The following is a 43247-nucleotide window of genomic DNA, read 5'->3' on the forward strand; positions in this document are numbered from 1 at the left end:
CGAACCCCGCCACGCCGAGCCCCTCGCGGCGCGCAATGAGCCCTGCCGTGCCCGGACCCTGCCGTGCCGGGCGCCGAACCCTCCGGCAGTCGGCGCCGAGGCCCCTCGCGGCGGTCGCCGAGCCGTCCGCCGAGACCCCTCACCCGGGTGCACCCGCCGCTCCACCTGTCCCTGGATCGGTCGAGTCATGGACCTCACCCCAGCCCCGAACCGCCCCAACTCCACCCCCGAAACCCGCCCCGAAACCCACGCTTCCCTGAATCGATCCAGTCACCAAATCCCGCCCCTCATCGAAGACCGGCGAACACCCACCGCACCCCGCACACCCAGCCGGAACCGGTCCCGGCCCCCGAACCGCCCGCCCCCTTTGGTCCGCCGTGGTCCACCCTCCGGAACTCCAGCAAAATCACCAGGCTTCTTAATCGATTCTTGACCCGTTCGCCAAGTGGTGGAAGTCTCGTCAGGGCAGTCAGGGACGCGCATGCCCGCACGCTAGGGTTGCCGCGAGCCCGCAAGTCACGGCCGGACGCCCCGGCCGATCCTCAGAGGAGTGGCAGCAGTGACCGTTCGCGTAGGTGTCAACGGCTTCGGCCGGATCGGCCGCAACTTCTTCCGCGCCGTCAAGGCGAGCGGCCACGACATCGAGGTGGTCGCGTTCAACGACCTCGGCGACGTCGCCACCATGGCCCACCTGTTGAAGTACGACTCCATCCTGGGCCGGTTCCCGGGTGAGGTCAGCGTCAGCGACGAGGGCATCGTCGTGGACGGCAAGACCATCAAGGCCCTCGCCGAGCGCGACCCGGCCAACCTGCCCTGGGGTGACCTGGGCGTGGACGTCGTCGTCGAGTCGACCGGCTTCTTCACCAACGCCGACGCCGCCAAGGCGCACATCGCCGGCGGTGCCAAGAAGGTCATCATCTCCGCGCCCGCCAAGGGCGAGGACCTGACCGTCGTCCTCGGCGTCAACGACGACAAGTACGACGGCTCGCAGGTCATCATCTCCAACGCGTCCTGCACCACCAACTGCCTCGGCCCGCTGGCCAAGGTGCTGAACGACGAGTTCGGCATCGAGCAGGGCCTGATGACCACGATCCACGCGTACACGCAGGACCAGAACCTGCAGGACGGCCCGCACAAGGACCTCCGCCGCGCCCGCGCCGCCGCGCTGAACGTCGTGCCGGCCTCGACCGGTGCCGCCAAGGCGATCGGCCTCGTGCTGCCGGAGCTGCTGGGCAAGCTGGACGGCTACGCGCTGCGCGTCCCGGTCCCGACCGGTTCGGCCACCGACCTCACCGTGACCCTGAAGAAGTCCGCCACGGTCGACGAGATCAACGCCGCCTACAAGGCCGCCGCCGAGGGTCCCCTCGCCGGCATCCTGCGCTACTCGGTCGACCCGATCGTGTCCTCGGACATCGTCACCGACCCGGCGTCCTGCATCTACGACTCGCCGCTGACCAAGGTCATCGGCAACCAGGTCAAGGTCGTCGGCTGGTACGACAACGAGTGGGGCTACTCCAACCGCCTCGCGGACCTGATCAAGCTCGTCGGTTCGAAGCTCTGAGCCGGATGTCCGTCAAGAACCTCGACGACCTGCTGGGCGAGGGCGTTCAGGGCCGGTACGTGCTCGTGCGGTCCGACCTGAACGTCCCGCTCGACGGGGATCGCATCACCGACGACGGCCGGGTCCGCGCCGCGCTGCCGACGATCAAGAAGCTCGCCGACGCGGGCGCCAAGGTCGTCGTCACCGCGCACCTCGGCCGCCCCAAGGGCGAGCCGGACCCGAAGTACACCCTCGCGCCCGTCGCCAAGCGGCTCTCCGAGCTGCTCGGTGCCGAGGTCGCGCTGGCCGGTGACCTGGTCGGCGAGTCCGCGAAGGCGCTGACCGGCGGCCTGGCCGACGGCGGTGTCGTCCTGCTGGAGAACGTGCGCTTCGACGCGCGCGAGACCAGCAAGGACGCCGTGGACCGCTCCGAGCTGGCCGCCGAGCTGGGCGCGCTCGTGCCCGGCGGCGCGTTCGTCTCCGACGGCTTCGGCGTCGTCCACCGCAAGCAGGCCTCGGTCTACGAGGTCGCGTCGGTGCTCCCGGCGTACGCGGGCGGCCTGGTGCTGGCCGAGCTGGACGTGCTGAAGAAGCTGACCGACGACGTCCAGCGGCCGTACGTGGTCGTGCTCGGCGGCGCGAAGGTGTCCGACAAGCTCGGCGTCATCGCGAACCTGCTGACCAAGGTCGACCGGCTGCTCATCGGCGGCGGCATGGCGTACACCTTCCTCAAGGCCCAGGGCCACGAGGTCGGCCAGTCGCTGCTGCAGGCCGACCAGCTCGACCAGGTCAAGGGCTTCCTCGCCGAGGCCGAGAAGCGCGGCGTCGAACTGGTCCTGCCGGTCGACGTGCTCGCCGCGACCGAGTTCGCCGCCGACGCGGAGAACGAGGTCGTCGAAGCCACCGCGATCCCGGCCGACCGCCAGGGGCTGGACATCGGCCCGAAGAGCCGGGAGCTGTTCGCCGGCAAGCTGGCCGACGCCAAGACCGTGTTCTGGAACGGCCCGATGGGCGTGTTCGAGTTCGAGGCCTTCTCCGGTGGCACGCGTGCGGTCGCGGAGGCGCTCGTGAAGAGCGACGCCTTCACCGTGGTCGGCGGCGGCGACTCGGCGGCCGCGGTGCGGCAGCTGGGCCTGCCCGAAGACGGCTTCTCGCACATCTCCACCGGTGGCGGCGCCTCGCTGGAGTACCTCGAGGGCAAGGAACTGCCGGGCGTGACGGCCCTGGAGGAGAAGAACTAGTGGCACGCAAGCCGTTCATCGCCGGCAACTGGAAGATGAACCAGAACCACCTCGAGGCGATCGCGCTCGTCCAGAAGATCGCCTTCGCGCTGCCGGAGAAGTACTACGCGAAGGTCGACGTGGCGGTGCTGCCGCCGTTCACCGACATCCGCAGCGTGCAGACCCTGGTCGACGGCGACAAGCTGTCGCTCACCTACGGCGCCCAGGACATCGCGCCGCAGGACTCGGGTGCCTACACCGGTGACGTGTCGGGCCTGATGCTGGCGAAGCTGGGCTGCAAGTTCGTCGCCGTCGGGCACTCGGAGCGGCGCGAGTACCACGCCGAGACCGACGAGCTGGTCAACAAGAAGGTCAAGGCCGCGCTCAAGCACGGCATCACGCCGATCCTCTGCATCGGGGAGAAGCTCGAGGTCCGCGAGGCCGGCGAGCACATCCACCACACCACGACGCAGCTGATCGAGGGACTGAAGGGCCTCAAGGCCGAGCAGGTCCAGAGCGTGGTCGTCGCGTACGAGCCGGTCTGGGCGATCGGCACCGGCAAGGTGGCCTCCTCGGCCGACGCCGAAGAGGTCTGCAAGGCCATCCGGGCCACCCTCCAGGAGAAGTACGGCGACGAGGTCGCTTCGTCCGTCCGGGTGCTCTACGGGGGGTCGGTGAAGTCGGGCAACATCAGCGAGCTGGTGGCCTGCGAGAACATCGACGGGGCCCTGGTCGGCGGAGCGAGCCTCGACGGCGAGGAGTTCACGAAACTCTGCGCACTCGCCGCGGGCGGGCCGCTGCCCTGATCGAGGCCACGACCGGGTAACCTGTGTATCCGGTCCGTCACACAGCAGTGGACGAGTCCAGGGGTACGGTGGAGGTCGGAAACGACCATGCCGTACCCCTGCATTCTCCTAGAGCCCAGAGGATGACATGAAGCTGTTCCTGCAAATCCTGTTGATCGTCTCCAGCGTCCTGCTGGTGGTCGCCGTGCTGCTGCACCGTGGCCGGGGCGGTGGCCTGTCGTCGCTGTTCGGCGGTGGGATGCAGTCGAGCCTGGCCGGGTCGAGCGTGGCCGAGAAGAACCTCGACCGGATCACCCTGCTGCTGGGCGCGGTCTGGCTGATCAGCATCGTGGGCCTGGGTCTGCTGCTCAAGGTGTGACGCGTCCGGCGTCTCGCCGCCGCGATCGCGACCGGATCCGACGGCGGAACGCGCGATTCGGCGTGCCTATAGGGGGGCGCGCCGCCGATTCCTAGGTGTGAGGATTCATGGTTGGCGGTAACGCGATTCGGGGCACCAGGGTGGGTGCCGGTCCTACGGGCGAATCGGAACGGGGTGAATCGGCGCCGCGGCGCCGCGTAGCTTATTGGTGCGCCAACGGCCACGAGGCCCGGCCGTCGTTCGCGCTCGACGCGGAAATCCCCGACGAGTGGGACTGCCCCCGCTGCGGGCTCCCGGGCGGGCAGGACGAGAAGAACCCGCCGGCCGCGCCGCGGACCGAGCCCTACAAGACGCACCTGGCCTACGTCAAGGAGCGCCGCAGCGACTCCGACGGCGAGGCCATCCTGGCGGAGGCGCTGGAACGCCTGCGCAAGCGCCGGGAAATCCTCTAAGCAGTTCGGGCCCAAAACCACCCCGGGACACCTCGGGGTGGTTTTTCGCGCGCCCGGGACTGAGCAGCCCCCGTTTTCCACGCTACCGGGAGGCACCGACAGTTCCGCGCGCTCGCGGAACGTCGCCGGCCGGGACGACGTGAATGACTCATTCATGTCGTCTGACGACAGGAATGAGTCATTCACTACGTGCGAACCCCGGAACTGTCGGTCCTCAGGGCTAGCCTGGAAAACGGGGGCTGCTCAGCGCGGCGTCAACGGTCCAGCGGGTACCGGGCCCGCACCCGGAAGCCGCCGTCCTTCGACTTCGACGTCTCGAAACTGCCGCCCAGCAGGCGGGCCCGCTCGGCCAGACCGGTCAGCCCGTGACCTCCCGAAGGGAGTGACTCGCCCGGCCGGCTCGCGCGCTCGTTGCGGACCTCGATCTTGAGTGCGCCGTGCTCACCCTGGATGCGGATGGTCGCCGTCGCGCCCGGGGCGTGCTTGTGGACGTTCGTCAGGCACTCCTGGACTGTCCGGTAAGCCGCCGCCGAGACCTGGTTGGGGAGGGCTTCCGGGAGGTGCTCCACGGACAGGTGCACCGGGACCTCCGACGTCCGGATCAGCCGGTCGAGGTCGTTGATGCCGGGACGCGGGCCGTCGTCGTCGGCGCCCGCGCGCAGCACGCTCAGCAGCGAGCGCAGTTCCTCGAGCGTCCGCTTCGACAGCGTCCGGATGACCTGCGCGGTCTCCTGGGCCCGGTCGTCCGACGTCTGGGCCTGCAGCGCGCCGGCCTGCATGGCGATCAGGGTGATCTGGTGGGACACCACGTCGTGCATCTCGCGGGCCAGCCGGGCGCGCTCTTCGGCGCGGACGGCGTCGGCGTGGAAGCGGCGCTCGCGGTCGCGGCTCGTGGCCAGCTCGGCGAGCTTGTTCGCGACCTCGGCCCGCGCCCCGATGAGGAGGCCGATCGCGATCGGCATGCCGGCGACGAGGACGCCGTAGATGCCGTCGAGGATGTGCTCACGCCAGCTGAGCTCGGCGAAGTCCTCCAGGGGCCACTGCACGAACCGGCAGATCCACACCAGCGCCGCGCCGACCCAGGTCTGCCAGTGCAGCTGGCGGCGGGTGGCGAGCATGCCGAGCGTGATCATCGAGGCGAGCTGCGCCCAGCCGGCCAGGAAGCCTGGGACCGCGACGAGCACCGCGAGGAACGGGAACTTCCGCCGGAACACCACCGCGAGGCAGGCGGCGCCGGAGAGCCAGATCGAGTACGGCTGGGCCTTCTCGGGGATCACCAGCCAGACGTCGAGCACTGCCAGGATGACCGCGGCCGCCTCGATGGCGAACGTGACCACGGCGGGCCGGGGTAGTGAGCCGAACACGCTCAGCCCCCGCTTTCGAACCCGCTCGGCGGCCGACGGCCCCGAGCTCGCGATCGAGATGCCTGGAATCGAGAGTCCCTCTGTACTCATCGCTGGCGACCCCATTCGTCTTGTGGACTTGTTGGTGAGAGGTGCTCAGGGCCCGATCGGGACGCGCAGCAACGAACAAATGTGCGGATGCTAACGAGGTCGCGTACGAAGACAGTAAGTTTCACCCGCCGTCGGTGTTCCGGCGTCCGGATTCCGTAACGACTTGGTCCAAAAGGGGGAAGGTCGCGCCAGGGTGCTACTCAGAGTGGAGCAAGTGCTGCTCTGCGTGTACTCGGACGACCACATCGTGGGAATCATGTTACCCACGTGTGGCCGTCCGGCGGAAGTTCTTCAGGCCGCCATCGAGTTGAGGTCGTCGCTGAGCAGGTCGTCGAGGCCGCTCGCGCACGCCTTCGCGGTCTCGATCGACCGCGGCAGCATCCCGGCCTCGTAGGCCATGACCGCCTCGTCGACGCTCGGTGCCGTCGCCAGCGCGGTCGCGAGCTCGGTGCCGTCGAGGAGGGCGAGGTTCGCGCCGACCCCGAGCGGCGGCATCAGGTGGGCCGCGTCGCCGAGCAGGGTGAGGCCCGGCGTGTGCGTCCACGCGTGGGGGACCGGCAGCACGTGCAGCGGCCGGTGGATGAACCCGCCCTCGACGTCGGCCAGGAACCGGAGCACGTCCGGGTGCCAGCCGGCGTAGCGCTCGAGCAGGTCGGCGCGCACGGCGGCGGTGTCGGCGAAGTCGAGGCCGGCATGCCAGTCCTCGGGCGCGTAGAACACGGCGTAGCAGCGGACGTCGCCGTTGCTCGTGCGCTGCGCGAAGAGCGCGTGCCCGCCCACCTTGGTCACCATCGTGCCCCGGCCGGTCAGCGCCGCGAGGTCCGATGAGGCGTCGTGGCCGAACTCGACGAACGTGACCCCGCTGTAGACCGGCCGGACGCCGGTCAGGGCCCGGCGGACGCGGGACCACGCGCCGTCCGCGCCGACCACGAGGTCGAAGTCCCGGGTCTCGCCGCCGTCGAACGTCAGCCGTCCGCCGGCGACGTCGGTGATCGCCTGTCCCCAGCGGATGGTGCCGGGTGCGAGCGAGTCGAGGAGGAGGCCGCGGAGCTGGCCGCGGTCGATTTCGGGGCGGAAGTCGCCGTCGGGGGTTTCGTCGATGACGACCTCCGCGGTGTGCGGGTCGAGGGCGCGCATCTGCTGACCCTCGGGGCGGGCGAGGTCGCGGAACCGGTCGTACAGGCCGGCGGTGCGCAGGGCGACCTGGCCGGTGTCGCCGTGCATGTCGAGCGTGCCGCCCTGGGGACGGGCTTCGGCCGACGCTTCTTGTTCGAAGACGGTGACGTCGACGCCGTGCAGCTGCAGGACGCGGGCACAGGCCAGGCCGCCGAGGCCGGCGCCGGCGATCGCGATGGAGTTCATGGCTTCCCCCGGGAAGTTCGGGGCCACCGGCTGGTCCGGCGGCCTGAACCCAGAAAAGCATAGTGACTCAAAAAGTGCAACGACTAAACTTTTGAAGTGAGTTCACCATCACGTAGGCTGGTGCCATGACCGAAGTGATCGGGCGCCGCGAGCGCAAGAAGGCCCAGACGCGGCAGGCGCTCGCCGACGCCGCGCTGAAGCTGTTCCTCGAACGCGGCTACGACGAGGTCGGGGTGAAGGAGGTCGCGGACGCCGCCGACGTCTCGGTCACGACGCTGTTCAAGTACTTCCCCAGCAAGGAAGCGCTGCTCTTCGACCAGGACGACGACATCGAGGCGGCCCTGGTCGCCGCCGTCCACGGCCGCCCGCCGGGCCACACGATCGTGGACGCGCTGCGCAAGCACATCCTCCGCGACGTTTCCGACGGCGGCCCGGACGAGGAATTCCTGCGCCTGATCGAGAGCACCCCGGCCCTGCGCGAGTACGGCAGGCGCATGTGGATGCGCCACGAGACGGCGCTGGCCGACGCCATCGCGGCGGAGTCGGGCGCGCCGGCGGGCGACGTCCGGTCCGCGGCACTGGCGAGGTTCGCCCTCGCCTCGCGCGACCTGATCACGGCCCACGAAAACCCCCGCTGGGCCGCGGAGGAGATCTTCGGCTGCCTGGAGCGCGGCTGGCGCACGGATTGAGCCGGAAAAAGTGAAGGCCCCCTGCCGGAGCAGAGGGCCTTCACCGGAACGAGCTCACGCCGTGGGCGGCTGGTACACCTTCGTCAGCTTGCCCGCCGCGGACCGGTCCAGCAGCCACAGCGTCCGCCGGTGCCCGCGGGCCCCGGCCACCGGCAGCTGGACTTCCCCGGCGCCCGAAAGCGCCAGCGCCACCGCGTCGGCCTTCGCCGAACCCGCCGTCATCAGCCACACGTCCCGCGCCTGCCGGATCGCCGGCAGCGTCAGCGAAACCCGTGTCGGCGGCGGCTTCGGGCAGTTGCGCACCGCCACCACCGAACGCTCGGACTCGTACACCGCGGGCGACTCCGGGAACACCGACGCCGTGTGGCCCTCGCCGCCGAGGCCCAGCAGCATGATGTCGAACGTCGGGACGTTGCCGTGGTCCTCCGGGCCGGCGTTGTCCGCCAGCACCGAGGCGTACGACGCCGCCGCCGCGTCGACGTCGTCACCGAACTCGCCGTCGGACGCCGCGATCGCGTGGATCCGCTTCGGGTCCAGCGGCACGTGGTCCAGCAGCGCTTCGCGGGCCTGCTTCTCGTTCCGCTCGTCCGAATCCGCCGGGACGAACCGCTCGTCGCCCCAGTAGATGTCCAGGCGGGACCAGTCGATCGCGTCGCGGGCCGCCGAAGCGCGCAGCTCCGACAGCACCGCGATGCCCGTCCCGCCGCCGGTCAGCACCAGGGACGCCGTGCCCTTGGCCGCCTGGACGTCCACCAGCCGCGTGACCAGCCGGGCGGCCGCCGCGGCGGCCAGGAGGTCCTGGTTCGCGTAGACGACTACTTCGGTCTTGCTCATTTCTTGGCTCCGGCCGCCGCGGCGGCGGGGGACGTGACGTCGGCCTTCGGCGGGGCTCCCGTCTTGCCGTTGGTGCCCGTGGCGATCTTGCCCAGGCCGTGCAGGGCCGCCTCGTAGATCTCGTCCGGGTCGAGCCGGCGGAGCTCCTCGATCAGGCAGTCCTGGTTGTTGCGGCGCTGCAGCGCGATCCGGCGGGTCGGCTGGCCCGGCTGGGTCAGCGTGCCGACGCGGCCGTCCGGGCGGTGCAGCTCCACCGGCCCGGAGCGGCGGTCCAGGGTCACCGAGATGATCCCGGCCGCGCCCGCGCTCTTCACGCGCTTCACCGGCGCCTTCAGGTACTCCGCCAGCCAGCCGGCCAGCAGCTCGGTGGACGGCGAGTCGGCCTCGCCGGTCACCGTCGCCCCGGTGATCTTCTCGAACGGCGGCAGGTCCAGCGCCGACACCAGCTGCGCCCGCCAGCGGGTCAGCCGGGTCCACGCCAGGTCGGTGTCGCCCGCGGTGTACGCCTTCGCGCGCGCGGTCAGGGCCCGGACCGGGCTCTTCTCCGCGGCGGAGTCGGTGATCCGGCGCTGCGCCAGCTGGCCCAGCGGGTCGTTCGCCGGGTCCTTCGGGCCGGCACCCGGCCACCAGCAGACGATCGGCGCGTCCGGCAGCAGCAGCGGCACCACCGCGCTCTGGCCCTGCGAGGCCAGCGGGCCGTAGAGCCGCAGCACGATGACCTCGCTCGCGCCGGCGTCGCCGCCGACGCGGATCTGGCCGTCGATGCGCGGGGCCGCGGTGCGGGCGCCCTTGGCCACCACGATCACCCGCGACGGGTGCTCGCGGCTGGCGCCGTTGGCCGCTTCGATCGCCTCTTCGAGGTGGGCGTCGTCGTCGGCCACGATGACCAGCGTCAGCACCCGCCCGAGCGCCACTTGCCCACCCTGTTCGCGGATCTCCACCAGCTTCTTGTTCAACGCCGAAGTCGTGGTGGACGGCAGGTCGATGATCACGGGCGCCTCCATTTCCGGCCGGTGCGCTCCAGCATTTCGTCGGCGGACGGCGGCCCCCAGGTGCCCGGCGGGTACTGCTCGGGCGCGCCTTCCTTGGCCCAGTGCTCCAGGATCGGGTCCAGGATCTTCCAGGACAGCTCGACCTCTTCGTTCACCGGGAACAGCGACGGCTCGCCCAGCAGGACGTCGAGGATCAGGCGCTCGTAGGCCTCGGGGGAGGACTCGGTGAACGCGTGGCCGTAGCCGAAGTCCATCGTGACGTCGCGGACCTCCATCGTGGTCCCCGGCACCTTCGAGCCGAACCGCAGGGTGATGCCCTCGTCCGGCTGCACCCGGATGACCAGGGCGTTCTGCCCCAGCTCCTCGGTCGACGTCGAGTCGAACGGCAGGTGCGGCGCCCGCTTGAACACGACGGCGATCTCGGTGACGCGGCGGCCGAGCCGCTTGCCGGTGCGCAGGTAGAACGGCACCCCGGCCCAGCGGCGGTTCTGCACCTCGAGGGTCACCGCCGCGTAGGTCTCGGTCTTCGAGTCCTTCGCGAAACCCTCTTCCTGCAGCAGGCCCGGCACCTTCGTGCCGCCCTGCCAGCCGCCCGCGTACTGGCCGCGCGCGCTCGTCTTGTTCAGCGGCCCGAGCGGCTTGGTGCCCGAGAGCACCTTGATCTTCTCCGCGCGCAGGGCCCGCGGCTCGAACGACAGCGGCTCCTCCATCGCGGTGAAGGCCAGCAGCTGCAGCAGGTGGTTCTGGATGACGTCCCGGGCGGCGCCGATGCCGTCGTAGTACCCCGCGCGGCCGCCGAGGCCGATGTCCTCGGCCATGGTGATCTGCACGTGGTCGACGAAGTTGGCGTTCCAGATCGGCTCGAACAGCTGGTTCGCGAAGCGCAGCGCCAGGATGTTCTGCACCGTCTCCTTGCCGAGGTAGTGGTCGATGCGGAACACCGACTCCTCGGGGAAGACGTCGTTGACGATCGCGTTCAGCTCTTCGGCGCTCTTCAGGTCGTGCCCGAAGGGCTTCTCGATGACCACGCGCCGCCACGTCTTGTCGTCGGCGTTGGCCAGCCCGGAGCGGGCCAGCTGCTTGGTCACCACCGGGAACGCGCTCGGCGGGATCGACAGGTAGAACGCGGTGTTGCCGCCGGTGCCGCGTTCCTGGTCGAGGTCCTTCACCGTCTGCGCGAGCCGGTCGAAGGCGTCGTCGTCGTCGAAGGTGCCCTGCACGAACCGGATGCCTTCGGCGAGCCGGTTCCACACCGACTCCTTGAACGGCGTCCGCGCGTGCTCCTTGACCGAGTCGTGCACGAGCTCGCCGAAGTCCTGGTGCTCCCAGTCGCGCCGGGCGAACCCGACGAGCGAGAAGCCCGCGGGCAGCAGCCCGCGGTTGGCCAGGTCGTAGATGGCGGGCATCAGCTTCTTGCGGGCCAGGTCGCCGGTGACACCGAAGATCACCAGGCTGGACGGCCCGGCGATCCGGGGGAGCCGCTTGTCCCGCGGATCGCGAAGGGGGTTGCTCCACGTCATGCGCCGACCTCCTGTACCGCGCGGACGACCGCCGCGAGGCCCGCGGCCCGGTCGGTCAGGTGCAGGCGCAGCACCGGGCGGCCGTGCTCGGCGAGCACCTGCCCGTCACCCAGTGCCTGCGCGTGCTGGAGCTGGCCCAGCGTGTAGGGCCGGTCCGGCACGTCGAGGTCCTGCTCGACCGCGCCGGTCAGCTGCAGGAACACGCCGTTCTGGTGGCCGCCCTTGTGGTACTGGCCGGTGGAGTGCAGGAACCGCGGTCCCCAGCCGAACGTCGTCTGCTTCCCGGTGCGCTTGGCGATCTCGCCGCGCAGCACCGCCGTCGAGGCGTCGTCGAGCCGGTCGAGGTAGGCCTGCACGGCGATGTAGCCCGCGTCCGGCGCCGAAGCGAAGAACGCGCGCAGCACGTCGGTCAGGCTGCCGTCCGTGGAAACCCCGTCGCTGCCGAAGATCTCGACGGGACCGTCCACATTGGACGCGGTCTCGCCGCCCTTCAGCTTCTCCGGGTCGTCCAGCAGCGCGCGGGCCGCCTTCTTGGCCGCTTCCACATCGGGCTGGTCGAACGGGTTGATCCCGAGCAGCCGGCCGGCGAGCGCGGTGGCGAACTCCCACAGCAGGAACTGCGCGCCGAGCGAGCCGGTGACGGCGATCTTCGCCGCGCCCTGCGGGCTGCCGACCGCGGTGGCCGTGGCGTCGGACTTCGCGTCGGCGAAGCCGGCCGCCTCCGGGCCCTCGACCGCGACCGGCAGCAGGCCGGTGCCCTGCTTGCCGGTGGACTCGGCGATCAGCTGCTCCGCCCAGTCGGGGAAGCCCTTGATGCCCGAACCGGTGTCGGCCAGCACGACCTTCTCGGCGCCCGCTTCGTGCGCGGCGGCCCACGCGGCGGCCAGCTTGACCGCCGGGTTGGCCGCGTCGTCCGCGGCGAGCTCTTCGGCCACCGAAGCGGCCTGGTCGAGCAGCCGGGCGACGTCCGCGCCGGCGAGGCCGGCCGGGACGAGCCCGAACGCGGTCAGCGCCGAGTAGCGGCCGCCGACGTGCGGGTCGGCGAGGAAGACCTTGCGGTAGCCCTCCTTTTCGGACAGTTCCTGGAACGGCGAGCCCGGGTCGGTGACGACCACGATCCGCCGCGCCGCGTCGATCCCCGCGTCGGCGAACGCTTTCGCGAAGATCCGCCGGTGGCTGTCGGTCTCGACGGTGCCGCCCGACTTCGACGACACCACGATCACCGTGCGCTCGAGGTCGCCGGCGAGCGCGTCGGCGACCTGGCCCGGGTCGGTGGTGTCGAGGACGGTCAGCGGCACGCCGTCGGTCGCGGTGATCACCTCGGGCGCCAGCGACGAACCGCCCATGCCGGCCAGCACGACGCGGTCGACGCCTTCGGACCGCAGCTCGGTCCGCAGCGCCTCGATCTCGCCGATCAGCGGCCGCGACGACTTGTGCAGCGTCGTCCACGACAGCCGGATCGACGCCTCGGGTTCGGCGTCCGGCCCCCAGAGCGTCGCGTCCTGTGCCGCCAGCTTCGAAGCAGCCTGGTCGGCGACCAGCTGTCCGGCCAGCGGCGCGGCGCGCTCCGCCAGTGCGGCGTCCACGATCTCGACGCCGGTCTTCTCACCTGTGGTCATGTCGTGCTTCAGCCCTTCGCCTTCTCGAGCTGCCCGTTCACGGTCTCCAGAAGCTCGGTCCACGACTTCTCGAACTTCTCGACGCCTTCGTTCTCCAGCACCAGGAAGACGTCGGTGATGTCGATGCCGGCGGCCGACAGCTTGTCGAAGACCTCCTGCGCCTCGGCGCCGCGCCCGGTGACCTGGTCGCCCTTGAGGTCAGCATGCTCCGCGACGGCGTCCAGCGTCTTCTCCGGCATGGTGTTGACGGTGTCCTTGACCACCAGGTCGTCGACGTAGAGCGTCGGCGAGTAGTCCGGGTTCTTCACCCCGGTCGAGGCCCACAGCGGGCGCTGCGCGTTGGCGCCGTCGGCAGCGAGGGCCTTCCAGCGGTCCGAAGCGAACAGCTCCTCGAAGGCCGCGTAGGCGAGCCGGGCGTTGGCGACGGCGGCCTTGCCGCGCAGGGCCTTCGCCTCGTCGGTGCCGATGGCGTCCAGGCGCTTGTCGATCTCGGTGTCCACGCGGGAGACGAAGAACGACGCGACCGAGTGGATGCCGCGCAGGTCGTGGCCGTTGGCCTTGGCCTGCTCCAGCCCGGCGAAGAAGGCCTCGATGACGGCCTTGTAGCGCTCGACGGAGAAGATCAGCGTGACGTTGACGCTGATGCCCTCGGCGAGCGTGGCGGTGATCGCCGGCAGGCCCTCTTCGGTGGCCGGGATCTTGATCAGCACGTTCGGCCGGTCGACGGTCTTCCACAGGTCCTTCGCCTCGGCCACCGTCTTGCCGGTGTCCTTGGCCAGGCGCGGGTCGACCTCGATGGAGACGCGGCCGTCGACGCCGTTGGTGGCGTTGTAGACGTCGCGGAACAGGTCCGCGGCGTTGCGCACGTCGGTCGTGGTCAGGTCGCGGATGGTCGCCTCGACGTCGGCGCCCTGGGCGGCGAGTTCACGGGTCCGCTCGTCGTAGGCGTCACCCTTCGACATCGCGTTCGCGAAGATCGTCGGGTTGGTCGTGACGCCGACGACGTGCTTGTCGCGGATCAGGTCGGCGAGGTTGCCGGTGTTCAGGCGTTCACGCGAGAGGTCGTCGAGCCAGATCGACACACCGGCCGCGGACAGCTGCGCGAGCTTGTCGTTGCTCATTTGCTGCGTCATCCCCTTCAGGAATTCTTGGTGTTCTGGATCGAGCGGCGCGCGGCCTCGACGACTGCTTCCGCGGTGAAACCGAACTCACGGAACAGTGTGGCGGCATCGGCGGAGGCGCCGAAGTGCTCGATCGAAACGTTCACCCCGGCGTCACCGGTGAAGCGGTGCCACGACTGGGCGATGCCCGCCTCGACGGACACGCGGGCCTTCACACCGGCCGGGATGACGGATTCGCGGTAGGCCGCGTCCTGCGCGTCGAACCACTCGACGCACGGCATGGACACGACACGCGCCTTGACGCCGTCGGCGTCCAGGGTCTTCTTCGCCTCGACCGCCAGCTGGACCTCGGACCCGGTGGCGATGAGGACCACGTCCGGGGTGCCGTCGGAGTCGGCCAGGACGTACCCGCCCTTGGCGACGCCCTCGGCGCTGGTGCCCTCGAGCACCGGCACGTTCTGGCGGGTCAGCGCCAGGCCGGACGGGTGGTGGACGTCCTCCAGGACCGCCTTCCACGCGTACGCGGTCTCGTTGGCGTCCGCCGGGCGGACGACGTTGAGGCCCGGGATCGCGCGCAGCGCGGAGAGCTGCTCGATCGGCTGGTGCGTCGGGCCGTCCTCGCCGAGGCCGATCGAGTCGTGCGTCCACACGTAGGTGACCGGCGCCTTCATCAGCGCGGCCAGCCGGACCGGCGGGCGCATGTAGTCGGAGAAGATGAGGAACGTCGCGCCGTACGGGCGGGTGCCGCCGTGCAGCGCGATCCCGTTCAGGATCGAGCCCATGGCGTGCTCGCGGACGCCGAAGTGCAGCGTCCGGCCGTACGGGGTGGCCTGCCACATCTCGGTGGCGGCCTTCTCGGGACCGAACGAGTCGGCGCCCTTCATCGTCGTGTTGTTGCTCTCGGCCAGGTCGGCCGAGCCGCCCCACAGCTCCGGCAGCGGCTCGGCGAGGGCGTTGAGCACCTCACCGGAGGCCTTGCGGGTGGCGATGCCCTTGGCGTCCGGCTCCCACTTCGGCAGGTTGTCGGCGAAGCCCTCGGGCAGCGTGCGGGTGGACAGGCGGTCCGCCAGCTTCTTGCGCTCCGGGTTCGCGGCGCCCCACGCCTCGAACTTCTTGGTCCACTCCGCGTGCGCGGCCTTCCCGCGGTCGAGCGCCTGGCGGGTGTGCTTGAGCACCTCGTCCTCGACCTGGAACGACTGCTCCGGGTCGAAGCCCAGGATCTCCTTGACCGCGGCGACCTCTTCGGCGCCCAGCGCGGCGCCGTGCGCCTTGCCGGTGCCCATCTTCTTCGGGGCCGGGTAGCCGATGACGGTCCGCAGCGCGATGAACGACGGGCGGCCGGTCTCGGCCTTGGCGGCCTTGATGGCCTCCTCGATCGCGACGACGTCCTCGCCGCCCTCGACGACCTGGGTGTGCCACCCGTAGGCCTCGTAGCGCGCGACGGTGTCCTCGGACAGCGCGATGTTGGTGTCGTCCTCGATCGAGATCTTGTTGTCGTCCCAGAAGACGATCAGGTTGCCCAGCTCCTGGCGGCCCGCGATGGACGAGGCCTCGGAGGTCACGCCCTCTTCGATGTCGCCGTCGGAAGCGACGACGTAGACGTAGTGGTCGAAGATGCTCTCGCCGGGCGCGGTGTCCGGGTCCAGCAGGCCGCGCTCGCGGCGGGCCGCCATCGCCATGCCCACGGCGTTGGCCAGGCCCTGCCCGAGCGGGCCGGTCGTGGTCTCGACGCCGTCGGTGTGGCGGTACTCCGGGTGGCCCGGGGTCTTGGAGCCCCACTTGCGCAGCTGCTTGAGGTCCTCGAGCTCGAGGCCGTAGCCGGCGAGGAACAGCTGGATGTAGAGGGTGAGGCTCGAGTGGCCCGCCGAGAGCACGAACCGGTCGCGGCCCGGCCAGTTCTGGTCGTTCGGGTCGTGACGCAGCGTGCGCTGGAAGAGCGTGTAGGCCAGCGGCGCCAGGCTCATCGCGGTGCCGGGGTGGCCACTGCCACAGTTTTCGACCGCGTCGGCCGCGAGCACCCGCACGGTGTCCACGGCGCGGGTGTCGGCGTCGGTCCAGTCGGCGGGCACATTGCGCCGGAGGAGCGGGTTGTTCTCGCTGGTAGTGGCGGTTTCGGACACTGAACTCCAACTCCCGGTCATGATGGTTGCGGCTGCTCTTCCTCGTTCCGGTTACCCGTGCGCGCGGCTACCTATCTCAATCGATCCCGAAGGGACGATATTCCTGCTCGCGGCCATGCGCAGGGGCAATCGCGGCCCGTCGCGGCCAGCCTAGTGCTTCGGGGAGTCGAGGACCCGCGATCACCCACGGGATTCACCACGTCTAACATCGTTCGAGGGTTCAGTAGGGCTGGTTCTTCGGCTACCCGGACTGGTCCCGCCCCGAACCTGACGCAGGGAGTGAAATGTCGTTGGTGAACGCTGCGCACGGACGCAGTGACGACACCAGCGCCGTGCACCCGACCGGTGAGCGACCGCACGGTGACCGGCGAAGCCTCCGCCGGGTCGTCGGCGCCTACGCCGCGCTGGCGAAGCCGCGGGTGATCGAGCTCCTCCTGGTCACCACCATCCCGGCGATGTTCCTCGCCGGCCGTCAGATCCCGTCGCCGTGGCTGGTCCTGGCCACGCTGGTCGGCGGGACGATGGCCGCGGGCAGTGCGAACGCGCTCAACTGCGTGATCGACGCGGACATCGACAAGGTGATGAACCGCACGAAGCGCCGCCCGCTGGTCAAGGACTCGGTGCCCCGCCGCGGCGCGCTGATCTTCGGCTTGGTCATGGGTGTCGCGTCGGCGGCCGTGCTGTACCTCACGGTGAACCTGCTGTCGGCGATCCTGGCGGTCGCGACGATCCTCTTCTACATCTTCGTTTACACGCTCGGCCTCAAGCGGCGCACGTCGCAGAACGTCGTCTGGGGCGGCGCGGCGGGCTGCATGCCGGTGGTCATCGGCTGGGCGGCCGTCACCGGCACCGTGCAGTGGCCGGCGTTCGTGATGTTCGGCGTCATCTTCTTCTGGACGCCGCCGCACACCTGGGCGCTGGGCATGAAGTACCGCGACGACTACGAGCGCGCCGGCGTCCCGATGCTGCCGGTGGTCGCCACCGCCCAGCACGTCGCCCGCCAGATCGTCATCTACTCGTGGGTGATGGTGGCGTGGACGCTGCTGCTGCTCCCGGTGACGTCCTGGCTGTACGGCACGTTCGCGATCCTCGCGGGCGGCTGGTTCCTCTTCTACGCGCACAGCCTGCAGGCGGCGGTCCGGCGTGGTGAAGAGACCAAGCCGATGGCGTTGTTCCACCGGTCGAACACGTACCTGATGATCGTGTTCGTGGCGCTGGCCGTCGACTCGGCGATCGGCCTGCCCACCCTCGGCCTGCCGTTCTGAGACGGATCGGGATCGCGGTCGCCGCGGTCGTCGTCCTGGGCCTGCTCGTCCTCCTCGGCCGGGGCCGGGTCGACCTCGACCAGAACCGGCTCCTCGGGACCGGCTGCGCCATCCCGGCCAAGATCACCGCGGTCCCCGGCCCGGCCCCCGACGGCGGCGCCGTCCGCGTCGCCGAACAAGGCCCGGGTGCCGCCGTGCTGGAGAACACCAGCACCCTCGCGGCCTACCGGATCGTCGTCACGGCCGGCGCCCGGACCGTGGAGGTGCCGGTGCTCACGCCGGGACAGCGGATCGGCGTCGTCCTCGACCGGCCCGCCGTCGGCCCGGCCACCTGGCTGCCCTCGGAGTCCCTCGGCGGCTTCACGCCCGTGACCGCCGACGTCGTCCCCGGCGGGGTCCGCTACCGCTCCGGAAACTGCCGCGCGCTGACCAGCCGCGGTGCCGCGGTGCTGTTCCGCGCCCCGGACGGGCGAATCACCAGTGGTGCGCAGCTGCCGCCGGCGGAGGTGTCGTGCGCGCCGGGGGAGAAGGTGCTGCCCGTCGCCGTCCGGGCCGGCGAGATCTCCCCGTACTGCGCCCTCGGGACGGAATGATCGCGCGGCGACCGCCGTTACACTTCGTTGGCTCTTTTCCTTGAGGCGAAAGCAGGATCTTTGTCTTCGGACGACTTCTCCGCCGAGCTCGCCCGCGAGCAGGCGTACGTCACCACGCTCTACGCGAAGCTCGACGCCGAGCGCGTCGACGCCCAGCGCCGCCTCGACGAGACCTTGCGGCAGACCGGCGGCACCCCGCAGGCCCGGACCGAACGCGACGTCGCCACCACCCTCTACACCGACCGGCTCGCCCAGCTCGGCTCCGTCGAGCAGGGCCTTGCCTTCGGACGGCTCGACTTCGTCCCCGAGAGCACTGAGGAAACCACCTACATCGGCCGGCTCGGGCTGTTCGACGAGGACGACGACTACAAGCCGCTGCTCGTCGACTGGCGGGCGCCGGTCGCGCGGCCGTTCTACCTCGCCACCGCGGCGTCGCCCGAAGGGGTGCGCCGGCGGCGGCACCTGCGGTCGCTGACCCGCAAGGTCACCGGCTTCGACGACGAGGTCCTCGACCTCACCGCCGCCGACCAGGGCCAGGACCTCGGACTGGCCGGTGAGGCCGCGCTGCTGGCCGCGCTCGAACAGCGGCGCACCGGTGAGATGAGCGACATCGTCGCGACCATCCAGGCCGAGCAGGACCGCATCATCCGCGCCCCGCTCGGCGGCGTCATGGTCGTGCAGGGCGGGCCGGGCACCGGCAAGACCGCCGTCGCGCTGCACCGCGCGGCCTACCTGCTCTACACGCACCGGCAGCAGCTCACCACGCGCGGCGTGCTGGTCGTCGGGCCTAACAGCACGTTCCTGCGCTACATCGGCCAGGTGCTGCCCTCGCTCGGCGAGACCGGTGTGCTGCTCGCCACCATCGGGCAGCTCTACCCGGGCCTGGACGCCGACGGCGCCGAACCCCGCGAGACCACCGAGGTCAAGGGCCGGCTGGTGATGGCCGACGTGCTCGCCAACGCCGTCCGCGACCGCCAGCGCGTGCCCGAGCCGGTGCTGGAGATCGAGTACGAGCACGACGTGCTGCGGCTGGACCGCAAGACCTGCACCGACGCCCGGACCCGCGCCCGCCGCTCCCGCCGCCCGCACAACCCGGCGCGGCGCCTGTTCGTCTCCGACGTCCTCGACGCGCTGACCCGGCAGGCCGCGCGGAAGCTGGGCGACGACCTGCTCGACGGGCAGGACCTCCAGGACATCCGGGCCGAGCTGGCGGCCGACGAGAACATCGCCGCGGCGCTGAACGAACTGTGGCCCGTGCTGACCCCGGAAGGCGTCCTCGACGACCTGTTCGCCGACCGCGAACGGCTCGCGAGCGCGGCCCGGAAGCTGCTACCCGCCGCGGACCAGGCGCTCCTGGAGAGCGGCCGCGACGCGCGCTGGACGCCCGCCGACGTCCCGCTGCTCGACGAGCTGGCCGAGCTGATCGGCGTCGACGACACCGAAGCCCGCGTCGAGCGCAAACGCCGTGAGCGCGAGGACCGCGCGTACGCCGAGGGCGTGCTCGACATCCTCGAACAGGACGAGGAGATCATCGACGAGGAGCTGCTGCGCGTCTCCGACGTCCTCGACGCCGAGCTGTTCGCCGAGCGCCAGGTCGCGCGCAGCGAGCTGACCGCGGCCCAGCGGGCGGCGCAGGACCGGACCTGGACGTTCGGGCACGTGATCGTCGACGAGGCCCAGGAGCTGTCGGCGATGGACTGGCGGTTGCTCATGCGCCGCTCGCCGAACCGCTCGATGACGCTGGTCGGCGACGTCGCCCAGACCGGCGCGGCGGGCGGGGCGCGGTCGTGGGGCGAGGTGCTCTCGCCGTACGTCGCGGACCGGTGGCGGCTGGAGGAGCTGACCGTGAACTACCGGACGCCCGCCGAGATCATGGCCGTGGCCGCGCGGGTCCTCGCGGAAGTGTCCCCGGAGCTGGAGGCGCCGTCTTCGGTGCGGGAGACCGGGGTGCCGCCGTGGTCGGCGCGGGTGGCCTCGCTGCCGGCGGAGCTGCCCGCGCTGGTGGCGCGCGAACTGTCCGAAGTGGACGGTGGCACGGTGGCGGTGCTGGTGCCCGCCGCCCGGCTCGAGGCGGTTTCCGAGCTGCTCGGGGCGTCGGACGAACGGCTGAGCGTGCTGACGGTCGAGCGGTCGAAGGGCCTGGAGTTCGACGCGGTGGTGCTGGTGGCGCCGGACGAGGTCGTCGCGGGTTCGCCGCGCGGGCTCAACGACCTGTACGTGGCCCTGACGCGCGCGACCCGGCGGCTCGGCGTGGTCCGGACCGGTGACGAGGTACCGGCACTCTCCGTGCTTGGCTAGGGTGCCTCGCATGCAGAAGATCGGGAAGTTCGTGGTCGTCGCCGCGGCGGCGCTGTCGCTGGCCGCGTGCGGCCAGGACGCCAAGACCGAAACGGCGGCCCCGGCGGGCCCGGCCGTCCCCTCGTCCAATGCCGCCCCGGCGACCCAGAGCAAGGGCCGCGAGTGCACCGCGGACGACATCAAGACGACGGGGAAGTTCGGCGAGAAGCCCGAGATCACCGTCCCGGACGACTGCGACCCGCCGAAGAAGCTGATCACGAAGGACCTGTCCGGCGGCACCGGTCCCGCGGCCGCGGCCGGGCAGAAGCTGAAGATGAACTACCTGCTCGTGACGTGGTCGGACAAGAAGGTGCTGGACAACTCCTACGACCGCGGTGAGCCGTTCGACCTGAACCTGGGTGCCGGCGAGGTCATCCCGGGCTGGGACCAGGGCCTCACCGGCATCAAGCAGGGCGGCCGCCGCCTGCTGATCATCCCGCCCGACCTGGCCTACGGCGAGGGCGGCCGGGGGATCAAGCCCAACGAGACCCTGGTCTTCGTCACCGACGCCGTCTCGGTGGCCGACAACCGGGGCTGACCGGTCAGGGGATGAGCAGGAGCTTGCCGGTCGTGCGCCGGGCCTGGAGGTCTTCGTGGGCCCGGCGGGCGTCGGACAGGGGGTACTTGCCGCCGATGCGGACGGTCAGCTCGCCGGCGAGGATCGCGTCGAACAGCTCCTTCGAGCGCCAGTCGATCTCCTCGCGCGTGCGCGTGTAGTGCACGGACGTCGGGCGGGTCAGGTACAGCGAGCCGCCCGCGTTCAGGCGCTGCGGATCCAGGGGCGGGACCGGGCCGCTCGAAGCGCCGAACAACGCCAGCAGGCCGCGGACCTTGAGGCTGGCGAGGCTGCCGTCGACGGTGTCCTTGCCCACGCCGTCGTAGACGACGTCGACGCCTTCGCCGCCGGTCAGCTCGCGGGTGAGCTTGGCGAAGTCGTCGCGGTCGTAGCGGATGACCTCGTCGGCGCCGGCTTCGCGGGCGAGCTTCTCCTTCTCCTCGGTCGACACCGTGCCGATGACCCGGGCGCCGCGCGCCTTCGCCAGCTGGACGAGCAGCAGCCCGACCCCGCCGGCGGCCGCGTGCACCAGCACGTCGTGGCCGGGCTTGACCTCGAAGGTCGACGCGACCAGGTAGTGCGCGGTGATGCCCTGCAGCATCGTCGCGGCGGCGGTCTCGAGGGAGACGCCCTCGGGCACCCGGACGGCCACCGACGCCGGGACGAGCTTGCGGGCCGCGTAGCTGCCGATCGACCCCTGCCACGCGACGCGGTCGCCGGGCGCGAAGCCGGTGCCCTCGCCCGCTTCGACGACCGTGCCGGCGCCTTCGAGGCCGAGCACGACGGGCAGCTCCATCGGGTAGATGCCCTGGCGCTGGTAGGTGTCGATGTAGTTCACGCCGGCCGCGGCGACGTCGACCAGCAGCTCGCCGGCCCCCGGGGCCGCGACGTCCACTTCGGCCGGTTCGAGCACTTCCGGGCCGCCGGTCTTCGTCACCTGCACTGCGGTGGGCATGAGTCCTCCTCGGGTCGGGTTCTCCCGGTGCAACTATGGCCGACGCCACGCTGTTCCGCGTTCCGGCGGGTTGTTAGTTATGGTTCGGAACGTGGCTGAAGAGACTGTTCCGCCGACCAGCGCGCAGCTGGGTGCGGCCCGCAAGTTCGTGAAGGCGCACGGCAAGCCGTCCCGCGCGGTGGTGGAGAACATCGGCCGGGCGGGCGCCCGCGTCGTGCTCGTCGGCGCCGACGGCGCGCTCGGGGACGTCGTGGTGCCCACCGTCGCGACCGGCGAGGCGCTGGTCGAGGCCGTTGAGGACCTCTCACCGGCCACGTGGGACGCGGAGACGGTGCAGGCCACGAAGATCGGCCCGGAGCACCGCCGCAAGATGGCGGGCAAGTGAGCCCCACCGCGGTCCTGGTCAGCTGTTCGGAGCTCCCCGAGGGGGACGGTGACGACGACGCCGTCGTGCCCGCGCTGGCTTCACTGGGCTTCTCGGTGTCGTGGGCACCGTGGGACTCGTCGTTCGACTTCACTTCGGCGGACGCGGTCGTCCTGCGCGCGACCTGGGACTACGCCGCCCGCCGGCCGGAGTTCCTGGACTGGTGCGAATCGGTCCCGTCGCTGCTGAACTCCGCCGACGTCGTCCGGTGGAACACGGACAAGACCTACCTGGCCGAGCTGCTCGACGCGGGCCTGGCCGTGGTGCCGACCTCACTGGTCGCCCCCGGCGACGACGTCCGGTTCCCCGCCACGGACTTCGTGGTGAAGCCGTCGGTCGGCGCGGGCTCGCGCGGCGCGGCCCGGTTCGCCGCCGGTGCCGACGCTTCCGCGCACGTGGCCGCGCTGCACGCCGAGGGCCACACGGCGCTGATCCAGCCGTACCAGTCCAGTGTGGACACTTCGGGCGAGCTGGCGCTGGTCTACCTGGGCGGGATCTACTCGCACGCCTTCTCGAAGGGCGCGATGCTGGGGTCCACAATGGACGCCTCGGGCCTGTACCTGACGGAGAAGCTGGCGCCGGCTTCGCCGCCCGCGGAAGCGGTGGCGCTGGCCGAAGACGTCCTCGACGCGGCTTCGGCGCTGCTGGGGATCCTGCGGGCCGAGCTGCTGTACGCCCGGGTGGACCTGGTGCGCGGGGCGGACGGGAAGCCGCTGCTGCTGGAGCTGGAGCTGACGGAGCCGTCACTGGGCTTCCGCCAGACCGACCCGGCTGCGGCGCTGCGGTTCGCTTCCGCGGTACGGCAGCAGCTGGCGTAGTCATCGGCCGGGTCGCTGCACCGCGGCGAGCGCCAGCGCGACGACCGCGCCGATCGTGGTCACGGCCATCGAGCCGGTGATCAAATAGAGCCCGCCGATTCCTGTCAAGCCGGCTTTGATCAATTTCCGCAGCCCCCGGGAATCGTCCCGGTCGCGTTCCCCATTGCCCACCGTACTACCCCTCTCTATGGTGTACTAGTACGCCCCTTTCAGGGTGCCGCGCTGGGGCTGCGATCGGAAATGATCTTTGGTGGTGCGGAGGTGTTTCTGCTTGCCGGACTTTTCTGCGGATTGTCGATCTTTGCCGGGGCTTCCCGAAAAGGCGGCGCTGGGATCATTGGCCCGGCGCCGCGACGATGACCTGCTCGGAGCCCTCAGGCGTGCGGCCGAGTCGTCGTCGGCAGGCTCCGCGAACGTGCTCGGCTGCCTCGTCGCCCCGACCGCTTCACTGCCGTCGGCTTGCCCGGAAACGCGCGCATTCGCGGTCTGGGGACTCGTCGTCGACGAAATCGGCAAATTGGGGTCGGTGGTGGAACCGCGGGAGCATTTCGTCCTGCTGGCGGCGTTCCGGTTGCCGCCCGTTCCCGACAGCGGCTGGGCACCGACCCTGGGGGAGCGGTTCGGCCAGCTGGCCGAGGTGCGCGGTCTTTTCGGGGGCCGCAAACCGCTGTCGAACACGCCGATGAACAAAGCCTGGGCCGGCGCGCTCGAAATGCTCGCCGCCGCCGTGGCGGGCCGGCTCGGGCACCTCGAAGGCGAAGACTGGCTGCCCTACGTGGAGATCGGGCGGTCGGCCATGACGGGAACACCGCCCGGCAGCGGAAGCCCGGAGGGGTTTCGCGCGCCGTCCGAGGGCGCGCAACCCGTGTTCGTGGAGCGGATGCTGATCACCGTCGTCATGCACCGGCGGACGGCGTTGCGCCGCATCACCGAGCGGGACATCGTCGCGCGCAAGGACGGTCTCGACGGCTACGACGTCCAAGCGGGGACGGGGTGGACCGGGAACCTCGCCGAGCTGCCCGTGGTCGCCCTGTGGAACTGCCGCTTGGCGGCGGTGCCCGGCGAGGACCCGGGCGACCCCGTGCGAGCCCGGCTGCGCTTCCGGCGGAAGCTGCGGCTCGACGAGCCGTACGCGTTCGTTTCCGAGGCGCTGGACGGGAAACTCGACGAAGTGCGGCGGTGGATCAACGTCAAGGTCGACCACCACGGGGTGGCGCCGGGCGGGCTGACGATCCGGGTGAAGTTCGACGAGGCCTGCTTGCCGGCTGCCTGCTGGTGGTACGCGGAGCAGCTCGAGGTGGAACGGCTGCGGCGGCCGGCGCCGGGTGATCCGCGCCTGCTCGACGTCGGGGACGGGTTCGTGCAGCACACCTTCGAAGGGAGCTGTCAGCCGAGGGAGGAGTACGGGATCGCGTTCCGCTGGCCGCGGCGGTGAAAACGAAGCCACATCACGCCAACGTGGCTTCATTCCCTTCCCTGGAGCGCGCTGACCTCAGTTGCCGGTGTTCCCGCCGCCTTCGCCGCCACCGGCGTGGTCGTGGTGCACCACGCGCTCTCTCCCTCTGTAGTTGTTGAAGATGCAGATGACTCTCTGCAAGAACAGACTACCCTGGGTGAAATCAGGCCCGCTTGGCGGCCAGCCGATCCGCCCTCGGCCACCGCACGTCGGTCGCCCAGCCCAGCTGCTCGAACGTCCGGATCACCCGCGCCGAGATGTCCACCTGGCCCCGCAGCACGCCGTGCCGCGCGCACGTCGGGTCCGCGTGGTGGGAGTTGTGCCAGGACTCGCCCATCGACAGCACCGCCAGCGGCCAGAAGTTCGCCGCCTTGTCGCGGCTCGCGAACGGCCGCTCGCCGATCAGGTGGCACACCGAATTGACCGACCACGAAACGTGGTGCAGGAACGCGATGCGCACCAGCCCGGCCCAGAAGAACGCCGTCACGAAGCCCCACCACGACCAGCTGATCAACCCACCCAGGACCGCCGGCAGCGCCAGGCTCAGGGTGATCCACAGCCAGAAGTGACGGCTGACCCAGCGCAGGTCGCCGTCCGCGACCAGGTCGGGGGCGAAGCGGTCCGCGTTGGTCACCTCGCGGCCGAACATCCAGCCCATGTGCGCGTGCCAGAAGCCGCGCAGCAACGCCGACGGCGAAGTGCCGAACAGCCAGGGGGAGTGCGGGTCGCCCTCGCGGTCGGCGAACGCGTGGTGGCGGCGGTGGCTGGCCACCCAGAAGATCACCGAACCCTGCACCGCCATGCTGCCCGCGATGGCCAGCGCCACCCGCAGCGGGCGCGACGCCTTGAACGCGCCGTGGGTGAAGTAGCGGTGGTAGCCGACCGTCACGCCCAGTGTCGCGAAGACGTAGAACACCGCGGCGAGGATCAGGTCGAGCCAGGTCATGCCCCAGCCCCAGACCAGCGGGACCGCGACGAGCAGCGCCGCGAACGGCACGAGCAGGAACGTCTTGAGCACGATCATCTCGCCCGTGCCGCGGCGGTGGGAGATCAGCGGCTTGGGGGCGGCGCGCGAGGTCATGGCGCGAACAGTAACCCACGGGCGAAACGGGCACCTCGACGCGCAGTTACCAGTGCGTTGCGGTCAGGCGGCGGCGAGTTCGCGCGGAGCGGGTTCCAGCGAGACGACCGGGCCGCGGTCGCGGCTGCCGGTCCACAGGGTCGCCGTCGCGATGATGACCGCCATCGCGCCGAGCACGTGGAACGACACCATGGCCTCCGGCACGCCCAGTGCGTACTGCAGCGAGCCGAGACCGCCCTGCGCCAGCGCGATCACCCAGACCGCCGTGTAGCGCCGCCACAGGCTCTTCGGCGCGCCGACGCGCATCAGCTGCAGGCCGAACACCGCGAGCAGCAGCAGGTAGAGCACCAGGAGTCCGCCGTGGACCTGGGCGAGCGCTTCGACCGGGGCGTCCAGGCGGTGGGTGTTGAGGTCGCCGCTGTGCGGGCCGGCGCCGGTGACCGTGGTGCCCGCCGCGAGGACGAGCCACATCACCGCGGCCAGCGCGACCAGGATGCCCCGGCCGGCGGCGGGAACCAGCGGCTTCGCGGGCTCGTCGCCTTCGCGGAACGCGCGCAGCAGCAGGACGGCGAGCCAGACGAGCGGGGTCGTGGCGAGGAAGTGGATCGCGACCGTCCACCACTCCAGCTTCGCGAGCACGGTGAGGCCGCCGACGACGGCCTGCAGCACGACGCCGCCGGGCATCGTCCAGGCCAGCTTCACCAGGCGCGTGCGGCCCGGGTGGTCGATCTGCACGCGCCACGCGGTGACGACGGCGACCGCGGCCACGGCGATGACGACGCCGGTCAGCATCCGGTTGCTGAACTCGATCCACTGGTTGAGCGCGTCGATCCCGGAGTCGTGCTTCGGCACGAGGCTGCCGGCGACGCACTGCGGCCAGGTCGGGCAGCCGAGCCCGGACCCGGTGACGCGCACGATGGAGCCGGTGACGCCGATCAGCGCCTGCGCGAGGACCGCGGCGATCCCGACGGCCCGCTGCACGGCGGCGGACGGAAACGGCAGACGGGCGACGAGGCTGGTGAACGGCACCCATCGATGGTAGAGCGCCCGGAAAACGCGCTTCCGGCAGGTCCGGGCGCCCAGAACGCCGGCGCGGCCACAAGGGACCTAGGTCACGTGCGCGCCGGGACTCGTGAGTGTTCAGTCGGGTTCTAACCCGACTGAACCCTCACGACAACCTGCACCGGGACTCAGGTGAGTTTCGTGGTCCGCGAAGCCAACGCGCCCGCCAGCACCGCCCACACCGCCAGCACGAGCATCGGCCCCGGCGCGAACGCCCCGTCGACCAGCGCGGAACGCATGCCCTCCGCCAGCGCGCCTGACGGCAGCAGTTCGACGACGGCAGCCAGCCCCGAGGGCAACGACGACGGCGCCAGCAGGATCCCGCCCGCCAGCAGCAGCACGAACCACACCACGTTCGCCAGTGCCAGCACGGCTTCCGCGCGCAACGCGCCGCCCAGCAGGACGCCCAGCGCGCCGAACGCCAGCGTCCCCAAGACGAGCAGCACAAGAGCCGACAACAGCCCGGAAGCCGACGGCGACCAGCCCAGGAACGCCGCCACCACGCCGATGATCACCGACTGCAGCGCGACCACCACCAGCGCCGCCACCACGCGCCCGGCCACCAGCAGCCAGCGCGGCAGCGCCGTCGCCGACAGGCGCTTCAGCACGCCGTAGCGCCGGTCGAAGCCCAGTGCGATCGCCTGGCCGGTGAACGCCGAGGACATCACCGCCAGCGCGAGGATCCTGGGCGTGATCCAGTCCACTTTGGACGTCGAGCCCAGCGACGACGCCGGCAGGATGTCCAGCAGGGACAACCCGATGAGCAGCGCCAGCGGGATGAGCAGCGTGAGCAGGACCTGCTCGCCGTGGCGCAGCGTCAGGCTCGCTTCGACCCGCGCGTGCGTGCGCAGCATCCGGCCCAGCGACCCGCGGCCGGGAGCGGGGGTGAAGGTGCCCGGCTCGAAAACCGTCATGCCCGCAGCTCCCGTCCGGTCAGCTCCAGGAAGACCTCTTCGAGCGTCCGCTTGCCCACCTGCAGTTCCTCCGGCAGCACGCCCTGCTGGGCGCACCACGCCGTGACCGTCGAGACCACCTGCGGGTCCACCGAACCGACCACCACGTACGTCCCGGGCGCCGACTCGCGGACCGCGTAGCCCTCCGGCAGCGCCGCCGTCAGCAGCGCCGTGTCGAGCCGCGTGCGGGCCTTGAACCGCAGCCCCGCCGCGCCGGTTTCGTCCGTCGTCAGCGACTGGGGCGCGCCCGAAACGACGACCTTGCCGTGGTCGACGATCACCACCGTGTCGGCCAGCGCCTCCGCCTCCTCCATCAGGTGCGTGGTCAGCAGCACCGAGACGCCGTCGCGGCGCAGCGCCGCCAGCAGGTCCCAGACCAGGCGGCGGGCCTGGGGGTCCATGCCCGCCGTCGGCTCGTCGAGGAACACCAGCTCCGGCCGTCCGATCAGGGCGCACGCCAGTGACAGGCGCTGCTGCTGGCCGCCGGAAAGGCGCTTGAACGGCGTGCGGCGCACCGACGTCAGCCCGAGGGTCTCCAGGAGCCAGGCCGGGTCCAGCGGGGCCGCCGCGCAGGACGCCACCAGGCGCAGCATCTCGTCGGCGCGGACGCCGGGGTACGCGCCGCCGCCCTGGGGCATGATCCCGACGCGGGGGCGCAGGGCCGCCGACTCGCGGACCGGGTCGAGGCCGAGGACGCGCACCGTGCCCGCGTCAGGCTTGAGGAAGCCTTCGCAGAGCTCGACGGTGGTGGTCTTGCCGGCCCCGTTCGGGCCGAGCAGGGCGAGCAGGCTGCCGCGCTCCATCCGCAGGTCGAGACCGTCGACCGCGCGGGTGGAGCCGTAGCTTTTGACCAGCCCGGTGATCTCGACGGCGGGGGCACTCACATCGGGTCACGATACGGGCTCGGCCCGCGCGGGCAGCCGCGGGGACGGCCTGGAGAGCAGCACGGGTGCCAGCCGCCGCACGATCAGCAGCCCGCCGCCGCAGACGACGATCGCCGCGACGTAGGCGAACGGCAGCACGTACGGGCGGCCGTCGAAGGTGCTGCCGGTGGGCGGCAGCAGGAACGGCAGGGCCGCGGACAGCACCGTCGCGGCGACCCGGAAGCGGGACGTCCCGGCCGCGGCCGCCAGCGGGATCACTGCCCACAGCACGTACCAGGGCTGCAGGTTGATCTGCAGGATCATCACCGCGCCCAGCGACACGCCCAGCCCGATGATCGGCCGGTAGCGCCACTTGAAGCTGTCCCACAGGAACTTGAAGGTGATGGCGACGGCGACGAGGTAGCCGAGCGCGCCGAGGATCGGCACCAGGCCGTTGGTGTGGTTGCCGAGCCCGAGCGCGATGCCCAGGACGCCGGAGAGGTTGGCCAGCTCGGCGGTGGGGGAGATCCACGACCGGACCAGCCCGGGGGTGTTGAACGTCGCCCCGAACCAGCCGAAGCCGAGCCCGGTGCCGAAGCAGACGGCGACCAGCACGACGCCGAACCACGCCGCCATCGGCGCGCCCGCCAGGAAGAGGTCCTTGAGCCTGCCGTGCCAGCGCCGCGCGACCATCACGGCGAAGAACGGCAGCGCGAACACCGCGGGCAGCTTCACCGCGACGCCGAGCGTGATGATCGCCACGCCCAGCCCGATGTAGAGCAGTTCGCCCCGCGCCAGCGGCGGGGGAGTGTCGCCCTTCACCCGGATCGGCAGCCGCCGGATGCCCACCTCCAGCCCGGCGAGCATCAGGCCGACGGCGAGCGCGTCGTTGTGGGCGCCGGCGACGAAGTGGAAGATCAGCAGCGGGTTCAGCGCGCCGAGCCACAGCGCGGTCGCGGGCTGGACGCCGAACCGGCGCGCCAGCCGCGGCAACGCCCAGACGATGAGGACGACGCCGGCCAGCGCGAGCACGCGCTGCAGCAGCACGCCGACCGCGATGCTGTTGCCAGCCAGGGGTGCCAGCCAGCCGCCGAGGCGCAGCACCAGCGGCCCGTACGGCGCCGGCGTCTCGCGCCACATGTTCGACACGCCCGCGGTGTACGGGTCGGCGACGCCGAGGGCCTGCGCCGGGCCGAGCACGTACGGGTCCATGCCGCGGTGCACGATCTCGCTCTGCGCGAGGTAGCTGTAGACGTCGCGGGAGAACAGCGGCGGGATCACCAGCAGCGGCAGCACCCACAGCGCGATGGTGCGCGCGAGCTGGCCCTGCGACGCGAGCCGCTCGCGGCTGGGCTGGGCGAACCGGCCGAGCATCAGCCAGCTCAGCACCAGGATGCCCATCCCGGAGATGGCGATGGCCAGCGACACCGTCGGGATGCGGGTGAACAGCCGCAGCACCGGGATCTCCTGCACCGGGTTGATCACCGGGGCGGCGCCGGCGCCGAGCGAGCCGAGGGCGAGGAAGAGCGACCCGACCGTGCCGAACCGGCGCACGACGTTCAGCCCGCGCCGCTCGTCGGCTTCGAGGGGGAGCGGTTCGAGGGGGCGGACGGGCGAAAGCGTCACCGGGTGCGCGCCCTCCGTCGCGATCACCGCCGCCTGCTGGTCCTGCTCACCCACTGCCACGGGTGCAGGGTATCGGTCCGCCCCGGAGTGAGTCGGGTCACTGCCGGACACCCCGCCTTTGCCGACCGCGGGGAAATAAGACACACTTGTGTTGTGAAAAAGACGGAGGCGGGTGACCAGGCGGGCGGCGACATGCCGCGTGTCACGCACCCGCACGTCCCGTCGCAGGTCAGCGCCGACGGCAAGACCCGGCAAGAGGTCGCCCGGCTGCTGCTGGAACAGGGTCCCATGACCGCCGTCGTGGTCGCCGAGCAGCTCGGGATCAGCCCGACGGCCGTCCGCCGGCACCTGGACGCGCTGCTCGCCGACGGCGAAGCCGAGACGCGGGACGCGCCGCGCCGCGGGCCCCGGGGCCGGGGCCGTCCGGCGAAGCTGTTCCTCCTCACCGAGCCCGGCCGCGCCCGGTTCGGCCACGCCTACGACGACCTCGCCGTCTCCGCCATCCGCTTCCTCGCCGAGCACGCCGGTGAAGACGCCGTACGCGCCTTCGCCGAGCAGCGCGTCGAGAAGCTGGTCGGCCCGCACCGCCCCGCGATCACTGGTTCGAGTGATCCGGCGGCACGCGCGGAGGCCTTGGCGACCGCCCTGAGCAGGGAGGGCTACGCTGCGTCGACCCGTCAGGTCGGCGCGCCGGCCCCAGGCCAGAACGTAGGCGCACAGCTCTGCCAGCACCACTGTCCGGTCGCCCACGTCGCCGCGGAGTTCCCGCAGCTGTGCGAGGCCGAGACGGAGGCGTTCGCGCGGCTGCTGGGCACCCACGTCCAGCGGCTGGCGACCATCGCGCGCGGTGATTCCGCGTGCACCACACACGTGCCCGTCACGACGGGTAACCCGGCCCATCCCGAGCCGGGAAGCACGGTGCCCACTGGGCGCGAAGCACGGATCCCGAATGGAGGGAAACCCGCATGACTGCCGCTGCCGAGCAGCGCACTCCCACCACCGCGCCACTGAGCCAGGAAGAGACCATCGAGTCCCTTGGCAAGTACGCGTTCGGCTGGGCCGACTCCGACGAAGCGGGCGCCAGCGCCCGTCGCGGGCTGAACGAGGACGTCGTCACCGACATCTCCTCGAAGAAGTCCGAGCCGGAGTGGATGCGCGAAGCGCGACTGAAGGCGCTCAAGCTCTTCGAGAAGAAGCCCATGCCCAACTGGGGCGCGGACCTCTCCGGGATCGACTTCGAGAACATCAAGTACTTCGTGCGGTCCACGGAGAAGCAGGCCACCTCCTGGGAGGAACTGCCCGAGGACATCAAGAACACGTACGACAAGCTGGGCATCCCCGAGGCGGAGAAGCAGCGCCTCGTCGCCGGTGTCGCCGCGCAGTACGAGTCCGAGGTCGTCTACCACCAGATCCGCGAGGACCTGGAGGAGCAGGGCGTCCTGTTCCTGGACACCGACTCCGCGCTCAAGGAGCACCCGGAGCTGTTCCAGGAGTACTTCGGCTCGGTCATCCCGGCCGGCGACAACAAGTTCTCCGCGCTGAACACGGCGGTGTGGTCCGGCGGCTCGTTCATCTACGTGCCGAAGGGCGTGCACGTCGAGATCCCGCTGCAGGCCTACTTCCGGATCAACACCGAGAACATGGGCCAGTTCGAGCGCACCCTGATCATCGTCGACGAAGACGCCTACGTGCACTACGTCGAGGGCTGCACGGCGCCGATCTACCAGTCCGACTCGCTGCACTCGGCGGTCGTGGAGATCATCGTCAAGAAGGGCGCCCGCTGCCGGTACACGACCATCCAGAACTGGTCGAACAACGTCTACAACCTGGTCACCAAGCGCGCCAAGTGCGAAGCGGGCGCGACCATGGAATGGATCGACGGCAACATCGGTTCCAAGGTGACGATGAAGTACCCGTCGGTGTTCCTCATGGGCGAGCACGCCAAGGGCGAGGTCCTGTCGGTCGCGTTCGCGGGCGAGGGCCAGCACCAGGACGCGGGCGCCAAGATGGAGCACCTCGCGCCGTACACCTCCTCGACCATCGTGTCGAAGTCGGTGGCGCGCGGCGGCGGCCGGACGTCCTACCGCGGCCTGGTCAAGGTCGCGAAGCGGGCGCACCACTCGCGCTCCAGCGTGGTCTGCGACGCGCTGCTGGTCGACACCATCTCGCGCTCGGACACGTACCCGTACGTGGACATCCGCAACGACGAGGTGTCGATGGGCCACGAGGCCACGGTGTCCAAGGTCAGCGAGGACCAGCTGTTCTACCTGATGTCGCGCGGTCTCGACGAGGCCGAGGCGATGGCGATGATCGTGCGCGGCTTCGTGGAGCCGATCGCCCGTGAGCTGCCGATGGAGTACGCGCTCGAGCTGAACCGCCTGATCGAGCTCCAGATGGAAGGGTCCGTCGGCTAGTCATGTCGGTTACCGAGAACAACGTTTCCGAAGCTCTTCGCGAGGGGGCCGTCATTCCGGCGGCCTCCCGCGCGGAGCGCTTCACCTCCTACGACGTCGAGGCCTTCGAGGTCCCCGGCGGTCGTGAGGAGAACTGGCGCTTCACGCCGATGAAGCGCCTTCGCGGCCTGCACAACGGCACCGCCGCCGCCACCGGGGAGATCACCCTCGACGCCGACGCGGCGGACGAGCTGAAGATCGAGTCGGTCGGCCGCGACGACGCACGCCTCGGCGAGGCCGGCGTCCCGAGCGACCGGATCGCCGCGCAGGCGTACTCGGCGTTCACCAAGGCCACCGTCGTGACGGTGCCCAAGGAGACGAAGACGTCGAAGCCGTCCGTGCTGCGGATCCACGGCCCGGGCGAGGGCGAGGTCGCCTACGGGCACCTGCAGGTCCGCGCCGAGGCGTTCGCCGAAGCCGTCATCGTGCTCGACCACGTCGGCTCCGGCACCTACGCCGACAACGTCGAGTTCGTCATCGGCGACGGCGCCAAGGTCACCGTGGTCAGCGTCCAGGACTGGGCCGACGACGCGGTGCACGTCTCCGAGCAGCACCTGAAGCTGGGCCGCGACGCCTCGCTGCGGCACACCGTGATCACCCTGGGCGGCGACCTCGTCCGGATCTCGCCCACCGCGACCTTCGCGGACAAGGGCGGCGACGTCGAGATGCTGGGCGTCTACTTCGCGGACAAGGGCCAGCACCAGGAGCACCGCCTCTTCGTCGACCACGCGGTGCCGAACTGCAAGTCGCGCGTGATGTACAAGGGCGCGCTGCAGGGCGACGACGCGCACGCGGTCTGGATCGGCGACGTCCTGATCCGCGCCGCGGCCGAGGCCACCGACACCTACGAGCTCAACCGCAACCTGGTGCTCACGCCCGGGGCGCGCGCGGACTCGGTGCCGAACCTCGAGATCGAGACCGGCGAGATCGAAGGCGCCGGCCACGCGAGCGCGACGGGAAGGTTCGACGACGAGCAGTTGTTCTACCTCCAGTCGCGCGGGATCGCCGAAGAAGCCGCGCGGCGCCTGGTCGTGCGCGGGTTCTTCCACGAGATCCTGGTGAAGATCGACGTCCCCGAGGTGCGCGAGCGCCTCGAAGCCGCGATCGAAGCCGAACTCGAAGCCGTTGGCGCCTGACCGCTCTCTGAACTTAGGAATCGAAGAAATGGCTACCCTGGAAATCAAGGACCTCCACGCCTCGGTCACGACCGACGAGGGCGCCAAGGAGATCCTCAAGGGCGTCAACCTGACCATCAAGTCGGGCGAGACGCACGCGATCATGGGCCCGAACGGCTCGGGCAAGTCCACGCTGTCCTACGCGATCGCGGGGCACCCGAAGTACGAAGTCACCTCGGGTGAGGTGCTCCTCGACGGCGAGAACGTCCTCGAGATGAGCGTCGACGAGCGCGCCCGCGCCGGTCTCTTCCTCGCGATGCAGTACCCGGTCGAGGTGCCCGGCGTGTCCATGTCCAACTTCCTCCGCACCGCGGCCACCGCGGTCCGTGGCGAGGCCCCCAAGCTGCGCCACTGGGTCAAGGAGGTCAAGGAGGAGATGGGCAAGCTCGAGATCTCGCAGGAGTTCGCCGAGCGCTCGGTCAACGAGGGCTTCTCCGGCGGCGAGAAGAAGCGCCACGAGATCCTGCAGCTGGCGCTGCTCAAGCCGAAGTTCGCCATCCTCGACGAGACCGACTCCGGTCTCGACGTCGACGCCCTGCGCGTCGTCTCCGAGGGTGTCAACGCGTACAAGGCTTCGAGCGAGGTCGGCGTCATGCTGATCACGCACTACACCCGGATCCTCCGCCACATCACGCCGGACTTCGTGCACGTCTTCGCCGGCGGCAAGATCGTCGAGTCGGGCGGCAAGGAGCTCGCCGACGAGCTGGAGGAGAACGGCTACGTCAAGTACGTGGGCAAGTCCGAGCCCGCGTCCGTCTGACGTTCCCCACTACACCGAGAAAGAGAGGAGTCGGCCCGATGACCACCACCTCGGCCAGCTCTTTGCCACTCGACGTGGCGGCCCTGAGGGCCGACTTCCCCATCCTGTCGCGCACCGTCCGCGACGGGAAACCCTTGGTGTACCTGGACTCCGGAGCGACCTCGCAACGTCCGCAGGCGGTGTTCGAAGCCGAACGCGACTACGTCTTCACGTCGAACTCCGCCGTGCACCGCGGCGCGCACCAGCTGTCCGAAGAAGCGACCGACGCCTACGAGTCCGCGCGGGCGAAGATCGCCGAGTTCGTCGGCGCCGACGCCGAGGAGCTGGTGTTCACCAAGAACGCCACCGAGGGCATCAACCTGGTCGCCTACTCGTTCGGCAACGCCGCCACCGCGGGCCCCGAGGCCGAGCGCTTCGTCGTCGGCCCGGGTGACGAGATCGTCGTCACCGAGATGGAGCACCACGCGAACCTCGTGCCGTGGCAGCAGCTCTGCCAGCGCACCGGGGCGACGCTGAAGTGGTTCAAGGTGACTCCCGGGGGCCGGCTCGACCTGTCCGATGTGGACGAACTGATCACGCCGCGCACGAAGGTGGTCGCGTTCGCGCACCAGTCCAACGTGCTCGGCACGGTCAACCCGGTTTCGCTGCTCGTCGAGAAGGCTCGCGCGGTCGGCGCGTTCACCGTGCTCGACGCCTGCCAGTCGGTGCCCCACTTCGCGGTCGACTTCCACGCGCTGGGTGTCGACTTCGCGGTGTTCTCCGGGCACAAGATGCTCGGCCCGTCCGGCATCGGCGTCCTCTACGGGCGCACCGAGCTGCTGTCGGCCATGCCGCCGTTCCTGACCGGCGGGTCGATGATCGAGATGGTCCGCATGGAGGGCTCCACCTTCGCGCCGCCGCCGCAGCGGTTCGAGGCGGGCGTCCCGATGACGTCGCAGGCCATCGGCCTCGGCGCGGCGGTCGACTACCTCTCGGCCATCGGCATGGACCGGATCGCGGCGCACGAGCACGAGCTCGCCGCGGCGGCCCTCGAGGGCATCGGCGCCATCCCGGGCGTCCGGATCGTCGGGCCGACGGACCTGAAGGACCGCGGCGCGACCGTGTCGTTCGTGATCGACGGCGTGCACCCGCACGACGCCGGCCAGGTGCTCGACAGCCTCGGCATCGCGGTGCGCGTCGGCCACCACTGCGCGTGGCCGCTGCACCGGGCCTGCAACGCGCAGGCGACCGTGCGCGCGTCGTTCTACCTGTACAACGACCTGTCCGAAGTGGACGCGCTCGTCGCGGGCATCCGGGAGGCCCAGAAGTTCTTCGGGGTGGCGCGGTGAACCTGGAGAGCATGTACCAGGAGATCATCCTGGACCACTACAAGCACCCGCACGGGCGCGGCCTGCGCGACCCGTTCGACGCCGAGTCGTTCCAGGTCAACCCGACCTGCGGCGACGAGGTGACGCTGCGGGTGAAGCTCGACGACGGGAAGGTCGCCGACGTCTCCTACGACGGCCAGGGCTGCTCGATCAGCCAGGCCTCGACGTCGGTCTTGACGGATCTGGTCGTCGGCCACACGCTTGAGGAGGCGTTCACCACCATGGACGCCTTCGTGGAACTGATGCAGGGCAAGGGAAAGATCGAGCCGGACGAGGACGTGCTGGAGGACGGGGTCGCCTTCGCGGGCGTCGCCAAGTACCCCGCCCGCGTCAAGTGCGCCCTCCTCGGCTGGATGGCTTTCAAGGACGCCGTCGCCCGGACCACCAACGGAGCTGAGAAAGCATGACCGAAGACACCGCCACCGACGCTCGCGAAGGCCGGACCGCCGCCGACCTCGACGCCGAGACCACGGCGAAGCAGGACCTCGACCTCGCCAAGATCGAGGACGTCGAGGAGGCCATGCGCGACGTCGTCGACCCCGAGCTCGGCATCAACGTCGTCGACCTCGGCCTGGTCTACGACATCCGCGTCGAGCCGGACAACACGGCGACCCTCGACATGACCCTCACGTCCGCAGCCTGCCCGCTGACCGACGTCATCGAGGACCAGACGTCGGCCGCGCTGACCAGCGGCGGCCTCGTCAAGGACTTCCGGATCAACTGGGTCTGGATGCCGCCGTGGGGCCCGGAGAAGATCACCGAGGACGGCCGCGAGCAGCTGCGCGCCCTCGGCTTCACCGTCTGAGTCCGGTCTCGCGAAGCGGGTCACCCTCCGGGGTGGCCCGCTTTGTGTATAACGCCCTATACCAGGCGGCGTAGAGCGCGAGCGCGACCAGGAACCCGCTGCCGGCGCCGGTGACCACGAGGTAGGTGGCGTTGCCGGCGACGCCCGCCCGGGTCATCGGGTCGTGGTGGGCCAGGAACGGCAGTAGTTCGAGTGCCACACCGGTCAGCGCACCGGCGGCCAGGAAGGCCACGACGGGCCGCCGGTGCCGGATCGGTTCCGGCGCCGGTCGCCGGGGCGTGGTGCGGTACCAGTTCCGCAGCCACCAGGCGAGGACGGCGGCGCCCGCGATCGTGCTGACCAGCTGGATGAGGCGTCCGACGTCGACGCCGGTCACCAGCGGGATCCGCAGGAACGGGAAGCCGCCGCTTTCGTGGGTGAAGGCGTCCCAGCCGACGTGCGTGGCGGCGCCGAGCACGAGGGAAACGGCGATCCACCCCGGCCGCCGCCAGCTGAAGTCGCGGGGAAGCCGTTCGGCGAGGGGCTTCGGCGCGAGCGCGAGCAGCGGCCGCTTCAGGAGCAGCTGGAACACGGCCAGGATCACCAGCGCGAGAAGCGGGTCGAGCCAGAGGACCGAGGCGAGCTCGTGGGTCTTCGTCAGCCCGATCCCGGGCAGCCGCGGCACGAACCAGAAGACGTCCGGCGCGACCGACCCGGCGACGAGCGCGGACGCCACCAGCGGCCGCCTCGCCAGCGGCAGCACGGCGGCGGGATGACTCAGCGTGAACGGCACGCGGCTAGTATCCCGGGGTGGTCCTGCGCTCGATCCTCCTGTTCCTCGCGGCGGCGATCTGCGAAATCGGCGGCGCGTGGCTGATCTGGCAGGGAATCCGCGAACACCGGGGCTGGCTCTGGATCGGCGGCGGCCTGCTCGCCCTCGGCCTGTACGGCTTCGTGGCGACGCTGCAGCCGGACGCCCACTTCGGCCGCATCCTCGCCGCGTACGGCGGTGTGTTCGTGGCGGGTTCGCTGGTGTGGGGGATGGTCGCGGACGGTTACCGGCCGGACCGCTACGACGTCATCGGCGCGCTGCTGTGCCTGGCCGGGGTCGCGGTGATCATGTACGCGCCGCGGACGGGGTAACGGCGCAGGTCGCGGCTCGATAGATCACCGTGACCGAACTCGCGCCGCCGAGGCGCCGCAGGATTTCCCCGGTCCTCGTGGGGTGGATCGCCGTGCTGCTCCTCGGGTTCGGGGCAGCCGGCTACGGCCTGGGCACGGACTTCCTCGACTACCGGTCCTACCGGGTGCCGGGCGCGGCGATGAGCCCCACCGTGAAGCCGGGGGATTCGGCCGTCGTGCGCGTCCGCCACGGCGAGGAGGTCCACCGCGGGGACCTGGTCGTGTTCGACCGCGGCGCGTTCGCCCACCCGGATTCCGCCGGGTCGTCGGCGCTGCGGGTCGTCGCGGTCGGCGGGGACGTCGTCGCCTGCTGCACCGACGGGCGGCTCGTGGTCGACGGCGAGCCGATCACCGAGACCTACCTCAGCCAGGACGCCTACGCGCACGATCCGCCCGCCACCACGCCCTACCTCACGCGCCTGCACGACGGGACGGTGTTCGTGCTCGGGGACGAGCGGGGCCGGGCCCGCGATTCGCGCGTCCTCGGCGTCGTCCCGCTTTCCGCGGTCACCGGGTTCGTGGTCGGTACCGGGTCCGTGCTGCACCCGTCGCCGCTGGCCTGCACGAACGCGTTCACCGACGCGGGCCTGCCGGGAACCCCGTTCGCCGACGAAACCCTGACCGGGGTGCGGTGGTGGGTCCTCGGCGGGGCGGTGCTGTCCGCGGCCGGGCTCACCGGGCTGATCGTGGCCGCCGTCCGGATCGCCGGAAGACGACGAACAGCAGCCGCAGGCCCACCAGTGCGCTGATCACCAGCAGGTTGTAGCCGAACACCTGGTGCAGCGTCAGGTCCGGCAGGATCCGGGGCCCGCCGGTGCCGGTCAGCAGGAACACCGCCATCAGGCCGGTCGCCGCGCCCACGAACGCCAGCAGGACCTCGTGGACCAGGCCGGTCACGACGTCCCGGTCGCGCTCGTCCGAGAACAGCCGGACGTTGACCGACAGCCTGCCCTCCTCCAGCGCCGCGCCGATGCGGTCGACGCGGCGGGGGAGGCGGCGCAGCACCGGGAGCAGCGCCAGCACCTCGTTGACCGCGGTGCGGCGCAGCGGCTCGGGGCGCAGGCCCGCGCCGACCTGCTCGGCGGCGAACGCCCGGGACTCGGCCATCACGTCGAAGCCCGGGTCCAGGGCGGTGAGCGTGCCCTCCACCGTCGCGAGCGCGCGGAACACCGCGGCCACCGGCGGTGGCACGCTCAGCCGGAAGTCCGCGACCACCCGGAAGAGCCCGGTGAACAGGTCGATGCCAGGGGTGCGGCCGGGGCCGAAGTGGCGGGCGACCAGGGCGCCGAGAGCGCGTTCGAGCCGCTGCTCGTCGATGTCGCCGGTGCGGTCGACGATCTCCAGCAGCCCGTCGCGCAGGGCCGCCGGGTCGCCGCGGTCCAGCGCCAGCACCAGGTTCTGCAGGCCACCGCGCAGGCCGGCGTCGAGGCGGCCGACCGAGCCGAAGTCGAGCAGGCCCAGGCGGCCGCCGGGGAGCAGCATGAGGTTGCCCGGGTGCGGGTCGGCGTGGAAGACGCCGCCAATCATGACCTGGTCGAGCAGGCAGCGCAGCAACGACCGCGCGAGCCGCTTGCGGTCGGCGGGCGGCGCCGCTTCCAACGGCTTGCCCGTCAGCCGGGACATCACCAGGACGCGCTCGGTGGACAGTGCTTTGTGGACGGTCGGCAGCACGACGTCGGGGTGGGAAGTGGCGGCCACGGCGGCGATGTTGCGGGCCTCGATGGTGAAGTCGAGCTCCTCGGCGAGTGCTTCGGCGAAGCCGTCGGCCAGGTCGGTGACGCCGAGCGAGCGCGCCCAGTCCGCGCGTTCCTCGAGGGCCGCGGCGACCCGCCGGACGATGTCGATGTCGCGCTCGGCCTGCTCCCGCACGCCCGGGCGCTGGACCTTCACCACGACTTCCTCGCCACCGCGCAGTTTCGCCCGGTAGACCTGCGCGACCGACGCGGCCGCGAGCGGTTCGGGGTCGAACTCGGCGAAGACGTCGTCGGGCGAGCCACCGAGTTCGGCGGTCAGCACGGCCCAGACGGCGTCGGCGCGGGCGGGTGCGACCTTGTCCTGCAGCTTCGCGAGCTCGTCGACGAACACCGGCGGCAGCAGGTCCGCGCGGGTCGAGAGCAGCTGGCCGAGCTTCACGAACGTCACGCCGCCCTCTTCGAGCGCCTGGCGCAGGGACCGGGCGAGCTTGGCGTGCCGTCCCGGGGCGAGGTCGGGGTCGCGGCGGCCCGCGAGGTAGCGGCCGAGCCCGTGCTTGATGGCGATCCGGCTGATCTGCGAGTACCGGCGGGCGCGCGCGATCTTGGTGCCCAGCGCGCGCACCCGGAGCCCGTTCGGCAGGGCCATCTCGGCGACCAGGAGGAAGATCAGCGTCGCGAGGAAAGCGCTGCCCGCCAACGGGATCAGCAGGCCGAGCGCCGCGCCGCCGTTGTGCCGCAGGGAAACCGGGAACGCCTGGGCGATCCCGCCCGCGACGAGCCAGCCGAAGCCGGCGCCGCACAGCGCCCGCACGGCGCCGATCCGGACGCCGAGCACCCGGCGCGAGGCCACTACGAGCGGCCACAGCACCAGCGCGTACAGGGGGAGGGTCAGCAGGCCCAGCAGGATGTCCACGCCGGAGAGCAGACCACGGCGGCGGGCCCGGGCGGCTCACGCGGCGGCGGGACCCGGCTCCCTCCCGCGAGGGAACTACTTTCGGCCGTGGCCGCCATTGTTCGTGGACTTCTAACCTGATCGCTCGAACCACGGTGAAGTGTTCTCTGAATCGGACGAAGGAGACACGATGGACGCACGCGTGATCGCCCGGATCGCGGCACTGGCCCTGGTGGCCCCGCTGGGCTTGGGATTCGCTCCCGAAGCCTCGGCGGCCACCGTCACGACGCTGTACTACAGCTCTTCGGGTGCGCCGGACTACCTCGCCCAGATCGACCAGGGCGCGGCCAACTGGAACGCCGCCGTCACCGACGTGAAGCTGGTCAAGCGGAACACGAGCGCGACGATCAAGTTCCACGAGACCCACAGCGGCGGCTCGTACACGAACACCAACGGCCACGGCCGCGGCGACATCTACCTCGACACCAGCCAGGTCGCCGAGGGCTACGACCCGACCCGGATCGCCGCGCACGAGCTCGGCCACAACCTCGGCCTGCCCGACCACTACAGCGGCCCGTGCACCGAGCTGATGTCCGGCCACGGCCCGGGCACGGCGTGCAAGAACGCGAACCCGGACGCGACCGAGGCCGCGAAGGTGCAGTCGTTGTGGGTCAACGGTTTCGCGGCGGCGCGGACCGAGACCCGCGTGTCGGTGCGCTGAGCTCAGCGCAGCAGCGGAAGGGATCCCACGAGCCGGTCGACGCGCTTGCGCGGCCCGTGCACGGCGACGCCCACGCTGTCGAGGCCGGCCGTGGTGGTGGCCGCCATCCGGCCGGTGTACTCGGCGTAGGTCCGGCAGCTCTGGGCGAGCGCGCTGAAGGAGACGAAGAAGAGCTCGTCGTCCTCGGCCGCGGCCCGTACGAGGGCGGCGACCTTCGCGCGCGGCGCCGCCAGGATCGGCAGCGGCGTGGCGATGATCCCGGGGTGGGCGACGCCGTCGGCGTCCTCGACGTCGGCCCCGACCAGGCCGTCGACGCGGTGGCCCAAGGTCACCGACAGGACACCGGCGGCGTTCGCCGCGAGCCCGGTGGGCAGCTCTTCGCTGACCACGATGGCGCATTTGGTGATCATGGCGCCACCGTAGACAAACCACGGAGCCGATGCGGCCGGCTCCGCGCCGGATTCGGTAGGGTGCCGGAAATCCCGAATCCTGCTCGGCGCGGGGGAGAACGAGGCACCGGTGGACGAACTTGATGCGGCGTTGCTGACCCTGCTCCAGGAAGACGCGAAGCAGACCAACAAGGAGCTCGCCCGCCGCCTGCACATCGCCCAGTCGACCTGCCTGGAACGGGTGCGGGAGCTGACCCGCCGCGGGATCGTGCGCGGCCACCGCGTCGAGGTCGACCTGAAGAAGATCGGCCGTCCGGTGCAGGCGATGGTGGCCGTGCGGCTGCGGCCGCCCGACCGCGCGGTGATCGAGTCGTTCCGCGCGTTCGTCACCGGCCTGCCCGAAGTGCTGTCGGTGTTCGTGATGTCCGGCAGCGACGACTTCCTGCTGCACATCGCGGTCGCCGACAACGACGAGCTGAGCGGGTTCGTCCTCGACCGGCTGACCCAGCGCAAGGAGATCGTCGACGTCCGGACGTCGGTCATCTTCGACCACTTCCGCCGCGCGGTCGTGACGCCGTCGCCGTGACCGGCTCCATCGCGAGGGGGAGGCGCGCGCCGCTCGGGGCTGCGAAGATCGGCCGGTGCGCGTTCTCCGCCCCCTGACGGCCAAGGCGACCTACCGCCGCTGGGTCTACCTCGTCCTCGGCGGCGCGATCAGCGTGCCCTACCTGCTGTTCTCCGCGATCGCCGTGCCTTCGGTGCTGCCGTTCGTCACGACGATGGAGCGGGCGACCGTGATCGGCGGCGGGCTCACGCTGCTCGTGCTGGCCGGCACGGCGTTCCTGCCCGCGGTGCACGTGCTCGAATCCACCGCCGTCCGCGAGCTGCTGGACGACCCGGTGCCGGACGCCCCGGCGAAACCGCACACCCGCCGCGGCAGGCGGCAGGCCGCGGGGATGTTCGTGCTGCACGTCGTCGCCGGGTTCGTCGTCAGCTTCTTCAGCCTGCTCGTCCCGGTCGCGATCGGGTTGTCGGTGGGCGCGGTGTTCACCGGCCGGCTCGTCGAGACGACCGACGGCTCGCTGACGGTGCCGGTGGGCTGGGCGTCGGCGTGGCTGCCCGCGGTGTTCGTCCTCGGCGGGGTGCTGCTGGTGTACGCGGTCTGGGCGATCGGCGGCCTGCTGCGCCGGGCCGCGACGGGGCTGCTCGGGATGAGCGCGGCCGACCGCATCGCCCGCCTGGAACGCCGGACCGAGCAGCTCGCCGAGCGCAACCGCCTGGCCAGGGAACTGCACGACTCGGTGGGGCACGCGCTGAGCGTCGTCACCCTCCAGGCGGGTGCGGCCCGGCGGACGCTGCGCACCGACCCGGCCTTCACCGAGCGCGCGCTGGGCGCGATCGAGGACTCGGCCCGCACGGCGCTCGACGACCTCGACCACGTCCTCGGCCTGCTGCGCGAGGAGGCGGCGTCCCGCACGCCGCGCCCGGCGCTGACCGAGCTGCCGACGCTCCTGGAGACGACCCGGCTGGCGGGCACCGCCGTGACGGCCTCGATCGACGGCGACCTGGCCGCGGTGCCGGCGGTGGTGTCCCGGGAGGTGTACCGGATCCTGCAGGAATGCCTGACCAACGCGGTCCGGCACGCCGGTAGGGTCCCGGTGACGGTGGTCGTGTCGGTCGCGGGGCAGGAGCTGGTGGCGCGGGTGACGAACCCGCTTGCGGCGGCGGGCGCGGGCCGGCCCGGCGGCGGTGGG

42 protein-coding genes are annotated in these 43247 nt (G+C 71.1%); 25 read left to right on the forward strand and 17 right to left on the reverse strand.

Annotated features, from left to right (window positions below; all coding sequences use genetic code 11):
* Positions 1-559 precede the first annotated feature (559 nt).
* From gap to G3I65_RS34365, 5 genes are all read left to right on the forward strand, one after another.
* The gene (gene gap / locus G3I65_RS34345; protein ID WP_086865673.1) at positions 560-1561 is read left to right on the forward strand and encodes a type I glyceraldehyde-3-phosphate dehydrogenase; all 1002 of its coding nucleotides are present in this window, start codon (positions 560-562) and stop codon (positions 1559-1561) included.
* A gap of 5 nt (positions 1562-1566) precedes the next feature.
* On the forward strand, positions 1567-2781 hold the full coding sequence (locus G3I65_RS34350; protein WP_160699786.1) for a phosphoglycerate kinase: 1215 nt from the start codon (positions 1567-1569) through the stop codon (positions 2779-2781).
* Positions 2781-3566 (forward strand): triose-phosphate isomerase, encoded by a 786-nt coding sequence (gene tpiA / locus G3I65_RS34355; RefSeq protein WP_160699787.1) that lies wholly within the window; start codon positions 2781-2783, stop codon positions 3564-3566. The genes G3I65_RS34350 and tpiA overlap by 1 nt, the downstream gene beginning before the upstream one ends.
* Positions 3567-3693: 127 nt before the next feature.
* Positions 3694-3924, forward strand: coding sequence for a preprotein translocase subunit SecG (secG, locus tag G3I65_RS34360; protein WP_003071471.1), 231 nt, complete (start codon positions 3694-3696; stop codon positions 3922-3924).
* 107 nt (positions 3925-4031) lie between these two features.
* The gene (locus G3I65_RS34365) at positions 4032-4376 is read left to right on the forward strand and encodes an RNA polymerase-binding protein RbpA (RefSeq protein ID WP_086856717.1); all 345 of its coding nucleotides are present in this window, start codon (positions 4032-4034) and stop codon (positions 4374-4376) included.
* A 254-nt stretch (positions 4377-4630) separates the two neighbouring features.
* Here the strand turns inward: G3I65_RS34365 and G3I65_RS34370 are convergent, their stop codons facing one another.
* Positions 4631-5830, reverse strand: coding sequence for a sensor histidine kinase (locus tag G3I65_RS34370; RefSeq protein ID WP_166640936.1), 1200 nt, complete (start codon positions 5828-5830; stop codon positions 4631-4633).
* Between the two features lie 291 nt (positions 5831-6121).
* Positions 6122-7192 (reverse strand): NAD(P)/FAD-dependent oxidoreductase, encoded by a 1071-nt coding sequence (locus tag G3I65_RS34375; protein ID WP_160699789.1) that lies wholly within the window; start codon positions 7190-7192, stop codon positions 6122-6124.
* 125 nt (positions 7193-7317) lie between these two features.
* On the opposite strand from G3I65_RS34375, the gene G3I65_RS34380 reads away from it, so the two are divergent.
* A complete protein-coding gene (locus G3I65_RS34380; RefSeq protein ID WP_160699790.1) occupies positions 7318-7881 on the forward strand; it encodes a TetR/AcrR family transcriptional regulator in 564 nt (187 codons plus the stop codon).
* Between the two features lie 54 nt (positions 7882-7935).
* On the opposite strand, the gene pgl is transcribed toward G3I65_RS34380, so the two are convergent.
* Genes pgl through tkt form a run of 6 tightly spaced genes read right to left on the reverse strand, consistent with a single transcriptional unit; the run spans position 7936 to position 16087 of the window.
* Positions 7936-8715, reverse strand: a complete 780-nt coding sequence (pgl, locus tag G3I65_RS34385) for a 6-phosphogluconolactonase (protein ID WP_160699791.1) — start codon at positions 8713-8715, stop codon at positions 7936-7938.
* Complete coding sequence (gene opcA, locus G3I65_RS34390; protein WP_160699792.1) at positions 8712-9707, reverse strand: glucose-6-phosphate dehydrogenase assembly protein OpcA; 996 nt, start codon at positions 9705-9707, stop codon at positions 8712-8714. Before opcA ends, pgl begins: the two co-directional genes overlap by 4 nt.
* The gene (gene zwf, locus G3I65_RS34395) at positions 9704-11227 is read right to left on the reverse strand and encodes a glucose-6-phosphate dehydrogenase (RefSeq protein ID WP_086856722.1); all 1524 of its coding nucleotides are present in this window, start codon (positions 11225-11227) and stop codon (positions 9704-9706) included. The genes opcA and zwf overlap by 4 nt, the downstream gene beginning before the upstream one ends.
* Positions 11224-12846 (reverse strand): glucose-6-phosphate isomerase, encoded by a 1623-nt coding sequence (locus tag G3I65_RS34400; protein WP_160699793.1) that lies wholly within the window; start codon positions 12844-12846, stop codon positions 11224-11226. Before G3I65_RS34400 ends, zwf begins: the two co-directional genes overlap by 4 nt.
* A gap of 8 nt (positions 12847-12854) precedes the next feature.
* Positions 12855-13967: a transaldolase gene (tal, locus tag G3I65_RS34405; RefSeq protein WP_160699794.1), complete on the reverse strand. Its 1113-nt coding sequence runs from the start codon at positions 13965-13967 to the stop codon at positions 12855-12857.
* A gap of 17 nt (positions 13968-13984) precedes the next feature.
* Positions 13985-16087 carry a transketolase gene (tkt, locus tag G3I65_RS34410; RefSeq protein ID WP_160699795.1) on the reverse strand — a complete coding sequence of 701 codons (2103 nt, stop codon included), beginning with the start codon at positions 16085-16087 and terminating at the stop codon, positions 13985-13987.
* A 284-nt stretch (positions 16088-16371) separates the two neighbouring features.
* Between tkt and G3I65_RS34415 the strand changes: the two genes are divergently transcribed.
* From G3I65_RS34415 to G3I65_RS34430, 4 genes are all read left to right on the forward strand, one after another.
* Positions 16372-17352, forward strand: a complete 981-nt coding sequence (locus G3I65_RS34415) for a heme o synthase (RefSeq protein WP_160699796.1) — start codon at positions 16372-16374, stop codon at positions 17350-17352.
* Between the two features lie 194 nt (positions 17353-17546).
* Positions 17547-17945 carry a hypothetical protein gene (locus G3I65_RS34420; RefSeq protein ID WP_160699797.1) on the forward strand — a complete coding sequence of 133 codons (399 nt, stop codon included), beginning with the start codon at positions 17547-17549 and terminating at the stop codon, positions 17943-17945.
* Between the two features lie 60 nt (positions 17946-18005).
* The gene (locus G3I65_RS34425; RefSeq protein ID WP_203612595.1) at positions 18006-20243 is read left to right on the forward strand and encodes an ATP-binding domain-containing protein; all 2238 of its coding nucleotides are present in this window, start codon (positions 18006-18008) and stop codon (positions 20241-20243) included.
* A 10-nt stretch (positions 20244-20253) separates the two neighbouring features.
* Entirely contained in the window at positions 20254-20820 is a 567-nt protein-coding gene (locus G3I65_RS34430) for an FKBP-type peptidyl-prolyl cis-trans isomerase (RefSeq protein ID WP_160699799.1), read from the forward strand.
* Positions 20821-20824: 4 nt separating this feature from the next.
* Here the strand turns inward: G3I65_RS34430 and G3I65_RS34435 are convergent, their stop codons facing one another.
* Positions 20825-21793 (reverse strand): quinone oxidoreductase, encoded by a 969-nt coding sequence (locus G3I65_RS34435; protein ID WP_160699800.1) that lies wholly within the window; start codon positions 21791-21793, stop codon positions 20825-20827.
* Between the two features lie 91 nt (positions 21794-21884).
* Here G3I65_RS34435 and G3I65_RS34440 point away from each other — a divergent pair, with 91 nt between their 5' ends.
* From G3I65_RS34440 to G3I65_RS34450, 3 genes are all read left to right on the forward strand, one after another.
* A complete protein-coding gene (locus tag G3I65_RS34440; RefSeq protein WP_309235876.1) occupies positions 21885-22178 on the forward strand; it encodes a hypothetical protein in 294 nt (97 codons plus the stop codon).
* The gene (locus G3I65_RS34445) at positions 22175-23035 is read left to right on the forward strand and encodes a RimK family alpha-L-glutamate ligase (RefSeq protein WP_160699802.1); all 861 of its coding nucleotides are present in this window, start codon (positions 22175-22177) and stop codon (positions 23033-23035) included. Before G3I65_RS34440 ends, G3I65_RS34445 begins: the two co-directional genes overlap by 4 nt.
* 526 nt (positions 23036-23561) lie before the next feature.
* Complete coding sequence (locus G3I65_RS34450) at positions 23562-24470, forward strand: hypothetical protein (RefSeq protein WP_309235877.1); 909 nt, start codon at positions 23562-23564, stop codon at positions 24468-24470.
* Between the two features lie 184 nt (positions 24471-24654).
* On the opposite strand, the gene G3I65_RS34455 is transcribed toward G3I65_RS34450, so the two are convergent.
* The 5 genes from G3I65_RS34455 to mptB form a co-directional block, all read right to left on the reverse strand.
* The gene (locus G3I65_RS34455; protein WP_160699805.1) at positions 24655-25572 is read right to left on the reverse strand and encodes an acyl-CoA desaturase; all 918 of its coding nucleotides are present in this window, start codon (positions 25570-25572) and stop codon (positions 24655-24657) included.
* Between the two features lie 63 nt (positions 25573-25635).
* Positions 25636-26601 (reverse strand): heme A synthase, encoded by a 966-nt coding sequence (locus tag G3I65_RS34460; RefSeq protein WP_160699806.1) that lies wholly within the window; start codon positions 26599-26601, stop codon positions 25636-25638.
* A 161-nt stretch (positions 26602-26762) separates the two neighbouring features.
* On the reverse strand, positions 26763-27548 hold the full coding sequence (locus G3I65_RS34465; protein WP_160699807.1) for an ABC transporter permease: 786 nt from the start codon (positions 27546-27548) through the stop codon (positions 26763-26765).
* On the reverse strand, positions 27545-28471 hold the full coding sequence (locus G3I65_RS34470; RefSeq protein ID WP_160699808.1) for an ABC transporter ATP-binding protein: 927 nt from the start codon (positions 28469-28471) through the stop codon (positions 27545-27547). The genes G3I65_RS34465 and G3I65_RS34470 overlap by 4 nt, the downstream gene beginning before the upstream one ends.
* 6 nt (positions 28472-28477) lie before the next feature.
* Positions 28478-30130 (reverse strand): polyprenol phosphomannose-dependent alpha 1,6 mannosyltransferase MptB, encoded by a 1653-nt coding sequence (mptB, locus tag G3I65_RS34475; RefSeq protein WP_309235879.1) that lies wholly within the window; start codon positions 30128-30130, stop codon positions 28478-28480.
* Positions 30131-30268: 138 nt separating this feature from the next.
* Between mptB and G3I65_RS34480 the strand changes: the two genes are divergently transcribed.
* From G3I65_RS34480 to G3I65_RS34510, 7 genes are read left to right on the forward strand one after another with little or no spacing between them, the layout of a single operon-like run.
* Positions 30269-31045, forward strand: coding sequence for a metalloregulator ArsR/SmtB family transcription factor (locus tag G3I65_RS34480; RefSeq protein ID WP_203612598.1), 777 nt, complete (start codon positions 30269-30271; stop codon positions 31043-31045).
* Entirely contained in the window at positions 31042-32490 is a 1449-nt protein-coding gene (sufB, locus tag G3I65_RS34485) for a Fe-S cluster assembly protein SufB (protein WP_160699810.1), read from the forward strand. The genes G3I65_RS34480 and sufB overlap by 4 nt, the downstream gene beginning before the upstream one ends.
* A gap of 2 nt (positions 32491-32492) precedes the next feature.
* Positions 32493-33665, forward strand: coding sequence for a Fe-S cluster assembly protein SufD (gene sufD, locus G3I65_RS34490; protein ID WP_160699811.1), 1173 nt, complete (start codon positions 32493-32495; stop codon positions 33663-33665).
* A 28-nt stretch (positions 33666-33693) separates the two neighbouring features.
* Positions 33694-34464 (forward strand): Fe-S cluster assembly ATPase SufC, encoded by a 771-nt coding sequence (gene sufC / locus G3I65_RS34495; protein WP_125310726.1) that lies wholly within the window; start codon positions 33694-33696, stop codon positions 34462-34464.
* 38 nt (positions 34465-34502) lie between these two features.
* Positions 34503-35792: a cysteine desulfurase gene (locus tag G3I65_RS34500; RefSeq protein WP_160699812.1), complete on the forward strand. Its 1290-nt coding sequence runs from the start codon at positions 34503-34505 to the stop codon at positions 35790-35792.
* Positions 35789-36238 carry a Fe-S cluster assembly sulfur transfer protein SufU gene (gene sufU, locus G3I65_RS34505; RefSeq protein WP_125310722.1) on the forward strand — a complete coding sequence of 150 codons (450 nt, stop codon included), beginning with the start codon at positions 35789-35791 and terminating at the stop codon, positions 36236-36238. Before G3I65_RS34500 ends, sufU begins: the two co-directional genes overlap by 4 nt.
* On the forward strand, positions 36235-36636 hold the full coding sequence (locus G3I65_RS34510) for a metal-sulfur cluster assembly factor (protein ID WP_125310720.1): 402 nt from the start codon (positions 36235-36237) through the stop codon (positions 36634-36636). Before sufU ends, G3I65_RS34510 begins: the two co-directional genes overlap by 4 nt.
* Here G3I65_RS34510 and G3I65_RS34515 read toward each other — a convergent pair.
* Complete coding sequence (locus G3I65_RS34515; RefSeq protein WP_163046798.1) at positions 36626-37408, reverse strand: DUF4184 family protein; 783 nt, start codon at positions 37406-37408, stop codon at positions 36626-36628. The genes G3I65_RS34510 and G3I65_RS34515 overlap by 11 nt on opposite strands.
* Before the next feature lie 17 nt (positions 37409-37425).
* On the opposite strand from G3I65_RS34515, the gene G3I65_RS34520 reads away from it, so the two are divergent.
* Both G3I65_RS34520 and lepB read left to right on the forward strand, forming a co-directional pair.
* Complete coding sequence (locus tag G3I65_RS34520; RefSeq protein ID WP_160699813.1) at positions 37426-37758, forward strand: YnfA family protein; 333 nt, start codon at positions 37426-37428, stop codon at positions 37756-37758.
* A gap of 29 nt (positions 37759-37787) precedes the next feature.
* Positions 37788-38546 carry a signal peptidase I gene (gene lepB, locus G3I65_RS34525; protein ID WP_309235878.1) on the forward strand — a complete coding sequence of 253 codons (759 nt, stop codon included), beginning with the start codon at positions 37788-37790 and terminating at the stop codon, positions 38544-38546.
* On the opposite strand, the gene G3I65_RS34530 is transcribed toward lepB, so the two are convergent.
* Positions 38470-40404: an AarF/ABC1/UbiB kinase family protein gene (locus G3I65_RS34530; RefSeq protein WP_160699814.1), complete on the reverse strand. Its 1935-nt coding sequence runs from the start codon at positions 40402-40404 to the stop codon at positions 38470-38472. The two genes, lepB and G3I65_RS34530, sit on opposite strands and share 77 nt — an antisense overlap.
* Positions 40405-40573: 169 nt before the next feature.
* On the opposite strand from G3I65_RS34530, the gene G3I65_RS34535 reads away from it, so the two are divergent.
* Complete coding sequence (locus G3I65_RS34535) at positions 40574-41104, forward strand: snapalysin family zinc-dependent metalloprotease (RefSeq protein WP_160699815.1); 531 nt, start codon at positions 40574-40576, stop codon at positions 41102-41104.
* 2 nt (positions 41105-41106) lie between these two features.
* Here G3I65_RS34535 and G3I65_RS34540 read toward each other — a convergent pair whose 3' ends face one another.
* Positions 41107-41514: a DUF2000 domain-containing protein gene (locus tag G3I65_RS34540; protein ID WP_160699816.1), complete on the reverse strand. Its 408-nt coding sequence runs from the start codon at positions 41512-41514 to the stop codon at positions 41107-41109.
* A 109-nt stretch (positions 41515-41623) separates the two neighbouring features.
* Between G3I65_RS34540 and G3I65_RS34545 the strand changes: the two genes are divergently transcribed.
* Positions 41624-42079, forward strand: coding sequence for an Lrp/AsnC family transcriptional regulator (locus G3I65_RS34545; protein ID WP_160699817.1), 456 nt, complete (start codon positions 41624-41626; stop codon positions 42077-42079).
* Positions 42080-42134: 55 nt separating this feature from the next.
* Positions 42135-43247: histidine kinase (locus tag G3I65_RS34550; protein WP_160699818.1), on the forward strand; the 1113-nt coding region annotated here is incomplete at its 3' end.

It is taken from the genome of Amycolatopsis sp. SID8362, assembly GCF_010550475.1.
Lineage (GTDB): Bacteria > Actinomycetota > Actinomycetes > Mycobacteriales > Pseudonocardiaceae > Amycolatopsis > Amycolatopsis eburnea.

Coding starts and splice junctions, on each gene's coding strand:
- tal (WP_160699794.1), bottom strand. CDS start 13,967: ATGAGCAACGACAAGCTCGCGCAGCTGTCCGCGGCCGGTGTGTCGATC.
- pgl (WP_160699791.1), bottom strand. CDS start 8,715: ATGAGCAAGACCGAAGTAGTCGTCTACGCGAACCAGGACCTCCTGGCC.
- G3I65_RS34370 (WP_166640936.1), bottom strand. CDS start 5,830: ATGAGTACAGAGGGACTCTCGATTCCAGGCATCTCGATCGCGAGCTCG.
- G3I65_RS34455 (WP_160699805.1), bottom strand. CDS start 25,572: ATGACCTCGCGCGCCGCCCCCAAGCCGCTGATCTCCCACCGCCGCGGC.
- G3I65_RS34435 (WP_160699800.1), bottom strand. CDS start 21,793: ATGCCCACCGCAGTGCAGGTGACGAAGACCGGCGGCCCGGAAGTGCTC.
- G3I65_RS34500 (WP_160699812.1), top strand. CDS start 34,503: ATGACCACCACCTCGGCCAGCTCTTTGCCACTCGACGTGGCGGCCCTG.
- G3I65_RS34465 (WP_160699807.1), bottom strand. CDS start 27,548: ATGACGGTTTTCGAGCCGGGCACCTTCACCCCCGCTCCCGGCCGCGGG.
- G3I65_RS34380 (WP_160699790.1), top strand. CDS start 7,318: ATGACCGAAGTGATCGGGCGCCGCGAGCGCAAGAAGGCCCAGACGCGG.
- zwf (WP_086856722.1), bottom strand. CDS start 11,227: ATGACGTGGAGCAACCCCCTTCGCGATCCGCGGGACAAGCGGCTCCCC.
- G3I65_RS34535 (WP_160699815.1), top strand. CDS start 40,574: ATGGACGCACGCGTGATCGCCCGGATCGCGGCACTGGCCCTGGTGGCC.
- G3I65_RS34375 (WP_160699789.1), bottom strand. CDS start 7,192: ATGAACTCCATCGCGATCGCCGGCGCCGGCCTCGGCGGCCTGGCCTGT.
- sufB (WP_160699810.1), top strand. CDS start 31,042: ATGACTGCCGCTGCCGAGCAGCGCACTCCCACCACCGCGCCACTGAGC.
- sufC (WP_125310726.1), top strand. CDS start 33,694: ATGGCTACCCTGGAAATCAAGGACCTCCACGCCTCGGTCACGACCGAC.
- sufD (WP_160699811.1), top strand. CDS start 32,493: ATGTCGGTTACCGAGAACAACGTTTCCGAAGCTCTTCGCGAGGGGGCC.
- G3I65_RS34430 (WP_160699799.1), top strand. CDS start 20,254: ATGCAGAAGATCGGGAAGTTCGTGGTCGTCGCCGCGGCGGCGCTGTCG.
- G3I65_RS34510 (WP_125310720.1), top strand. CDS start 36,235: ATGACCGAAGACACCGCCACCGACGCTCGCGAAGGCCGGACCGCCGCC.
- G3I65_RS34480 (WP_203612598.1), top strand. CDS start 30,269: ATGCCGCGTGTCACGCACCCGCACGTCCCGTCGCAGGTCAGCGCCGAC.
- G3I65_RS34400 (WP_160699793.1), bottom strand. CDS start 12,846: ATGACCACAGGTGAGAAGACCGGCGTCGAGATCGTGGACGCCGCACTG.
- G3I65_RS34365 (WP_086856717.1), top strand. CDS start 4,032: ATGGTTGGCGGTAACGCGATTCGGGGCACCAGGGTGGGTGCCGGTCCT.
- G3I65_RS34350 (WP_160699786.1), top strand. CDS start 1,567: ATGTCCGTCAAGAACCTCGACGACCTGCTGGGCGAGGGCGTTCAGGGC.
- G3I65_RS34415 (WP_160699796.1), top strand. CDS start 16,372: ATGTCGTTGGTGAACGCTGCGCACGGACGCAGTGACGACACCAGCGCC.
- secG (WP_003071471.1), top strand. CDS start 3,694: ATGAAGCTGTTCCTGCAAATCCTGTTGATCGTCTCCAGCGTCCTGCTG.
- G3I65_RS34540 (WP_160699816.1), bottom strand. CDS start 41,514: ATGATCACCAAATGCGCCATCGTGGTCAGCGAAGAGCTGCCCACCGGG.